Source organism: Pseudarthrobacter sp. rb (genome assembly GCF_056389225.1).
Genome location: NZ_JBWJAR010000004.1, coordinates 1 through 57,193 on the forward strand (window position 1 = coordinate 1; position 57,193 = coordinate 57,193).

Below are 57,193 nucleotides of genomic sequence, written 5' to 3' on the forward strand. Positions count from 1 at the left end.
CGACCACTTCACCCGTCTGGACCCGATCAAAGCCAAAAACAACGCGATCAAAAAGCTCAACAACCTCGGCTTCAATGTCACCATCACCCCGGTCACCGCAGCCTGACGAACCCTACTTTCGTATTAGACCAGGATTTCCAGCACCGGCTGGACGTAGCTGCGGAGCAGCTCAGGCTGGCCCATCAGCTCCTGGCTCATGATGATCTTGTCCGGTTCCAGGTACCAGGCCCGTTGCTCGTCCAGCGGCAACTCAATGATGGTCAGCGTGAAGTCCCGCGAGTCCCGCCCCACCTCCATCAGCCGGTCATCCACCATGTCCCCAAGTAGCTGGTCCGTTCCGCTGGCCACGCGCTGGGCTTCGAGTTCGGCGTATTCGCTCCGGCGTTCCCTGGCCCAGGTGAGGGCAGACCCGAAATGGGCCTGCAGCAGCCGTTGGAGCGCCGGCGAGTTGCCGAACGCTTCGAAATCGGGTGGAGACAGTTCCGGGGAGGTGTGGGGGTGCGCCTTGAGCAGCTGCTCCCACCAGGCCTCCCACTCGGTCTTCAGTGCGCTGAGGCCGCCAACATCCGCGGTCAGGTGCTTATGGTCCGCCGAACGGACTTTGGGTGATGCATGGGACAGCATGGGACGGCCCACGCCGTTCAGGCCGGCGGCGTCCCGGACGTAAAGAGCAATCATCATCGGCCCGGATGTGTCGGTGGTGATCTGCCACCCGGAACCGCTTGCGTGCTGCATCCAAAGTCCTTTCCTGGCCTACCGGTGCCGGGCGTCGTGATCGGTCCGGCCTACCGGCTATCAGTCTATTCCCGCAACCAGTCCGCGGAAGTGGAAGACAGCCTTTTGATCCCTTAGCGTGCGATCCCGTCCAGGTGCCGCTCAAGCACGTCGCGGCACATCTGCGCCGTCATCCAGCCGGGCTGGAGCAAGGCGTGCATGCACAGTCCGTCCAGCGTTGCCAGGAGCCGTTCGGCCTCCACCACCAGGTTTTCCTGCGGTTCATCGTCGGGCAGCAGGGTTGCGACGAGTGCGCCCATGATGGCCGCAATTTCACGGTGGCTGCGGTCCGCCTCCGCGGCGAGGAACGGCCGGATGCGGGCGGCGTTCTTGAACGCCAGCCACGCACATGCCTCCACGGCTGTTTCCTCGTCCAGGGGAAGCATGCCGCCCAGAAGGGTTAAAACAGCCTCCCGCTGTTCGGGACTGGCTGCGGCAGCATCAAGCACGGCGGGCAGCAGGGCTTCCAGCCGGCCGGCCACCCGGTCCACCACCGTGCCGAACGTAAACGCCAGGAGCTCCTCGCTGCCCTGGAAGTAGTGCCGGACCGAGCCGACCGCCAGTCCTGCTTCGTCCGCAACTTCCCGAAGCGAGGCACGCTCGAGACCGTCCACGGCAATGATGCGGAGAACCGCCTGGACCACATCCTGCCGCCGGGCATCGGCGTCTACAATTTTGGGCACCATTCTTATTAGCACACTTGTGCTTACTCTGCCTTTCACAGACCGCCCGCCATCCGGGACACGGCGGCGGGCAACGCTGCACGTGGGATAGCGTTGAGGCATGAAAATCTTGGTCACAGGGGGCACCGGCTACATCGGTTCCCACACTGTTCTTTCCCTGCAGGAAGCCGGCCACGACGTGGTCGTCATCGACAACCTGGTCAACTCCAGCGAGGAGTCGCTGCGCCGCGTAGCCGAACTCAGCGGCAAGACCGCGGAGTTCCACAACGTGGACCTGGTGGACGAGGCCGCCGTCGAGAAGGTGTTCGCCGGAAACGGCATCGAGGCCGTCATTCATTTCGCAGGCCTCAAAGCGGTGGGTGAATCAGTGCAGGAGCCGCTGAAGTACTACTACAACAACCTGGTGGGGACGCTTAACCTGGTCCGCGTCATGGACAGGCACGACGTCCGGTCAATCGTCTTCAGCTCCTCGGCCACCGTCTACGGTGAGCACAACCCCATCCCGTACGTGGAAAAAATGGAGATCGGCGCCAACAACCCGTACGGGCGCACCAAGGAACAGATCGAGGACATCCTCTCTGACCTCGGCGCCGCCGACTCACGATGGCACATAGCACTGCTGCGCTACTTCAACCCGGTGGGCGCACACCCCTCGGGACGCATCGGCGAAGACCCGCAGGGCATCCCGAACAACCTTGTCCCGTTCATTGCCCAGGTGGCGGTGGGGCGGCGTGAGAAGCTCATGGTCTTCGGCGGCGACTACGACACGCCGGACGGTACCTGCCTGCGCGACTACATCCACGTGGTGGACCTGGCCGAGGGACACGTGGCCGCACTGAACCACATCGCGGACCGCACCGGCGTCTTCCGCTGGAACCTCGGTTCCGGCAAGGGCTCCTCTGTCCTGGAGGTCCTGCGCTCCTTTGAGAAGGCAGTGGGCCAGCCCATCCCCTACGAGATCACCGGCCGCCGCGCGGGAGACCTCCCGGCGTTCTGGGCCGATGCCACCTCGGCACTGGCAGACCTGAGCTGGTCCACCACCAAGACCGTGGACCAGATGTGCGAGGACCACTGGCGCTGGCAGAAGAACAACCCCCAAGGCTACGCCTCCTGACCCTGCCCTCCCCGTCGATTGCCGAGTAGCTGGCCTTTTGAGCCCCCAAAAGGGCAGTGGGCCCACGCCGGCAGGGTTCCCTGGCCGAGCTTGCGAGGTTAGGGTGCCGGTGGGGAGCAATGGATGGTGATTAAAGCGAAATGGCCGCCCACCTGTGAAAGGTGGGCGGCCGTCGTCGTCATTGCTGTTGCTGTCCCTGACAGGCGGGGAATCAGCGGGCGGGGTAGTCGCGCTCCGGCTCGCCGATGTACAGCTGGCGCGGGCGGCCGATCTTGGTGTTCGGGTCGCTGATCATTTCGCGCCACTGGGCAATCCAGCCCGGCAGGCGGCCGATGGCAAACAGGACGGTGAACATCTTCTCGGGGAAGCCCATGGCCTTGTAGATCAGGCCGGTGTAGAAGTCCACGTTCGGGTAGAGCTTGCGCTGGATGAAGTAGTCATCGCTGAGCGCCTTCTCTTCCAGGCGCATGGCGATGTCGAGCAGTTCGTCGTTGCCGCCGAGCTTGCTGAGGATCTCGTGGGCCGTGGCCTTGACGATCTTGGCGCGCGGATCGTAGTTCTTGTAGACGCGGTGTCCGAAGCCCATGAGGCGGACGCCGTCTTCCTTGTTCTTGACCTTCTCCATGTAGTCCTCGGGCTTGAGGCCCTCGGCCTGGATCTGGCGGAGCATCTTCAGCACGGCCTCGTTGGCGCCGCCGTGGGCAGGGCCGAAGAGGGCATTGATGCCGGCCGAAACGGAGGCGAAGAGGTTGGCGTTGGAGGAGCCCACCAGGCGCACGGTGGAGGTGGAGCAGTTCTGCTCGTGGTCCGCGTGCAGGATGAGGAGCAGGTCCAGGGCCTTGACGATGACCGGGTCCAGCTCGTACTGCTCGGCGGGGAGGCCGAAGCTGAGGCGCAGGAAGTTCTCCACCAGGTTCATGGAGTTGTCCGGGTACAGCATGGGCTGGCCGATGGACTTCTTGTGCGCATAGGCGGCAATAACCGGCAGCTTTGCCATCAGGCGGATGGTGGAAACCTCCACCTGCTCGGCGTTGAACGGGTCCAGCGAGTCCTGGTAGAAGGTGGACAGCGCGGACACGGCCGAGGACAACACCGGCATGGGGTGTGCGTCGCGGGGGAAGCCGCCGAAGAAGCCCTTGAGCTCTTCGTGCAGCAGGGTGTGGCGCCGGATCTTCTGGTCGAACTCGTCCAGTTCGGTGGGCGTGGGCAGGTTCCCGTAGATCAGCAGGTAGGACACCTCGAGGAAGCTGGAGTGCTGCGCCAACTGCTCGATGGGGTATCCGCGGTAGCGCAGGATGCCCGCATCGCCATCGATGTAGGTGATGGCGGAGGTGGTTGCTGCGGTGTTCATGAAGCCGGGGTCAAAGGTCACGGCACCGGTCTGCTTGAGCAGCTTGGAGACGTCGTAACCTTCGTTCCCTTCAACAACCTGGATGCGCGGGAGCTTCAGCTCGCCACCTGCGTGGAGCAGGGTCGCAGCATTGTTGGTCTCAGTCATGGAGTCCCCTTCATGAGGCGTCTTCGGCCTCTGTCGAAAGCTTGATCCAACATCAGGTGAGCCGCGCACTTGAGCCTGAGAAGACAGGTTCCAACACCCGGGCTGCCTTCTTGTAGAAAGCCACCATTGATCGTCAACTTAAAAAGTACCGCTCCTTGGCGGGTGTCACTAATCCGCGAGCTTCCCATCCGGCCTAAAATGCACCGGATGTGGGGCGAGTCACACGATTATTACGTGTCCCCGGGGGCCGGATCAGGCCAGCCGTGCAACGGCTGCATCGATCCGCTCGTCGGATCCGGTCAAGGCCACGCGGACATAGCCGTTGCCCGCGTCTCCATAGAAGACACCCGGCCCCACCACAATGCCGCGTTCAGCCAGGCGGGCCACCGTGGCCCACGTGTCCTCGCCTGCAGTCGACCACAGGTACAGGCCGGCGTCGGACTCCTTGATCTCCAGGCCGAAGTCCAGCAGCGCGGGCACCAGGCGTTCACGCCGGCCCCGGTACAGGTCCTTCTGGGCCTCGACGTGGGTGTCATCCCCCAGCGCCACCCGCATGGCCTCCTGGACCGGGTAGGGAACGATCATGCCTGCATGCTTGCGGCTGTTGACCAGGTTGGGCATCAGGTCCGGGTCGCCGGCCACGAAGGCTGCGCGGTAGCCGGCCAGGTTGGACTGCTTGCTCAGGGAGTAGACGGCGAGCAGGCCATGGTGCGAGCCGCCGGCCACGTGGGGATCGAGGATGCTGGGGACGCGCTGGCCGCCGCGCTGGACGTCCCAGTCGCCCCAGCCAAGCTCTGCGTAGCATTCGTCCGATGCCACCACAGCGCCAATTTCACGGGCCTGGACCACCAGCGCCTTCAGTGACTCCGCGTCGCGGACACTGCCCGTGGGGTTGCCCGGGGAATTGACCCAAATGAGGCGCACGCGTGCCCGCGTTGCGTCGTCAAGCTCGTCCAGGTTGTCCGTGGCCACCGAGGTGACCCCGGCAAGGGTGGCGCCGATATCGTACGTGGGGTAAGCCACCTTGGGGCGTACGACGACGTCTCCGGGCTTGAGGCCCAGCAGCAGCGGCAGCCACGCAACGAGTTCCTTGGACCCCACTGTCGGCATGATGTTGCGGGGGTCGAGGCCCGCCACTCCGCGCCGGCGTTCGAACCAGCCCGAGATGGCTTCCCGAAGCGCGGGAGTGCCGTGAACGGTGGGATAGCCGGGGGCATTGGCGGCCACCTTCAGGGCGTCCTGGACCAGCTGCGGTGTGGGATCCACGGGCGTGCCGATGGAGAGGTTGACTGCCCCGCCCGGGTGTTCCGAGGCCTTGGCCATGTAGGGGGCCATGGCCTCCCACGGGTAGTCGGGCAGGTTCAGGCCAAACGAATTCACTGCTGCGGTCACGTTTCCCGTCCGCGTCAGTGGTCTTGGTTCTGCGGCGGCAGGGCGGCGATCATCGGGTGGTCCTTGCCCGTGTTGCCGATCTTGGCCGCGCCACCAGGAGACCCAAGGTCATCGAAGAATTCGACGTTGGCCTTGTAGTAGTCGGCCCATTCCTCCGGGGTGTCATCCTCGTAGTAGATGGCCTCCACCGGGCACACCGGCTCGCAGGCGCCGCAGTCGACGCACTCGTCCGGATGGATGTACAGCGAACGCTCGCCTTCGTAGATGCAGTCGACCGGGCATTCCTCAATGCATGCCTTGTCCTTAACATCCACACACGGCTGCGCGATTACGTACGTCACGTCCCTGGCCTCTCCACGTTGGGTTCCGGCTTCCCCGCCGGCTCTAGCATCCGGCAGCACGGCCGGACTATTGACATCTGAGCCTATTATCTCCCAGCCCGTTCCCGCGAACCTAGCCGGCGGCCTAGTATGAACTGGTGAGTCTGCCAGCGCCTGCCCCTGCCCGCTTCCTGGCCGCGGCTGAGCCCGGAACCCGGGTGGTGGTGCGCTACCGGATTGAAGGTGGCCTCACGGATGCCCTGGGCCACCTGCTGGCGTGCGACGCCGGTTCCTGCACCGTCCGCACCCGCCAGGCCGACGTCGTCATTCCCCTTGAGCTTGTGGTGGCCGCGAAGGAAGTGCCGCCCGCTCCCCCGCGCCGCGCCGCTGCGCACTGATACCGCCGCTCGTTGCCCACGGGCTCTCCCTGCCTAACGAACCCACGGTTTCCTGCCCAATCGGGAGCTTAAACGCAGAACGCCACCGGCAAATGCCGGTGGCGTTCTGCGGACCTGCGGAGTTACTAGGCCTTGGCGCGGGCGCGGTTGGCCTTGGCGCGCTCGTTGGTGTCCAGGATGACCTTGCGGATGCGGATGGCGTCCGGGGTCACTTCGACGCACTCGTCCTCGCGGGCGAACTCGAGTGACTCTTCGAGGGTGAGTTCCCGCGGCGGGGTCAGGTTCTCGAAGGTGTCGGAGGAAGCGGCACGCATGTTGGTGAGCTTCTTTTCCTTGGTGATATTGACGTCCATGTCGTCGGCGCGGGAGTTCTCGCCCACGATCATGCCTTCGTAGACCTCGGACGTGGGCTTCACGAAGAAGGAGCCGCGTTCCTGCAGGTTGATCATGGCGAACGGGGTAACAACACCGGCGCGGTCGGCAACCATGGAACCGTTGGTGCGGTACTCGATGGGGCCGGCCCACGGCTCGTAGCCTTCGGAGATGGAAGCCGCGATGCCTGCACCACGGGTGTCGGTGAGGAACCGGGTGCGGAAACCGATCAGGCCACGGGCCGGAACGATGAACTCCATGCGGCACCAGCCGGTGCCGTGGTTGGCCATGTTGGTCATGCGGCCCTTGCGGGCTGCCATGAGCTGGGTGACGGCGCCCAGGTATTCCTCGGGCACGTCGATGGTCATGTGTTCCATCGGCTCGTGGATCTTGCCATCAACGGTCTTGGTGACAACCTGCGGCTTGCCGACGGTCAGCTCGAAGCCTTCGCGGCGCATCTGCTCCACCAGGATGGCGAGGGCGAGCTCGCCACGGCCCTGGACTTCCCAGGCGTCGGGACGCTCGGTGGGCAGGACCTTGATGGAGACGTTACCGATCAGTTCCTTGTCAAGACGGTCCTTGACCTGGCGGGCAGTGACCTTGGCGCCCTTGACCTTGCCGGCCAGCGGGGAGGTGTTGATACCGATGGTCATGGAGATCGCGGGATCGTCCACGGTGATCAGCGGCAGCGGCTGGGGGTTCTCGGCGTCGGTCAGGGTTTCACCGATGGTGATCTCCTCGATGCCGGCGACGGCGACAATCTCGCCGGGGCCTGCGGACTCGGCCGGCACGCGCTCCAGCGCCTTGGTGGCGAGCAGCTCGGTGATCTTGACGTTCTTCAGCTCGCCGTTGGCGCGGGCCCAGGCCACGGTCTGGCCCTTGCGCAGGGTGCCGTTGTAAATACGCAGCAGGGCCAGGCGGCCAAGGAACGGGGAGGCGTCGAGGTTGGTGACGTGCGCCTGGAGCACACCCTCCGGGTTGTACGTCGGAGCCGGGATGTGCTCGATGATGGTCTTGAACAGCGGTTCGAGGTCCTCGTTCTCCGGAGCGGTGCCGTCAGCGGGCTGCTCCAGGGAGGCGCGGCCGACCTTCGCGGCGGCGTACACCACGGGGACCTCGAGGATTTTGTCCAGGTCCAGATCGGGGACCTCGTCGGCCAGGTCGGAGGCGAGGCCGAGGAGCAGGTCCATGGACTCGTGCACGACCTCTTCGATCCGCGCGTCGGGGCGGTCGGTCTTGTTGACCAGCAGGATCACGGGCAGGTGCGCAGCGAGGGCCTTGCGCAGCACGAAGCGGGTCTGGGGCAGCGGGCCCTCGGAGGCATCGACGAGCAGGACGACGCCGTCGACCATGGACAGGCCGCGCTCCACCTCGCCGCCGAAGTCGGCGTGGCCGGGGGTGTCGATCACGTTGATGGTGATGGTCTCGCCGTTCGAGGACGGACCGTTGTAGGCGACAGTGGTGTTCTTCGCCAGGATGGTGATGCCCTTTTCGCGCTCCAGGTCGCCGGAGTCCATGACGCGGTCTTCTACGTGGTTGTGCTCTGCAAAGGAATGGGTCTGCTTGAGCATGGCGTCGACCAGGGTGGTCTTGCCGTGGTCAACGTGGGCCACGATCGCGACGTTGCGGAGGTCACTGCGCGATGCAGTGGCTACCGCGGTGTTGGTGGTGGTTTCAGACATGCGTAAAGGCTCGATTCAGTGGAGTCAGCTGTTGTATCGCGACATTTCCAACTGGAACGCACGACGGACAAGGCCCTTGGCACAGGGCGCCTTCCTCTATTCTAGCCGCTGAGTTATTTGTTGGCCTAAATTCCAAGCGGACTGACCGCCGCCGCTTAAGCCAATATCAGCCATCATTCCGCAATGCATGTGACCAAGTTCACTTCCACATCCCGGTGCATGGCATGATGTCTGTGACACAGCCCATCCATTGAGCACGCCGGAGACAACGATGCCCCCTGCCAAGGCCAACACCCCGCGTGGTGTCGCCTGGGCTGCCGCCGCCGCGGTCTCCGCGCTCGTGGCGGTCTCGGGGATTATTGGCAACAGCGGGGACGGCGGACTCCCTAGTACAGCGATGTCGCGGGCAGCCACAGGCCAGGCGGCCAACAGCCAGGTGGCAGCCGTGAAGCCGGGCGCCCCGAAGGTGTCGGTGACAGCCACTGCCCACGTTCTGAATACGGGCAACGGCCGCCTGGAAGCAGTTGTTCCCGATGTGGGCAGAACGGTCCTGCTGATTGGGGATTCGCAGTCGGAACCCGTAGACGGCTGGCCCCGCCTGGGCCTGGCCGCTGCCGGGTACAACGTATACTTCTGCGGCCGCGGCGGCACCGGCTACGTCGCGGCGAACGGCGCTACCGGTAATTACGTGGACGCCCTGCAGCGCGGGGACTGGTTGCTTCCTTCCGGCACTCCCGCCCTCATTGTGGTCGAGGGTGGCGGCAACGACGCCGCCGGAGGGGCAAGCAACGCGCAGATCTCGCGGAACGCCGAGCGGCTGATCTCTGAGCTGCGGAGCCGCTATCCCGGCACACGGCTGGCAATGATCGGCACCCTGGCCCGGGGAGCGAACGACGGCGGCGGCCGGCGGAGCGAGGTGGACGCTTTGCTCGCTGCCGTGGCGGCAGCAAATGGAGTGCCCTTTATCTCCACCGGAGATTGGCTCACCAGGTATGGACTGGCAAAGGACCTCGCTGATGCGGTGCATATGAACCCCGAAGGCCGCACGGCCCTGGGCGGGATTCTTGAGCGCAGGCTGCGGGAACTCGGACTGGACCGGAAACCCGCAGCGGAGCAGGGCGCCCTCGCCGCCGTGCCTGCAAGCGGGAGCACCTTCCAGGACTGACAGCCGAACCGGGCTGTTACCGCCCGTCCAAACATCTCGCCGGTTAACCGAACCGGCCAATTAAACGGATGGAGCCGGGCCCCAAAGGTCCCGGCTCCATCCGTTCAAGGAAAACGTCCCGCTATGCCACCTCAGGCGGAAGCATCAGCTTCGCGCCGGGGATGGCATTGAGCAGGGCCTTGGTGTACTCCTGCTTGGGCGATTCGAAGACGTCGTCCGTGGACCCGGTCTCCACCAGGCGGCCCTTCTCCATCACGCAGACGTGGTCCGCAATCTGGCGCACCACGGCAAGGTCGTGCGTGATGAACAGATACGTCAGCCCGAGGTTGGCCTGCAGGTCGGCGAGCAGGTTCAGCACCTGCGCCTGCACCAGCACGTCAAGCGCGGAGACTGCCTCATCACAGATGATGACCTCGGGGTCCAGCGCAAGTGCCCGTGCGATGGCAACGCGCTGCCGCTGGCCGCCGGACAACTCGTTGGGATAACGCTGCATTGCGGACTGGGGCAGTGCCACCTGGTCCAGCAGCGTCCGGACTTTCTTCTCCCGGCTGGCCTGGTCCCCGATCTTGTGGACCCGCAATGGTTCTTCGATCGTGCGGTAGATGTTGTACATCGGATCGAGGGAGCCGTACGGGTCCTGGAAGATCGGCTGGACCCGCCTGCGGAACTTGAACAGCTCGGCAGGCTTCAGGGCCGAGGTATCGACGCCGTCGAACAGGATCCTGCCCTCGGTCGGCTTCTCCAGCTGGAGCACCATCTTGGCCACTGTGGACTTGCCGGAACCCGACTCCCCCACGATCGCCGTCGTGGTTCCCCGCCGGACGTCGAAGCTCACGCCGTCGACGGCTGCGAAGTCCGTCGCTTTGCCCAGCCCCTGGCGGAGCTTGTACACCTTCCGCAGGTCCTGGATCTGCAGGAAGGTGTCCGTCTTCACGGCCTCGGCCACGGGAGCCAGCAGGTCCGTGGTCTCCACGCCCTGCTCCTTGGCCACCTGGATGCGGCGGCTGGCAAGGGACGGCGCGGACTCCACGAGCCGCTTGGTGTAAGGGTGCTGCGGGTTGCGCAGCAGCTCCAGCGACGGCCCGGCCTCAACGACCCGGCCCTGGTACATGACCACCACTTTGTCCGCACGCTCGGCCGCGAGACCAAGGTCGTGGGTGATCAGCAGCACCGAGGTGCCCAGCTCGTTGGTCATGGTTTCCAGGTGGTCCAGGATCTGCCGCTGGACGGTGACGTCGAGGGCCGACGTCGGCTCATCCGCAATCAGCAGGCGTGGCTGGCAGGAGAGGCCAATCGCGATCAGCGCACGCTGGCGCATGCCGCCCGAAAACTCATGCGGGTACTGGTTGGCCCGGCGTTTGGCGTCCGGAAGTCCAGCCTGGGACAGCACCTTGGCGATGTCGTCCGGCCCGCTGGGACGGCCGTTCGCCTTCAGTGTTTCCCTGACCTGGTAGCCGATCTTCCACACGGGGTTCAGGTTGGACATCGGGTCCTGCGGGACCATGCCGATGGTGTTGCCGCGCAGTTCGATCATGCGGTGCTCGCTGGCGTGGGCGATATCCTCTCCGTCGAGCAGGATCTGTCCCCCGGAGACCCTGCCGTTGTTGGGCAGGAGGCCGATGGCTGCCAGGGCAGTGGTGGACTTTCCGGAGCCGGACTCCCCCACGATCGCGACGGTTTCGCCGGGCATGATGGTCAGGTGCGCGTCCCGGACAGCCTTGACTTCACCGCCGCCGGTCTTGAAGGTGATGGCCAGGTCACGTATTTCGAGCAGCGGCCTGACGCCGGTGGTGCCGGCCTCATCGATGCGGACTTCTGGAGTTGTCATCTCTTTTTCTCTCATCGCTGACGGCTCTTCGGGTCAAGGGCGTCGCGCACGGCGTCGCCCAGCATGATGAAGCTCAACACCGTAAGGGAGAGCGCGGCGGCCGGGTAGAGCATGATCTGCGGATGCGTTCGTATGGAAGTCTGTGCTGCGGAGATATCGTGCCCCCAGGACATGACCCCCTCGGGCAAGCCAATCCCCAGGAACGAAAGGGTGGCTTCCGCCACGATGAATACGCCGAGTTCGAGGGTGGCCAGAACAATCACGGGTGCGAGGGCGTTCGGAAGGACGTGCTTCACCAGCGTTCCGAATTTCGAGACACCCAGCGCACGGGCTGCTGTCACAAAGTCGGCGTTACGGACCTCGATGACAGCGCCACGGGTGATGCGGGCCATTTGCGGCCAGGCAAGCAGCGAGATGACAAAGACCACGGTCCAAACACTCTTGTTTTCCCTGAACATGGGCAACTGTGTGATGACAAGCGCCCCGAGGATCAAAGGCAAGGCGAAAAAGATGTCACCAAGACGCGCGAGGATGGTGTCCAGCCAACCGCCATAAAAGCCGGCGAGGGCACCGAAGGTCACCCCGATGACCAGGACGCAGAGGACGGAAAGGATACCTACCGATAGTGAAGCCTGCGTGCCGTGGATGACCCTGGAGTAAATGTCGCAGCCCTGGAAGGTGAAGCCGAATGGATGCCCTGGCGCAGGTCCGCCTTCTGAGTTTGCGAGCTCGCAGCCCTCGTTCGGCGGCACCGACGAGAACAAGCCAGGGAACAGCGCTACGACGATCAGCACCAGGATAAGAAAAGCCGAAATGATGAACAACGGACGACGGCGAAGCTTGCGCCAGGCGTCTGCCCAGAGGCTGAGCGGGGCCTGGTCAGCCTTGACGGCGTCCGTCGCCTGCAGCGGCGTCTCGTCGATGGGGGCCACAAAGTGGCTGTTGTTACTGGTCATAGCGGATCCTCGGGTCAAGCCAGGCGTACAGGAGATCGACAAGCAGGTTGGCCACCACGAACACCAGCACCAGCACGCTGACGATGGAGACGATGGTGGGTCCCTCAGTGCGAAGGACAGCCTGGTAGAGCTTGTTGCCTACGCCGGGAACATTGAAGATGCCCTCGGTAACAATGGCGCCGCCCATCAGGCCGCCAAGGTTGGCGCCCAGATAGGTCACCACCGGGATCAGCGAGTTGCGCAGGATGTGCGCCAGGACCACCCGGGGCCGGGAAAGGCCCTTGGCGGTGGCCGTCCGCACGAAGTCGGCGTTCATGCCCTCGCTGACCGACGCACGGGTCAGGCGGAGGACATAGGCGAACGAGACAAGTCCCAGGACTACTGCCGGTAACAGCAGATTTCCCCAGTCCGCATTGGCTCCGACTGTGGGTTTGGCCCAGCCGAGCTGGACGCCGAAGACGAGCTGGAAGACGAAGCCCAGGACGAAGGTGGGGACGGCGATAACCACCAGCGAGGCCACCAGGACGGTGGAGTCGAACCAGCCGCCGCGGCGGAGCCCGGCGAAGACGCCGAACGCCACTCCGAAGACGGCCTGAATAATCAGCGCCTCGACCGCGAGCATGGCGGTCACGGGGAAGACCCGGGCCAAAGTGGCCGCGATTGGCTGTCCCGTGAAGTCATTGCCCAGGTTGAAGGTGAAGAGGTTCTTGAGGAAAAGGCCGTACTGGACCCAGAACGGCTGGTCCAGGTTGTACTGGCTGCGCAGGGTGTCGATGACTGACTGCGGGGGCTGGCGGTCGCCGAAGAGCGCCGCGATGGGGTCGCCGGGCAGGGCGAACACCATGTAATAGACGAGCAGCGTGGTGCCGAGAAAGACAGGGATCACCTGTAGGAGTCGGCGAAGAATAAACCGGACCACAGGTTTACCTGCCTTCCGGCAAAGGGGAGAACGGGTTCATTGGTGCCTTCCTGCAGTTGCAAGCGAATGGGGGCCCGGCTGTAACCGGACCCCCAGTGCGCCTCACAGCAAGTTAGATCTGGGACTACTTAGCCGTGATGTTGTAGTAGAGAATTTCGCCGTTCCAGCCGGTCTCGGCCTTCGCAACGTTGTTGCTCCACACAATTGCCTTGGCATAGTCCCAAAGCGGCAAGCCCGGAAGGTCCTGGAACAGAACCTCCTGTGCCTGGTTGAACTTGGCGTTCGCGTCATCCGTGCTCTTGGCGGCGAGGCCCTCCTTGAGCAGCTTGTCGAACTCGGGGTTCGAGTACTTCTCATAGTTGGAGGAAGCACCCGTTGCCCAGACCGGTCCCAGGAAGTTGTACAGCGACGGGTAGTCGCCCTGCCAGCCGGCGCGGGTCAGGCCCGGCAGCTGCTGGGACTTGCGGAGGTTCAGGACTTCAGCGAACTTGGCGAAGGGCTGGATTTCAGCCTGGATGCCGAGGTTGTTCTTGAAGCCGTTGGCCACGGCGTCGATCCATTCCTTGTGGCCGCCGTCGGTGTTGGAGGCGATCTGGAGCGGCTTGGAGCTGTCGTAAGGCTGGATCTTCTCAGCCTGCGTCCAGAGGTCCTTGGCCTTGGCGGCGTCGAACTTCAGGACTTCGCTGCCCTTAAGGCCTTCCTTGAAGCCATCGATGACCGGCGGGGCAAAGGCCTTGGCCGGGGTACGGGTGCCGTTGAAGACAACCTTCGTGATTTCTTCACGGTTGATGGCGTAGGACAGCGCCTGGCGGCGGAGCTTTCCGGCTTCACCCTGGAAGTTCGGGTTGTAGCCGGGAATGTTCAGCGTGGCGTTGGTGGCAACAGGCTTGGTGGCGTTGCGGTCCGGGAAGTCGTTGACATAGGTCTTTGTGGCGTTGGACGGCAGAACATCGGTGATGTCGAGGTTATCGGCCTGCAGGTCCGTGTACGCGGGGCCCGGGTCGGTGTAGAACTTGAAGGTGATGCCACCGTTTTTGGCCTCACGCGGGCCCTTGTAGTCAGCGTTCTTTACCAGGGCAATCGACTGGTCGTGGACCCAGGCTCCCTGCTTTTCGAACTTGTAGGGACCATTGCCAATGGGGTTCTCCCCAAAGGTCTTCGGGTCCGCCAGCGCGGCCGAGGGCAGCGGGTAGAAGGCGGAGTACCCCAAGCGCAGGGACCAGTCGGCCTCAGGCTGGGTGAGCTTGACCGTGATCGTGGAATCATCTGTTGCTGCCAGGCCGGACATCTTGTCGGCCTTGGGAGCGGGCGTGGTGGTGGTCTTGCCGTCCGCGGATTTCTCCGTAGTTACGGCTGAGACGTCCTCATAGCCGGCGATGGACTCGAAGAAGAAGCTGTTGTTCTGCAGGTTCTTGGAGTTGGCCGCAAAGTTCCAGGAGTCGACGAAGGTCTTGGCGGTGATGGCTTCACCATTGGTGAACTTCTGGCCCTGCTTGACCTTGATGGTCCAGTTCTGGGCGTCGGAGGAGTCGATGGACTCGGCCAGCGAGTTCACTGCTTTGCCGTCGGCATCATACGTGCGGAGGCCTTCGAAAAGCAGGTTGATGACGCGGCCGCCATTCGTTTCATTGGTGTTCGCCGGCAGCAACGGGTTTTGCGGTTCGCTGTTGTAAGCGGTGATCACCTTGTTCGGGTCGCCGGCAGCGCTGCTGGACCCGTTGGTGCTGCCGCCGCCGCCGGCGCCGCACCCGGTCAGGGCAAGCGCGGCGATTGCCACGATGCCCAGTGCTTTGGAAGTGCGCGTAAAACGCATTCCGCCTCCTATGAGTTGTGGGAGAGATGTATAGGGGAATCTTGTGCTTCCCCGCAGGTCGGACGCAGCTCACCGCTGTGACGAAACCTACACAATACGAGTTAGCCTAACTGCACGAAGTCCAGATATTGGTACTCCGTTGCCAAACCGTGACCGGCGGCTTTTCAATGCCCCGGGCGGCGGCGATAGTTAGGCACGTCACATGCTACTCGCCGGTAGGCCTTACGGCGAATCGGCGCCGCAAGAGCCAAAGGACCCTAAAAAGGACGTGGCCGCGGCTAGGACAGCCGCCACTCCGCAACGTTCCACCACACGCCGAGGGGACCGGGGCTGGTCTTCACGCCGGCCACCCGGGAATTGAACGCAGTTGTTCCCGGGGTTTGATAAAGGGGGAGGCCATACGCGTCCTCCCAGATGTGCTTGTCGATCCCCGCCAGGAGCTCGTCCTGTTTGCCCAGGTCCGTGGTCACAGCCAGTTGTTCCATGATCTTGTCCGCGTCGGCGTCGGAATATCCCGTGAAGTTGCTGCCGGCCCCGGTGCGGAAGATCTGCGGCACCCTGCTGACACCCGCCTCAGTCCCGATCCAGCCTGACAGGGCGGCGTCGTAGCCGCCCCTGCTCAACGCGGCCGCCCACTCTGCACTCCCCTGGCCGCCGTCGACAACCCGGAATCCGGCCAGGGCGGCCGAGTCACGGATCAGGGCGAAAGCTTTGGCCCGGTTCGGGTTGTCCCGGTTATAGAGAATGCGGATGCTGGGGGTGGCGTCCTTAAGGAGCCTCTTTGCGCCATCGATGTCCACCTTGGCGTAATCGGAAGACCCGTTGTTTTTCACGGTCTCGTCGTACTTTGGCTGTCCGGGCAGGAACACTTGGGAGTCCAGCGGCTTGTTGTCCGCCACCTGGGTGCCCACCACGGCGTCCACGATCGCCTGCCGCGGCACCGTTTTGAGGAAGGCTTCCCGGACATCCTTGTCCGCAAACGTTCCGGAGAAGTTGAGGTCAAGGTGGTCGTAGCCGGACTGTTTGTACCGTTCAACGGTGATGCCCTGGCCTGACAGGCCGGTGAGGAGATTGTCCGTGGCAGCCGAGGGCTGTGGCGAAATGATGTCCGCCTGCCCGTTGCGCAGGGCATCAACCGCCGCCGGCACGGCCCCTGTGAACCGGACATTGATCTCGTCCAGCCACGGTTCCGCGCCCCACACGTAGTCCCGGTTCCGGACCAGCTTCATGGAAACTTCAGGCACGATGTCGCGGACGATGTAGGGGCCGCTGGACAGGTAGAGCGCAGGATCATCCGGAACGGACTTCGTGTCGAAGCCGGTGTTCCAGAAATCGCTGACCTTTTTAAGGGCCGGGTGCGACGTCGGCTTGTCCGGGTTGCCCCGGGGCGTGTCCTTGAGGAGCTTGACCAGGTCTTCCTCATCGTTGAGTCCGCTCTTGGCAGCGACGACATGGGCCGGGAGTCCGACGTCGAGCGCCACTTCCCAGTCAGCGTACGGTGCGGCGTACTCAATGGTGATGGAACGGCCGTCCGACCCGATTTCGGGAAACAGGGTACCCGCCAGGCCTGTGGTATCGGAGGCAACCGAGAAGTACTTGGTGCCCTTCCCCGCTGCGGGGTCGACGTCGTCGAAGTAACCTGACCCGGCGGCCCAGCTCAGCAGGAGGTCTGCAGCTCCGATGGGCGCACCGTCCGACCACTTCACGCCCTCATTGACCGTGTACTTTACTTTGAGCGGCTGGTCAGAGACCTTCTCGAAGTGCCCGAACTTGTCGTTGCGGACCACCTTGGAGCTGTCGTCCAGGTAGAAGAAGCCCGAGTGTGTGATGGCGCCGATCTTCGAGTTGATGTCGGTGTTGCCGCTGGCGCTGTAGGGGTTGAACGAGGAGAATGCGTTGACCTCGGCCACGGTGACGCTGCCGCCCCGCTTTGCCTCCCCCACCACCACGGACGGGGCGCTGCCGCCCGAACAGCCGGAAAGAACCAGGGCAGCCGCCAACGCGGCGATGAGCAACTGCATCAGACGCCGGACCGGCATGCCGCCTCCTTGTGGTTTTCCCTCTCCGGAGGGGACTGGGGCCGCTTCGATCACGCCCTACAAACTCAGGATACTTGGTGCTGCTGCCCGCCAGCCCAATCCGTGCCCCCGCCACTAGGAGGTAGTCCGGGCCGCCGGACGGGACCTACGGCCCGAGCCCGGGCCCGGCCGGTTCCGTAGCATGCTGGCAACGGAACCTCAGGAAGGAAAAGCTCGATGAGCATCCCCCAACCGTCCAATGTGCCCGGAAGTGCAGTCCCGCCCCTCGAACTGCCGTACTACGGTGCTCCGCCGGTGGACGCGGTCAAACGCGTCTTCCAGAAGTACGCGGTCTTCTCGGGGCGCGCCAGCCGAAGCGAATATTGGTGGTGGTTCCTCGCTTCCGGGCTGGCCTCAGCGGTGCTGAATTCCATCAGTCCCACTGTAGTCAACGGCCAGGTGACGGGGTCCAGCGCCCTGGGTGGTTTGTGGTTTCTCGCCACCGTTGTCCCGTCACTCGCGGTGGCGTCCCGGCGCCTCCACGACGTGAACCTCAGCGCCTGGATGCTGCTGCTCGCCCTCATCCCCGTGCTTGGATGGATTGTGCTCATCGTGCTGCTCGCACAGCGGGAGAACCCGTATGGCCAGCGTTTCGACAAGTACCCTGCACCGGAGCGTGGGCAGGCATCATCCGCTCCCCCGTCCTGGCCTCAGCAGCAGCCTCCCTACCCGCCAGGTCCCGCGGGTCCGACCGGGCCGTAGGCCAGGGCAGACCTCCGGCAGTTTTTCGGCCTGGACAGTAGCCAGCATGATTCCGGGGCGGCAGTGCGCCTGTTCCTGCGGAAATCAGACGTTGAAGCGGAACTCCACCACGTCGCCGTCGGCCATGACGTATTCCTTGCCTTCGATCCGGACTTTGCCGCGGGATTTCGCCTCAGCCATGGATCCGGCGTCCACAAGGTCGTCGAAGGAGACTACTTCGGCCTTGATGAAGCCCCGCTGGAAGTCTGAGTGGATGACGCCGGCTGCCTGCGGTGCCGTGTCACCCTGCCGGATGGTCCAGGCTCGCGCTTCCTTGGGGCCCGCCGTGAGGTAGGTCTGCAGCCCCAGGGTGTGGAAGCCCACGCGTGCCAGCTGGTCCAGGCCGGATTCGTCCTGGCCGTTCATCTCCAGCATCTCGCGCGCCTCTTCCTCGTCCAGCTCCACAAGGTCGGCCTCGAGTTTGGCGTCAAGGAAGATACAGTCTGCCGGGGCAACCATGGCGCGCAGTTCTTCCTGCTTTTCCGGGCTGCCCAGGATGCCTTCGTCGGCATTGAACACGTAGATGAAGGGCTTGGCAGTCAGCAGGCCCAGCTCCTTGAGGTGTTCCATCTCCAGTTTGTCGCTCTTGATGGAGGAGTAGATGGTGTCTCCCCGCTCCAGCACCGCCTGCGCTGCCTTGATGGCGGCGAGCTCGGCGGCTTCCCGCTTCTTGATCTTGACTTCTTTTTCGATCCGCGGGATGGCTTTTTCGATGGTCTGCAGGTCCGCGAGGATCAACTCGGTGTTGATCGTCTCCATGTCCGAGCGGGGATCCACCTTGCCGTCGACGTGGATTACGTCGGGGTCATCGAAGACCCGGACAACTTCGGCGATGGCTTCAGCTTCGCGGATATTGGCCAGGAACTGGTTGCCAAGCCCCTCCCCCTCCGATGCGCCCTTCACGATGCCGGCGATGTCGACGAAGGATACCGCGGCGGGCAGGACGCGCTGGGAGCCGAAGATCCCGGCGAGCTTCTGCAGCCTGGGGTCCGGGAGGTTCACGACGCCGACATTGGGTTCGATGGTGGCGAACGGATAGTTCGCGGCCAGGACCTGGTTGCGGGTGAGCGCGTTGAACAGGGTTGATTTGCCGACGTTGGGCAGTCCGACGATGCCAATAGTAAGAGCCACGAGGATTGATTCTACCCGCCGGACCCCGCCGCCCTGTACCCGGGAATGTCACTGCCCATGATTGTCAGAGCCCCGTGCAACAGTGAAGCCATGGATGCTTTTGCCTTGATTCTGGCCCTCTTCATGCTGCTGCTCGGTGCGCTTGCCGGCGCTGCAGCCACCTATTTCTCATTGCGCCGGAACTCGCACGCCCTGGAGTCGGACTTCGACCAGGTGTCGTCCCGCCTGTCCGATGTCACGGCGCAGCTGGCAGCGGCCGACGCCGAGCGGCGGCTTTTGGCCGCACAGAACCGTGAGCTGGGTGAGGCCCGGACACAGGACGGCAGCGTGCTGCGTGCCCTGGCGCCCGTGGCCGAGAAGCTGTCCGCGGTGCAGCAGCAGGTGGCACTGCTGGAGCGGGACCGGGTTGAGCAGTACGGCCAACTGGCCCAGCAGCTGCAGGAGGCCAGGCTGTCCGATGAACAGCTCATCCGTTCCACGCATGCCCTGGAATCGGCGCTGCGTTCCAACAGCGCCAGAGGCCAGTGGGGCGAGGTGCAGCTCCGGCGCGTAGTGGAGGCTGCCGGCATGCTCCGCCACGTCGACTTCGTCGAGCAGGTCCACAGCGCAGGCCACGACTCAGCTGTGCGGCCGGATCTGGTGGTGCAGCTGCCGGGTGAAAAGCAACTGGTGGTGGACGCAAAAGTCCCGTTGTCGTCCTACCTTGAGGCACAGGAACTGGACGCGGTGGACCCCCGCCTGGCACGGGCCGCCGGGCCACAGTCGGCAAACGACGGCCGGAACCGGCAGGCCCTGCTGGCGGCACACGCCAAGGCGCTGAGGGCGCACGTCGACGCGCTGGGTACCAAGAAATACTGGGACATCCCCGGGAACTCCCCGGAACTGGTGGTCTGCTTCATCCCGGCCGAATCCATCCTCGCAGCGGCATTGACAGCTGACGCCGGACTCCTGGATCACGCGCTGTCACGCAACGTTGTCCTTGCGTCACCGAGCACCCTCCTGGCCGTGCTGAAGTCCGTGGCGTTCACGTGGCGCCAGGACGTCCTGACGGACAGTGCACGCGAGCTCTTCGAACTTGCGCGGCAGCTGTACGACCGGATGGGCACGCTGGGCGAGAATGTCACCAAGCTGGGATCGTCACTGAAGACCTCAGTGGACCGTTACAACGCCATGGTTGGCACACTGGAAGCCAGGGTCCTGCCCACAGCGCGGAAGCTCAACAGCCTGGAGGAGTCCGGCCTGGTTGCACCTTCGCTGGTGGAAGTTACCCCGCGGGCGCTGGTGGCACCGGAACTGCAGGGCGACGACGAAGCGGCCTGAGACGGCCGCCGGCATGCGGAAGGGGGGGCGGGGCGGGGGGGGGGCGCCCCGCCCCCTTCCGTTGAGATGTGGTGACGGTTGAAATGTGGTCGCGGTTTTAGCTGCGGGACCGGCGTCCGCCCAGCGCGCGGCTGACATCGCCGGCCTGCTTCAGGGTGGCCCGGAGTTCCTTGGGCAGCGAGAAGAGGAGGTCTTCCTCGGCCGTAACGACTTCCTCCACGGCTCCGTAGCCGTAATCAGCCAGCAGCCGCAGCACGTCCTGCACCAGCACCTCGGGAACGGATGCCCCCGACGTCACACCCACGGTTGCGACGCCTTCAAACCACGCCTCGTCAACCTCGTTGGCGAAATCCACCCGGTACGAGGCCTTGGCACCGTATTCGAGCGCCACCTCCACCAGCCGGACAGAGTTGGACGAGTTGGCCGAACCCACCACGATCACCAGGTCCGCCTTGGGCGCAATTTTTTTGATGGCCACCTGGCGGTTGGTGGTGGCGTAGCAGATGTCGTCGCTGGGCGGATCCTGCAGGGTGGGGAACCGTTCCTTGAGCAGCCGGACGGTCTCCATGGTCTCGTCCACGCTCAGCGTGGTCTGCGAAAGCCAGATGACCTTTTCGGGGTCGCGGACAGTGACCTGGTCCACTTCGTGCGGGCCATTAATGATCTGGATGTGCTCCGGCGCCTCCCCTGAGGTGCCTTCCACTTCCTCATGGCCGTCGTGGCCGATCAGGAGGATATCGAAATCGTCCTTTGCGAAGCGGACGGCTTCCTTGTGCACTTTGGTGACCAGGGGGCACGTGGCGTCAATGGTGCGCAGGCCCCGGGTTTCGGCGGACTCGACCACTGCCGGGGACACTCCGTGGGCGGAGAAGATCACGAGGGCACCTTCGGGTACTTCGTCCGTTTCGTCCACGAAGATGGCGCCCTTTTCCTCCAGCGAGCTGACCACGTGGACGTTGTGGACAATCTGCTTGCGGACATACACGGGCGGCCCGTAGTGTTCCAGCGCCTTTTCGACCGCGATCACGGCCCGGTCAACGCCTGCGCAGTATCCGCGGGGAGCGGCCAGCAGCACCTTCTTGGTTCCGTTTACGGGGGCTGCGGCTGCTACCTCCTCAGGCGAGCGGCGCCTGCGCGGAATGGTTGGCATCGAAAGGGATACAGCCGAGGTGGTCATTCCTCCATGTTACCGGCTGGTCCCCACCCGTTTCCGGGATGCGAACAACGTCACAATGCCCACCGCCACCAGGACGCCACCGGCAACCCCGGCCGCGGCGATCCACGTTTGGAAGTCCGCGCCGGAAGCGGCAAGGAAATGGTCACGGAACATGTTGGCCACCGCATTGCCGGTGTCCGTGGCCTGGGCGCGGGCTGACCCCAGCTGCAGTCCCAGCCCCCACAGCCCCGCGAGCGCCATTCCCCCAAGGCCGGCGGCCAGCAGCACCGTCCCGCGGCGGCGTGCCGCCACGAGCGCCAGCAGGAACGCTACGGCTGACCCGATGGCCAGGATGTAGCCCATGGGCGCGTAGGTGGCCAGCCGTTCAGTCCACTCCTTTTGCGCAGGCTGGCCTACATTGATCAGCGTCTGTTCCGGCGGGTCGAGGGGAAGCCTGGTGGTGCGGGAGATCTCCTCCGAGCCCAGGGCAACCAGCGGGGCAACGTCGAGGGTCAGGGACGACGCCGACGCTCCTCCCTGGGATGCCGCGGCAGGATCGGCAAAGCTGAGGCGGTGGCTTCTGCGGAGGGTCTCCTCCCAGGCCGCCGGATAGCCGGGCAACCCAGTCAGTGACTCCGCCGCCTTTTCAAGCATTGGCTCCACCAGACCTGAGAGGAACCCGGGAACCGCCCCGGTATCAATCGTTCCCACTGCGGCGGCGGCCAGCTTCTTTTGAAATTCCGTGTCCTTGCCAAGTGGAGCTGCAAGACGGACGAAGCCGTCTTCCTGGACGATGTTGCGGTCCACCCAGATGGCGGGAACGGCAACGGCGGCGAGGAGTATGCCCAGCACGGTGGCGATGGCAGAGTTAAAAGTGCGCACAACAGGTCCTTAGGGGTTGGGGGCCTTATCCCATCCTAGGCAGGGTCCAGGGGCTGCCCCTGTCAGTCCCCGGTGCTAGACCTTATGGATAAGGTTGATTGACCGCCCACGACAGTTGAAGGACCGCATGCCCGCAGCACCAGCCTCCCACCGGCGTCCGCATGTCTGACCAGGCCTCGTTACCGGGTACTGCCCCCACTACGTTGCCGGCCACCGCGGCGGAAACCAGCCCGGACAACCCGTGGCCGCTGCAGCTGCTGTCGCAGAAGCTCAAGGCCCACATCGACCGCACCCCGTCGGCGTGGGTTGAAGGCCAGGTCATTGAACTGAACCGGCGCGGGACGAACGCCTACATCACGCTTCGGGACGTGGACGCGGAGGTGTCGCTGCCGGCTTCCGTCTGGACCAAGGTCCTGGAGCGGCAGAACCTTCCACTGGAGCGCGGATCACGGGTGGTGGCCCTGCTGAAACCGGAGTTCTGGCTGAAGACGGGCCGGCTGAACATGCTGGTGCGGGACATCCGGCCGGTCGGACTGGGTGACCTGCTGGCCCGGATTGAGCGGCTGCGCCAGGCCCTCGCGGCTGAGGGTCTTTTCGCCGATTCCCGGAAGAAGCGGCTGCCCCTGCTGCCGCACCGCATCGGCCTGATCACGGGTCGGGATTCGGACGCCAAGAAGGACATCCTTCGCAACGCGGCCCTCCGGTGGCCGGCGGTGGAGTTCGAGATCCGCGAGGTGGCCGTCCAGGGAAACACGGCCGTGTCCCAAATAGTCCGTGCCCTGCGTGAGCTGGACGTCCGGCCTGAGGTGGATGTCATCGTCATCGCCCGGGGCGGCGGGGCACTGGAGGATCTCTTGCCCTTTAACAGCGAGGAACTGATCCGTGCCGTGGCCGCGGCCAACACGCCCGTCGTGAGCGCCATTGGCCATGAGGCGGACCGCCCGCTGCTGGACTACGTCGCCGATCTCCGGGCCTCCACCCCCACCGACGCCGCGAAGCGGATCGTGCCGGAGGTATCCGAGGAACTTGCCGGGGTGCGCCAGGCGCGGGAACAGCTGCGGCGCTGCGTGGAACGGCTGGTGGACCGGGAGTCGGACCGGCTGGCGGCACTGCATTCGCGGCCCGTCATGGCGGCGCCCGAGGGCATGGTCTCCGTCCGGGGCGAGGAAATCGAACGGCTGCTGCGGCGCTCCTCCGCCGCGGTGAGCTCCACGGTGGTGCGGGCAGCGGACCAGCTGGAGCATCTGAAAGCCCAGGTCCGCGCGCTCTCACCGCAGAAGACCCTGGACCGGGGGTACGCCGTCGTCGAACTGGCAGGAGACCAGGCCGCACGGATCGCCGAGGCCGGCCACGCCGTCGTCCGCAGGCCCGCCGAAGCACCTGCGGGTGCCCCCTTGTCCATCCGTGTGGCGGAGGGACGCTTCGGGGCCACCTCCACCGGCCTTGCGGAGTCCACCAGGGCACCGCACCCAGGAAACCCAGACCAGCACCAGGAAGTGGAAGAGAAGGCATGACCGAACAGAAACCAGAATCCGACGTTGCCGCGCTGAGCTATGAGGAGGCCCGGGAGCAGCTCATCGCCGTGGTGGGCAGGCTGGAGGCCGGAGGGGCAAGCCTGGAAGAATCCCTGGCCTTGTGGGAGCGCGGCGAGGCACTGGCCGCGCGGTGCGAGGAGTGGCTCGAGGGAGCACGGAAGCGGTTGGCCGCTGCCCGCGACCAGCCGCTGTAAACAACCGCCGGACCGGGCCAGCCCTTGGAACCGCGGCTTTGTACCGGGCCACACTGCTCCGGCCCCAGGGCCCGGGCTCAGGAACGGGCTACGAGCTCCCGTTCGATGTCGACGTCGAATTCAGCCTTGGGCCACTCCAGGCGGAAATCGGACAGCGCCGACATCACCAGTTGCTGCACGGCGATGCGGGCGAACCATTTCTTGTTGGCGGGAACCACGTACCACGGGGCAATCGCTGAGCTGGTCTCTTCGAAGGCGGCCTGGTAGGCGGCCATGTAGTCATCCCAAAAGGCCCGTTCCTTCAGGTCGCCACTGCTGTATTTCCAGTGCTTGGCAGGGTTGTCCAAGCGGGCCAGCAGCCGGGATTTCTGCTCATCCTTGCTGATGTTGAGCATCACTTTGATGATCTTGGTGCCGGCGTCGGTTTGGCGGGCTTCGAATTCGTTAATGGCCCGGTAGCGCCGGCTGATTTCTTCCGGGGTGGCCCAGTTGTGGACGCGGTGGATGAGGACGTCCTCGTAGTGGGAGCGGTCAAAGATCCCTACCATCCCGGCTGCGGGGACCTCCTTCTCGATACGCCAGAGGAAATCGTAGGACTTCTCCTGCTCGGTGGGGGCCTTGAACGCCTTGAACTGGACGCCCTGGGGGTCCATGGTGGCCATGACGTGGTTGACGATTCCGCCCTTGCCGGCTGTATCCATGGCCTGGAGGACCAAGAGGATCCGTTTCTTGCCGCCGACCCGTGATTCGGCGAACAGCTGTTCCTGCAGCTCCGACAGCGTCCCGTCCATCTCAGCCAGCAACGCCTCGCCGTCGGCCTTGTTGCCGCTGTAACCCGGAGTGGCGTCCGGGTCCACCGCGGCCAAGGAAAATCCCTTTCCAACGCGCAGGGTCTCAGACGGATGCTGGTCGAAGCCAACGACGCGGGCCATGGGGTTCCTCTCCGCAGGGGGTACACGGGCCCGGTGGCCCGTGAGCACAGGCTAGTTCCCCTGGTACCTGCTTAGGAAGTCCCCCATGCGCCCGATAGCCTCTTCGATGTCCTTCACGTTGGGCAGCGTCACCATGCGGAAGTGGTCCGGGCGCACCCAGTTGAAGGCACGGCCATGCGATACCAGGATCTTCTGTTCCCTCAGGAGGTCAAGGACAAATTTCTCGTCATCCCGGATGTGGTAGACCTCGGGGTCAAGCCGCGGGAACAGGTACAGGGCGCCTTTGGCCTGCTGAGTGCTGACTCCGGGAATGGCGTTCAGCATGTCGTAGGCCTTGTTGCGCTGCTCCAGCAGCCGGCCGCCCGGGAGGATGAGGTCGTTGATGCTCTGGTAGCCACCCAATGCCGTCTGGATGGCGTGCTGGGCCGGCACATTGGCGCACAGGCGCATGTTGGCCAGGAGGTTGATGCCTTCCAGGTAGTCGGCGGCATCCTTCTTGGGTCCTGAAATGGCCATCCAGCCTGCCCGGTAACCGCAGACGCGGTAGGCCTTGGACAACCCGCTGAAGGTCAGGCACAGGACGTGGTCGCCGGTGAGGCCGGCCAGGTTCACGTGGACGGCGTCCTCGTACAGGATCTTTTCGTAGATCTCGTCGGCAAATATCACCAGGCCGTGCTTTTCGGCCAGGGCCACGATGCGCTTCAGGGTCTGTTCCGGGTACACAGCGCCGGTGGGGTTGTTCGGGTTGATGACCACGATGCCCTTGGTGCGGGGAGTGATCTTGGCTTCCAAGTCCTCCAGGTCAGGCTGCCAGCCGGACTCTTCATCGCAGAGGTAGTGCACCGGCTTGCCGCCGGCGAGCGCCACGGACGCTGTCCAGAGCGGGTAGTCCGGCGTGGGGATGAGCACCTCGTCGCCTGAGTCCAGCAGCGCCATCAGGGACATGGTGATGAGCTCGCTGACACCGTTGCCCAGGTAGATGTCGTCAACGTGGATGTTCTGGATTCCGCGGGTCTGGTAGTACTGCGAGACGGCGGTGCGCGCCGAAAAGATGCCACGCGAATCGCTGTAGCCCTGGGCGTGGGGCAGGTGGCGGATCATGTCCACGAGGATGGCGTCCGGTGCCTCGAAGCCAAACGGCGCCGGGTTCCCGATGTTCAGCTTGAGGATCCTGTGGCCCTCCGCCTCCATCTGCTGGGCGGCTTCAAGGATCGGTCCACGGATGTCATAAAGGACGTTGTTGAGCTTCGTGGACTGCCTGAATTCTGCCATCCCTCAAATATGCCACAGGAAGGATGCATGGCCGTTGAGACATCCGCCACCTGGCCGACGGCGGCTGCCGGACCTTCGAAAGTCCGGCAGCCGCCGTCGTCGTCACCTGCGTGTACCTGCCCAAGGGCAGGGATCGCGGACCTACTTGACGATGCCCTTCTCCTTGAGCCAGTTGGTTGCTGCCGTCTTGGCGTCCTGCTTCTGGCTGCCGCTGACGGCACGGTTGAGGTTGATCAGGTCATCCGTGGTGAGGGTGCTGGACACCGAATCCAGTGCCTCCTTGGCCTTGTCCGTCATCTTGGCCTTGTTATACAGCGGCAGGACCTGCTGGGCGATGAAGTTGTTCTTGGGATCGTCCAGCACCACGAGGTCGTTGTCCGCGATGGACGGCGTGGTGGTGTAGATATCGGCCACCTGCACCTGGTCCTCCAGCAGCGCCTTGAGCGTCACCGGGCCACCGCCGTCGCTGAAGGGTTCCAGCTTCTTGGGCTCGCAGTTGTAGTTCTTCTTCAGCCCGGGCAGGCCGTAAGCGCGCTCGGCGAAGGTGGCCGGGGCTCCCACGACAATCTGGCTGCAGACCTTGGCCAGGTCCTCAATGGACTTCAGCTGGTACTTCTCCGCGGTCGCCTTGGTGACCACCATGGCGTCCTTGTCCTCGGCTTTGGAGACGTCCAGGACCCCGAGCCCGTCCGGCAGCTTGCCCGGCAGCGCCTTGGCGATGTCCCCTGCGGAGACTTCCTTGGCTTCCTTGTCCACGTACAGCAGCAGGTTGCCGCTGTAGTCCGGCACCACGTCCACCGAACCGTCCTGGACGGCCTTGAAGTAGACCTCGCGGGAGCCGATATTCGGTTTGGTGGTGGCGGTGATTCCGTTGGCGTTCAAGGCGCCGGCGTACAGTTCGGCGATGATCTGGCTTTCCGGGAAGTCCGCGGAACCCACCACCAGGGATGTGGCTCCGCCGGAAGCGCCGGCACTGGATGCGGGCGCGTTCTTCAGCGGATCGGACGAACCGCCGCAGGCTGACAGCGCCACTGCCAGGCCAAGCCCGGCGGCAAGGCCGCTGAACGCCCGCCTGCCGAGGCGCTGGGGACGGCTATCTTTCATGACTTACCTCCTTGTACAACAGTCTCCGCAACTACGGGGTCTGTGAGTTCAACCGCGGCCTCCTGGCTGCGGTGGGACAGTCTTGAGGCGCCCTGGGTGAGGAACAGCCTCTGGAACAGGGACAGGACGAGGTCGACGGCGATGGCCAGCACAGCGATGAGGAGGGAACCTCCCAGCATCTGGGGGAAGTCGCTGAGGACCAGTCCGTCAAAGAGATACCGGCCCAGTCCGCCGAGGTTGATGTACGCCACCACCGAGACAGTGGCGATCACCTGCAGCACGCCGGTCCGGAACCCGCCGAACATGACGGTGAGGGCGTTGGGCAGTTCGGCCCGGAACAGGACCTGCAGCTCCGTCATGCCCATGGCGCGGGCAGCATCAACCACGTTCCGGTCCACACTGGAGATCCCGGCGTAGGTTCCGGCCAGGAGCGGCGGGACTGTGAGGATCACCAGGGCCCAGATGGGGGGCATCAGTCCGATGCCGGCCAGCAGTACGAACAGGATCAGCAGGCCGAGGGTGGGCAGGGCGCGCAGGGCACCGGCCAGGGCAACGACAGCAACGCGTCCCCTTCCCGTATGCCCCACGAAGAGACCAACGGGAACCGCGATGGCGGTGGCGATCAGCATGACAAGCCCCGTGTACTGCAGGTGCTCCCCCAGCCGGACGGGGATGCCCATGCTTCCGGACCAGTGCAGGGGATCCGAAAGCCAGGCGAAGGTATCGGCGAAGACGTTACTCACGCGTTTCCACCGCCGGTCTCCGGCCGTGCAAAGCGCTCCGCTGCGGCAGGTGCTTCCGATGGGAGACGCCCTGCACTGCGGTCCCTCCGGCTTCCGGCCCGCTCCCAGGGAGTGAGCACGCGTTCCAGCAGGACCAGGATGGCGTCCATGAGCAACGCGAGGATCAGGATGGCCACGATGCCCACCACCACCTCGGTGACAAAATCGCGCTGCAGGCCGTCGGTGAAGAGCATGCCCAGGTTGCCGACGCCCAGGAGGGCTGCAACGCTGACCAGCGAGATGTTGCTGACGGACACCACCCGGAGGCCGGCGAACATGACCGGCAAGGAGAGCGGCAGGTCCACCTGGAGGAACCGGGCCACCGGTTTGAACCCCATGGCCTGCGCGGCCTGGCTGACATCCGCGTCTACGGAATCAAAGGCATCCAGGGCAGCGCGGACCAGCAGGGCCACCGCATAGATGGTCAGCGCCACCACCACGTTGAGGGGATCGAGGATCCGGGTGCCCAGGATGGTGGGCAGGATGATGAACAGCGCGAGGGACGGGATGGTGTACAGGAGGGATGACGCTGTCAGCACCACGGAACGCAAGGCGCTGTTTCGCCGCGCCAACTGTGCCAGCGGGATGGAAATGAGCAGGCCCAGGACCATAGGGACCAGCGCCAGGACCAGGTGCTGGCCGCCGCGCTCGAGGATCATGCCGGTATTGGCCAGGAACCATTCCATCAGAGGGCAGCCTGCCGCACCTGGCGCGCTTCTTCGATCAACGCCAGGACCTCACCGCCGCGGACCACCCCCAGGACCACGCCGTCGGCGTCCACGGCAACGCCAAGGCCGGACGGCGAGGACAGGGCCGCATCCAGGGCGCGGCGGAGGCTCTCTCCGGGACGGAACAGCGAACCCCCGGGGATCAGTTCAGTCTCCGTGCCGGGTGCCGACCATCCCAGCGGACGCTTGTCCGCATCCACCACCAGCTGCCAGCCGCCGGCAGCGCTGGAATCCGACTCGTACCCTCCCGAGGCCCGGATGATCGTGGGCACCGGGTGGATCGCCACGCCGTCGGACGGGGAAAAACCCAAGTGGCGGAAGCCGCGGTCGCGCCCCACGAAGGATGCCACGAAGTTGTTGGCCGGCGCCCGCAGGATCTCCTCGGGCGAGGCGTACTGGGCCAGCCTGCCGCCGGTGGCAAAGACAGCCACCTTGTCGCCCAGGATGGTGGCCTCATCGATATCGTGGGTCACGAAAACGATGGTCTTGGCCAGATCCTTTTGCAGTCGCAGCAGCTCGTGCTGGAGTTCATCGCGGACAACGGGGTCCACCGCGCTGAACGGCTCATCCATGAGGAGCACGGGCGGGTCCGCAGCGAGGGCGCGCGCCACGCCCACACGCTGCTGCTGGCCGCCGGAAAGCTGCGACGGGTAGCGCCCGCCAAGCGACGGCGCCAGGCCCACCACGTCCAGGAGTTCGCGGGCACGCTTCCGGGCGTCCGCTTTGGAGACCCCGTTCAGGCGCGGAACGGTGGCGATGTTGTCCAGGACGGAGCGGTGGGGCAGGAGCCCGGCGGACTGCATTACATAGCCCATGGACCGCCGCAGTTCCGCCGCCGGCACCGAGGTGACATCCCGGCCGTCCACGGTGATGGTGCCTGATGTGGGTTCCACCATCCGGTTGATCATCCTGAGGGACGTTGTTTTGCCGCAGCCGGAAGGACCCACAAAGACGGTGACGGAACCTTTGGCGATGGACATGGACAACCCGTCCACAGCCGGCTGGCCGCCCGGATACTGCTTGGTAACGCTCTGGAACTCGATCATCGCCTGGTCCATGGTGCGGACTTACCTGTTCTCTTGGACGGGCTGTTCCCAGCACCGCGACATTGCCATAAGCACGCTGATAGTTACGGTAGCCCAAACGGTGGCAGGCTTCAGCAGCTGAGGCCCTAATCCGCGCAAAGGAATCCCTACTGTAACCATTCGGAACCCCAACCGGGATGGATGGGTTCCGCAGGATCCGCACACACAGTGGCTCCTGTCGGGGCGCCGCAGCCCGGCCTAAAGTGGAGGCGTGACCAACTTGGAAGTTTCGCCGCAGCAGGAAGTTTGCCCGCCCGCCCCCGCAGGAGGGACGTCCGGCCCCTGCCTGCAGCTGTGGCCTGAACGCGAAGTGCCCCTGGGCGGGGTCCGCGCCATGAACGTCAAACGTACGTTGCCCCAGCGCGGCCTCCCCACCATCGGGGCCTGGTGCTTCCTGGACAGTTTCGGCCCGGACCGGACTGCGATGTCCGTCCTTCCCCATCCGCACATCGGGCTGCAGACGGTGACCTGGCCGCTGGCGGGGCACATCCACCACCGGGACAGCGTGGGCAGCGACGTGGTGGTCCGTCCCGGGGAGCTGAACATCATGACAGCAGGCCACGGCGTATCCCACTCCGAGTTCGCTGTGCTGCCTGCCGGCGGCGGGGAGTTGCCGCTGCAGCGGGGCCTGCAGCTGTGGGTTGCCCTTCCTGACGGGGACCGGCACCGGGAGCCTGCATTCGAGCAGCACCGCGAACTGCCGCGCGCCGCCGGCCCGGGCTTCACGGCGACCGTCATGGTGGGAGAGCTTGCAGGGGTGGCCTCCCCCGCAAGAGTGTTTTCGCCGATCGTCGGCGCGGACGTTTCCTGCGAAGGGGACGCGGCGCTGCCGTTGAACCCCGGCTTTGAGCACGGCATCCTGGTGCTCGACGGCGGCCTGGCGGTGGACGGCCAGGACCTGCCCGCGGGACCGCTGGGCTACCTGGGCACCGGCCGCAGCGAACTCAGGGTGGAGGCACTTCCCGGTACGAGGTTCCTGCTCATCGGCGGGGAGCCGTTTGGTGAGGAACTGCTGATGTGGTGGAACTTTGTGGGCCGCACCCATGACGAAGTGGAAAAGGCCAGGGACGACTGGGAAGCGCAGGCCGGCTTGCCGGACGCTGAAGCGGCTGCAGCCCGCTACGGCCTGGTGCCGGGCCACGGCCCGGATGCCGGGGCGGAGGCCGGCCGGATTCCCGCTCCCCCACTCCCCGGTGTCCGGCTGACGCCACGGAAGCGTTCCGTGGGCTAAGCGGGTTCGGCCACCAACTGCAGCACGCCGAACACCGGTTCCTGGTCCAGCACCCTGACCTCCGTCACACCGGTTTCGGCAAGGTTCCGGCGGAAGGACTCCTGCAGGGGCGCCACGTTCATGCCGAGACCGCCACCCAGGATCACCGGACCTTCGATTTTCAGCTGGCCCAGCACCTGGCCGGCCAGGGCAGCGAGGTCCTGCCCGGCCTGCTCCAGCAATATTGCGCTGTCCCGGTGCCCGGTGGCCGCGGCTTCCACGACGTGCCTAGCCTGCTGCGCCCAGAAGCGCCTCCCGGTGTCCGGTGAGTGGAACAAGGCGATGAGCTTGTTGGGATGGTCCAGACCGCAGGACGCCAGGAGGGTCGCCGTGAGCTGGTCGACGGGCAGGCCCTGGTTCATCCTGCGGAGGCTGTGCCGGACCGCTTCCCTGCCCAGCCAGTAGCCGCTGCCTTCATCCCCCAGCAGGTAGCCCCAACCGCCGGCCCTGGCCTCGCCGCCGTCGGCATTGCGTCCCCACGCTGCCGATCCAGTGCCCGCAATGACCGCTACTCCGGTGGCTGCGCGGCCCGCGGCCAGCAGGAGGCGGGAGTCATGGACCACGGTGACGCGTGCTTCGGGAGCCAGTGGCTGGATCAGCGCAGCCAGGGCCGCCGCGTCTTCATCGGTATCGATTCCGCCGGATCCCGCGTACACCCGGTCCACGTGACCTCCGCCGATCCTGGCGAACAGGTCCGCAAGGTTGCGTGCCGCCTGCTCACGGCTGACATTCTGGACGTTGGAGCTTCCGGCCGACTCGTCGGCCACGGGGAGGCCGTCCTCGAAACGGATGCCATGGGTCTTGGTGCCGCCGATGTCCAGCCCGATCGTGATGCCGTGCAATGGACTGGCCGGGGAGCCTGCAGCTTGGTCAAAAGGAGTGGCAGAGGGGTTCTGGGTGTTTGTCACGTCACAAGGGTACTTGCCCCATGATGTTTGGCGCCCCGCCGCCCCGGCACCGGAAGCCAGCAGCCGCCGTCGGACATTTTCCGGCTCAACGGCCTGCCTTGGTAACCAGCCCGGCCAGCAACGCCGGCCCCTGCCCCACCACCAGTTCGCGGAAAAGCCGGGCCGGAACCGGCTCGCTTTCCGGTTTCCGGCGCCGCCAGCTGACGCCAACTTCCCGGAAGGCGAGTGCCGAGTCAAGCGGAACCTCCACCCACCCCAGGTCCCCGGTTTCGGGACGCGGAGTCCGGCCAGGAGCGTCGCCGCCCGGCGGCAGGATGCTGACGCCAAGGCCGGCAGAAACCAGGCCGCGGACGGTGTGGGAATCCTGGCTTTCGAAGGCAATCCGCGGACGGTACCCGGCCTCGCGGAAAAGAGCGTCGGTCAGGGATCGCAGCCCATAGCCGGGCCCGAGCACCACCACCGGCTCCGTCCGGATGTCGGCCAGCCGGGCCATCCGCTGCCGGGCGAGCGGATGGGCGTGATGCACCACCAGGCGCAGCGGCTCGCGGTACAGCGGCGCCGAGTCGAGGTTCTTGCCGGGCGGCGCCACCGGTGCTGTGAGGGCCAGGTCCGCCTCCCCCGCTGCCAACTCGTCCAGGCAGGTGTCCCGGGCGCCCTGGCTGAGCCGGAAGCCGGTCCCGGGATGCCGGGCACGGAAGGCGCTGATCAGCAGCGGCAGGGTTGCCTCGCCGAAGGTGTGCTGGAAAGACACGGCAACGGTGCCCCTGACCACCTCGGACTCACTGCGCACCAGGTCCAGTCCGGCCTGGAACTCCGCGAGTGCCTGCTCGATGTAGGGCAGCAGTGTCCGGGCGGCAGGAGTCAGCCGCACTCCCCGGCCGTCCCGGACCAGGAGTTCCGTACCAACGGCGGCGCTTGCCCTCGCCAGTGCCCGGCTCACCGTCGACTGGGGTACTCCGAGGAGCTCCGCCGTCTCCGTCACATGCTCCGTCCGGCCCAGCTCAGCGAGTACCGGCAGCAGGGGCAGCAGCTGCGCCAGCTGTTTCCGGTCGGGTTCCATGACGGCCTCTCCCTTTGCGGCAAGCAATCCAATCCTGCTATCAGTTTTGCATGAGGTATGCATTGGAAGCATCCATCGACGGCGGACTACGCTGGGCGGATGCCACCGAACGCAAGCGCCGGCACTGACGCTTCCCCCCTTTGGAACGGCCATACCAAAGGATCCAGGGCCTACGGGCGGATCCTGGCCGGCCTGTCCTGCGCGGGTGTGGCGACCTTCGCCCAGCTCTACTCCACCCAGGCGGTCCTCCCCCTCCTGGCGGCCGACCTGCACATCACGGCCGCCGGGGCCGCCCTCACCATTTCCCTCGCAACCGTCGGCCTGGCTGCCACCGTGATCCCGTGGTCCTTCCTGGCGGACCGGATCGGCCGGGTGAAGGCCATGATGTGGGGCATCACCGCGGCCACCATCCTGGGGCTGCTGGTGCCGATGTCCACCAGCTTCACCATGCTGCTGGTCCTGCGGCTGCTGGAGGGAATGGCCCTGGGCGGCATACCCGCCATTGCCATTGCCTACCTGAACGAGGAGGTCAGCAAAGCCCACGCCGCCCTGGCCGCGGGAAGCTACGTGGCCGGCACCACCCTGGGAGGACTGTCCGGCCGGCTGGTGGCTGGGCCGGTCGGCGAGCTCTGGGGATGGCGGTCCGCGGCGCTGGCCGTGTCCCTGCTGGCGACGGTTGCCGCCGTCGCATTCCTTGTCCTGGTGCCCCGCGCCCGGGGTTTCGTCCCGGCCCCGGCTTCCGGGCTCCGCAGTGCCATCAGGACCCTCGGCGGCCACCTGCGGAATATCAGGCTGCTGGCCCTGTACGCCCAGGCATTCCTGATGATGGGCGGGTTCGTGGCGGTCTACAACTACCTGGGCTTCCGGTTGTCCGGTGCGCCGTTCGGGCTTCCGGCCACGGTGATCAGCCTGATCTTCCTGGCCTACCTTTCCGGCACGTTCTCCTCCCGCTGGGCGGCGGGGATGACCACGCGGTACGGCCGCCGGAACGTGCTGCTGGCAGGACTTGCGCTGGCCCTGGCAGGACTGGCCCTGACACTTACCCAGTCCCTGGTCCTGATCCTGGCCGGGCTGGTGGTGTTTACGGGCGGCTTCTTTGCAGCCCACAGCATCGGCTCCGGCTGGACGGGCGCCATCGCCAGGACCGGACGGGCGCAGGCGGCGTCACTGTACAACCTCGCCTACTACCTGGGTTCCAGCCTGCTGGGCTGGGCCGGCGGCCTGGTCTTCCAGGCCTGGGGCTGGAACGCCCTTGCGGGAGCCGTCATGGTCCTGGCGTGCCTGACTGCGGCAACTGTCGCCGTCGTACATCCGCCGGCGGAGCAACGCGGCTCCTGAGCAGGGGCGCCGCGGGCGAATTAACCAACTTCACAAGGCCTTGTGAGGGTTTGGATGTTCGGCTTGACGCGCGCCTGCTGCGCAGCTCGCGGCGATTCTGCGGTTTAGGATGAACCAGGACCGCTTGGAAGGAACCGCAGTGAGCACGAATTCAAGGAACACCAGGCCCGGGGCGCACCTGGAGCCGCTGGACGCCATCGACGAGCGTCTCCTCGCCGCACTGGTGGCGGATGCCAGGATTTCCAACAAACAACTCGCCGAGATGGTGGGGATTGCGCCCTCGACGGCACTTATGCGTACCCGTGCCCTTTCGGAGCGGGGCATTGTCCAGGGCTACGAGGCGAAGCTGAGCCTGTCAGCCATCGGCAGGTCCGTGCAGGCACTGGTGGCCGTCCGGCTCCGCGCCCACGACAGGGACCAGATCGACCGTTTCACCGCCCGCGTGCCGCACCTGCCCGCCGTGCTGTCCACCTTCCACACCTCAGGTTCGGTCGACTACCTGCTGCACATCGCCGTCGGGAGCACCGAAGACCTGCGGGACTGGGTGCTGGACAACCTGGCCACCGACCCCGTGGTGGGGCACACCGAAACCACCCTCGTCTTCGAACACATCCAGGGCAACCACGGCCCGCTTCCGGACTAGAAGCGGAAACGGCGCCAGCGGCCATGGCTCAGGCGGCGGCGTGCCGGCTTGCCGACTGGACCAGCGTCACCCCCGCAAGGCCAAGGGCCGCTGCGCCGCACAGCAGGACGAAGCCCTGTACGGCCACTGCCATGCCGAACGCGGCGCTGGCCCAGCCCAGCCCCAGGACCGGCACCGCGCTTCCCAGGTAGGTGATGACGTAGACGGTGCTGATGATCTGCGCGTGGCGGGCCGGTTCCACCCTCGCCGCCACATCGTTGAAGACGGTCCGGAATGCAAGCCCCTGACCCACTCCGGCGGCAACGGCGGCGCCCACCAGCATCACGGGGCTATGCCAGGTCCCGGCGGCCCCCAGCAGCATGACGGAGACGCCCAGGACGGCCAGGCCGGCGGGCACGGTCAGGCGACCCCGCACGGTGACCAGCTGGCTCAAGGCCGAGGCACCCAGCGGCAGGCCCGCGAGAACGCCGATCAGCGGCCGGGAGTCCGTGCCCAGGACCTGGGCGAAGTAACCCGGGGCCAGGGACAGGGAGAAGCCAAACACGGCAAAGCTGAGGAAGCCGACGCCGGATGCCAGCCAGAAAGCGCCCCTCGCCTGGCGGGACACGGAGGGCCGGCGGGGCGCAAGGACATGCAGCGGCCGGGACACCGCGGGAACCATGATGGCGGGGCGGGCACGGATCAGGTAGAGCGGCACCAGGAGCCCGGCGAGCAGCAGCGAATGGACGGCATAGGGAGCGGTGGTGGCGCCGGGAAGCAGGGACAGCAGGCCGCCGATGACAGGGCCGGCTGCAACTCCCCCTGAAGAGGCCAGCAAGGTAAAGCGCGAGGCCCATTCCGGCCGCGAGGGAAGCAGCTCACGCAGGGCAGCCGCGCTGGCTCCCGTGGCAAGCGCCACTGCGATACCCTGCAGGGCCCGGCCGGCGCACAGGGCCGCCAGCGACTGGGCTTCGGCAAATATTCCGCCGCCCGCCAGTCCGGTCAGCACGGCGACCAGGAGGGCGGCCCGCCGGCCGATATGGTCCGACCAGTGCCCGGCCAGGAGCAGGGTTCCCACCAGTGCCAAGACATAGCTGGCGAAAGCTGCGGTCACCTCCAGGCTGGACAGTCCCAGGTTGGCCTGCAGCAGCGGGTACAGCGGCGTGGCAAGGTTGGCGCCCACCAGGAGCATGAAGATGGCCGCCCCGGAAATCACCAGCCGCGCCGTGGTGGAGGCATTCCACCCGGTGGGCGTGGCCGGTACCGGACGCATGCGCAGTTCGCTGAAGACCGTCATTGTGCCGCCTTAGGGATCGCCGCGGCGGGTGGTCCTTGTGGGAGCCCGGCGCGGATACAACAGTGTTGGTTCAAGAGTGCGGCACCGCTGCGCTATCCATCCGAAATGAGGTGGATAATTGAGCAAAATCATCAACTTACGGATCACCGCATGATGGAGAGTGACGATCTTGAACAAGTTGGACCCCACAGACCTGAAGATCCTCCTGGCCCTCATCAGGGATCCCCGGATCCAGATCGGAGAGCTCAGCGACTCCCTGGGCATCGCCCGTAACACCGCCCAGTCGCGCGTGCGCCGCCTGCTCCGCACCGGCGTACTGCGCCCTGGCGGCCGCGAAGTTGATCTCGAAGCGGTGGGCTATGACGTGGTGGCTTTCGTCACCATCGAAGTCTCCCACCGTGAGCTCGACGGCGTCGTGGCGGCGCTGCGCCTCATCCCGCAGGTCCTGGAAGTCCATGAGATCTCCGGCCGCGGGGACGTCTGGTGCCGGGTGGTTGCCACCGACACCCACAACCTCCAGTCCTCCTTGCGCCAGGTCCTGAGAATCAAGGGAGTCATCCGGACAGAGACCGTCCTGGCCCTGCACACCCATATTCCGTACCGGACCGAGCCGCTCATCAGTGGCCTTAGCAGTGCCGCCGCCCCGGCTAGGATTTCCTGAATGACCATCATCGATAACGCCGTCTACGTCAACGGCGTCCGCCACACCGAGCCCGAAAGCCTGGAGCAGACCTTTGAGACCCTGGCCCGGCACGGCGGCATGGCATGGATCGGGCTCTACCGTCCCACTGCGGAAGAAATGACCGCCGTCGCCAACGAGTTCGGGCTGCACGCCCTCGCGGTGGAGGATGCCGTCTCGGCACACCAGCGGCCCAAGCTGGAACGGTACGACGACAACCTCTTCACCGTCCTGCGTCCGGCCCGGTACCTGGATGTGGACGAGACCGTGGAGTTCGGCGAACTCCACGTCTTCACCGGGAAGAACTTCGTCGTGACCGTCCGGCACGCGGAAACGGCAGGCGTAGCCCGGGTCCGGCAACGGCTGGAGGCACGGCCGGACCTCCTCCAGCACGGGCCTGAAGCTGTTCTTTACGCCCTGCTGGACCGGGTGGTGGATGACTACGCGCCGGTGGTGGCGGGCCTGGAGAACGATATTGACGAAATCGAGGACCAGCTCTTCAGCGGCGATTCCTCAGTGTCACGCCGGATCTATGAACTGGCCCGCGAAGTCATCCAGTTCCAGCGCGCCATCCACCCCCTGCCGGAAATGCTGGACCAGCTGAAGCGGGGCTTCGAGAAGTACGAGGTGGAAACCGAACTGCGGCACAACCTGCGCGACGTGGAGGACCACGTGGAGCGGGTGATTTCCCGGGCCGACTCGTTCCGGGACTTGCTGCAGAACGCCCTGACCCTGGACGGAACCCTGACCGCCAACCGGCAGAACGAGGCCAGCGCCGAGCAGAACGAACAAGTCAAGAAGATCTCTTCCTGGGCAGCAATCCTGTTCGCGCCGTCATTCGTGGCCGGTATCTACGGAATGAACTTCGACAACATGCCCGAGCTCCACTGGGCCGCCGGCTATCCCTACGCCTTGGTCCTCATGGTTGCCGCCGGGGCCCTCATGTACGGAATCTTCAAAAAGAAGGGCTGGATTTAGGGGTTTCGGCCCCGCCGTCCCTTTCCCGCCGCCAGCGCCGCCCGCGCGTTGCCCGCCGCGTGGACGAGGACCGAGACAACCAGGAACGCAACCAGGACCTGGGCCGTGGAAACGAACACCCGGGCCCACCCGCCGTCGAGCGTGGGATCAAGGAAGTCGTAGACGTACCACCCGTCAAGGCCCCCGCGGATCCAGGAGAACGCAAGGAAGGCCACCGGATAGCCCAGCCAAGCGAGCGGCCGCCACCACGTCCCGCGGACCGTCCGTGTCACCAGGAGCCAGTCGAGCGCCGTCACCAGCGGGGCCAGGCGGTGGTGGACCATCTGGGGCCAGTACAGATCCCAGCTCCACCACGGTTCTCCCGGCGGAGCCACCAGCACCACATAGATGATGCCCGTCATCACCAGATACAGGACCAGGGCTCCGAAAAGGTGGTCCCACCAGCGCGGAAGCCGGGCCCGCCGCCGGACGCCCGAAACAATCAAAACGAGCCCCAATACAAGGTTTCCCTGGACGGTAAACTCCGAGTACAGCTGGGGAACATCCACGTCATTGCCGGGGAGGGTGGCGTCGAACGTCTTCTGGACCAGTGCAGCGAGCACAAAGAGTCCGACAGATATGCGGACGGACCGGATCCAGGGACGGTCAGGGTGCAGGGCGCGGTTGGCAGGGGTATCCCGGCGGACCGGTGGGACCAACGCCAAAGGACCGGCGGCGGGCTCTATGAGGCTCATGGAGAAAGCGTGGAGCCGCGGATGCGGAAGGGCTAGGGCCTTTTGGCAGTAAGGACTTCACCGCCGGCCGGACCGGCAGCCATTGGCCAGGCCGGCGGATATGCCGTCAGGCGTTGGTTCTGCGCTTTAGCCAGCCCCAGACGCCGGTGGCGACGAAGAGGACCAGGCCGATGATGGCGAGCCAGAGCAGGCCCTTCACGACGAAGCCGACGATGGACAGGATGAGCCAGATGACCAGCAGGCCGATGATGATTCCCATGGGCCCCACTCTAGGCCCCCATGATTCAATCGGGCCGTCCATCGGGCCCGCGTTTTGCCAAGTGGATTTTGCCCAGTGGACTGCCCGCATCGTCCGCGCCCGACCGACAGTGTGGCCTTGGGTCAGGCCGCGGTGACCCGCCCCGTGCTTCCGTCCACCATCACGGCCTGCCCGTCGGACAGGGCGCTGGTACCGTTGCCCGTGCCCATGACAGCCGGGATGCCGTACTCCCGGGCGACGATCGCGGCATGGGAGCCGGCACCGCCCAAATCCACCACCACCGCAGCAGCACGCTGGAACAGTGGTGTCCAGGATGGGTTGGTGTAGGGGCAGACCAGGATTTCACCGCTCCTGAGCAACCCGAATTCCTCCGGGCTGCGGATCACCCGCACTGTCCCCGTTGCCTGGCCGCGGCTGGCCGGCATGCCGCTGGCCAGCACCCCGTGTGGCCGCCGGGAGCCGGCGAACAGGGAAACGGGGTCCAATAGCGGGATACCCTCGAGCTCCCTGCGCTTGGCAGCCCTTGCCAGCACCAGGCGGCGGTACCGTTCCCGCTCGTCCGCCGGCAACGCGCCGCCGTCGGGCATTGCAGCCAACTCCTCGAAGCGCAGGTGGTTGACCTCCCGGGGGTCCGCCAAAACTCCGGCGACGGCCAGGCGGCGCCCCAGCTCCAGCAGCGCCCGGCGCAGGGGCGGCAGCACTTTAGTGGCATGGAAGTGGCTGTCCTCCCGGAACGCCACCCCGGCTTTGGCTGCCTGGACAGCGGACAGGACGTGGCGGCGGAGGACGGGCACGCGGAGGGCAGGATGCCGCATCAGGTCCGCGAGCGCCTCGCCGGTCTGGTCCCGGACCGGCGGGCGGTCACCCATCATCGACGTGATGAGCCCGAGCACCACTTCAGGGGCGTCCGACCAGGTGGGTGCGCTGCTAAGCACAACACTCACCGTTTCGCGGTGTCCGTACTCGGCCAGGAAACCTTCGAACGCGGACCGGAAGCCAGCGAACTCCTGGCGGTGCTCAAGGGCGGCCAGCAGTTCGCCCGGTGGGAGGCTGCTGAAGGCCTGTTTCAGGGCCGGACTGGACCTGACCTGGCCAGCCAGATTCTCCAGCGCCGTGTTGGCCTGGCTGGTGCGGGTTTCCGCACCCGCGATGAGTGCGGGTGCAAGCTTCAGCTTGCCCAATGGCAGCAGCATCAGGCGCAATTCCAGTTGCGGAAGGAGTATCCTTGGAAGGTACGAGATCCTCAGTTCGGTGATCCCCCGCATGGTGGTGAAGGCCTCAGTGGCGAGCGAAACGACTCCCGGCCAGGAGAGCGGGCGCGGGTCTTGGGCCGCCAGCCCGCTGACGTTGTCCAGAAAGGCCGTGAACCTGCTGTCGAGGGTCCACCGGGAAGGGTCGTAGCGCCTGGCCCGGCGGATGAGGGACAGCGGGGCTGCCAGCGTCCGCAGGGTGGGCCGGGGTACCGGCGGAACCAGCCGCACCACCACGCCGTCCTCTTCGGGCAACAGCTTCTCCAGGGGCGGGAATGACACACCCACGCTGCCGGCTATGCCGTGGAGCATGGCCAGGATGCCGCGCTGCATCCATCCGGAAACGTCCAGGGGGTAGGGGCGGACCTGGAACATCTCCAGCAAAAAGGGAGCCAGCAGGCGCTGGATCGGGTTGAGCCGCAATGGCTGCGGGGGCAGGGCGGTTATGGGCCGGGCCTGCACCAGGAATACACGGCCGCCCGCAATCGCCCATTCGATGTCCTGGGGTCGGCCGAAATGGCCCTGCACGCCCACCGCCAACCGTGCCAGCTCAGCCGCCTGGCCGCTCCCGAGTCCGGGTACGGATTCCCCCGCCCCAACGGACCTCTCGGTACCGCCTTCGGTCCTTGCCCGGATAACCACCTCATGCCGGCCCGGCCTGAAAGCGCGTATCCCGCCCGCCCGGTCCAGGACATACCGTTCAGGGATGACCTCGCCCGCAACCACTGCCTCGCCCAGTCCGGGGCTTGCATCGATGAGGATTTCGTTGCGCTCACCCGTTATGGGGTTGGCGGTGAACATAACGCCCGCTACGTCGGCGCGCACCATTTCCTGGACGACGACGGCCATGGCTGCACCGCCGGGGTCCACGCCCTGCCTGCCGCGGTAGGCAATGGCCCGGTCCGTCCACAGCGACGCCCAGCAATCCACCACTGCCTGGACCACCGCCGCCCCGCCATGGATATTCAGGTAGGTGTCCTGCTGCCCGGCGAATGTGGCGCCTGGCAGGTCTTCGGCGGTGGCGCTGGAACGGATCGCCACCGGACTCCCGCCCAGGGCTGCATAGGCCCCGGCAATGTCCTTGCGGACACGGTCCGGCATCTTTGCCTCCGTGAAAAGACTACGGATCTCCGCCGGCGCCGCGCCGGCCTTGAGCAACCGGCCAAGCTCGCCGCCCACCCCGGATTCCTCCAGCATGGCAACGTATGCCCTGGTGGTCACTATAAACCCGGGCGGAACCGGAAAGCCGGCGCGCACCAGTTCGCCAAGGTTGGCGCCTTTTCCACCGGCCAGGGCCACGTCACGGGCACCGAAATCCCTCAGGGCGCCGACTGTTGTCCCATTCATCCCGGGGCTCCTGACACTGTTCCGCCCGCTGCTCACTCCAAGCTAAGCCCCCGGGGCCGGGCACACAACAACCCAGCCGCCGGCGTTAAAGAATGTATGGACGGGAAGCCCGTGCGGGTGTATACCGATGGAAGCCGTGACCGCGGACAGGCGAGGGTCGGATTCCCTGGAAGACGAAATGGCCAAGCGCATAGTAGTTTGCTGCGATGGAACGTGGGCAACCCCCGACCAGGCGGACGACGGGCAGCCGTGCCCTACCAATGTCACAAAACTCGCCCTGGGGATCGCCCCGGCCGGCAGGGACAAGAACGGCACCGACATTGAACAGAAGGTCTTCTACCATCGCGGCGTGGGCGCCGGACGACACGACCGTCTCGGTGGAGGCGCTTTCGGCGCAGGGCTCTCCTACGACATCCTTGCCGCCTACCGTTTCATCATGGGCAACTTCCAGCCCGGGGACGAGCTGTTTCTGCTGGGCTTCAGCCGCGGCGCCTACACAGCCCGCAGTACCGCTGGACTAATCAGGAACGCGGGCATCCTGCGCCGGCGTTTCCGGGGACGGCTGGGCGACGCCTACAGCCTCTACAGGGACCGGACTGCCACCACCAACCCGCGTTCGGTGGAAGCCACCCTCTTCCGCCGGTCCTTCTCCCATGAGACCCGGATCCATTGCATCGCGGTATGGGACACCGTGGGGTCGCTCGGCATCCCGCTCACCGGGGTACCTGTCATTGACAGGTACAACCGCAGGTTTGCCTTCCACGACACCGCGCTGTCCGCTACCGTCGACAACGCGTTCCAGGCCTTGGCAATCGATGAGAAAAGAAAGCCTTTCGCCCCGACACTCTGGCAGCCGCAGGGCGACCCGGGCAGCCAGAGACTGGAACAGGTATGGTTCACCGGAACGCACGGCGACGTAGGCGGCGGAAACCGGAGCACCCTGCTGTCCGACATTGCCCTGGCATGGATCGTTGAACGCACCCGGAGCGCAGGGCTTGCCTTCCGCCCCGATGCCTCCGGGGTCGTGCCAGGTGCGCCGGCTGAGCCATCCGACCAGTATCCGCCGATCCAGGAATCCCGCGTTGGTTTTTGGAAAATGCTTCCTGCCTACGTCAGGCCCATAGGGTCAACCGATCCTGCGCACGAACGGGTGGCAGAGTCGGCTCTGAAGCGGCATGATGCCGATCCCACCTACCGGCCGCCCAACCTCGTGCGCTATCTGGGGGAAAGGTCCGGGAATCCCTCGTTGTCCTGAGGGGGGACCAGGCAGCCGTCGGAACCGGCCGGGTGCCTGCAAATGGTGGAGCTAAGGAGATTCGAACTCCTGACCTCTTCGATGCGAACGAAGCGCTCTACCAACTGAGCTATAGCCCCGGACGTATCCACGCCTTGACGGGCATCTGCCCGCCGGTGCGGAACCGGTGTCCCTAGGCTACAAATTTTCCCCGCTCAACGCCAATTGACGCGCGCAATGCGCGGGAGAGGAACGCAAGGCGCGGCCGGGCCCTATGCGCGGCGGCGCTGCAGGACGTCGTCGAGGTTGCTGAGGGCGCTCTGAGCCTTGGACAACTGCTGTGCTTCCGCCGCAGCAACTGTCTCTGCCGCCGGCGCCGCGGAAGCACCCTGCTTCAGCGAAGGCTTGCCAACTGCTTTGGGCGCTTCGGGAAGCTCAAGCGGCTTCGGCTCGGGGCGCTCAGCCTTTGGGGCTTCCACGTAGATGGGCTTGGGGACCTCCACCGGCTCCCAGGGGGTGCTGGCGGGAGCGGCCGGAACAGCTGCCGCTGCGCTGGTGTCGCCGGCAGCCACGGCGACGGCGAGGGCGGCTTCGCGAAGCTCCATGGCGGTCAGCGGCTTGGCCTTTGGCTCCCCCGCCTCGGCGTCGAAAAGCTGGCTTTCCGGCAGTACGGGGGCGGCCTCGGGCTTCACCGGCAGGGCTACGGTGTCTTCCGGCCGGCGCGCGGGTGCACTCATGGCAGAGCGGAAGGCAGCGTTCACCCTCGCCTTGCGGTCGCGGACAGCGAGCCACCGCAGCAGTGCGACGGATGCGACGGTCACCAGGGTGCAGGTAATCGGCAGAGCCGGCGAACCGATGCCGAAGGGAAGCAGCACACCTGAGATGAATGCGGTCACCAGGGAGAGGAGTCCCACAAGGGCGAGGCCAGTGCGGCCGTAGCGTATGCGGAACGGCGCCGCAGGTGGGGTGCTTGCAGTGCCGGCAACGGATGCGGCACTCTTCCTGGGTTCCATGGCTTTCTCCTGCTGGGCGGCGACGTTCAGGACCAGGCCGGCATGCGGATCCGGCCTTTCATCGGCGGGGGCGTCTGCCAGGAACTCGCCGGCGGGCTGGAACTGGTGCCTGCGGTTCCGGAGGACGTAAGGGGCAACCCATACAATCCAGAGCGCGACGGCAACCACAAGGATCACTGAGCTGCTAAGGGGGAAGTCCACACTCAAAACCGTATGAGCATCATGCCTGCTCAGGCCGCATTAGCTGCGGTGTGTCGTGCCCCCACTGGCAAACCGTTGGATTTATGACCGGCGCGACGCCAGCCACGGACCCAACAGGCCTTCCGGGACCTCTTCGGAGGTGAGGGCGAACGAACGGTGGTCCGCCCATTTGCCGTTGATGTGCAGGAAACGGGGACGGTACCCCTCGTCCCGGAACCCCAGCTTTTCCACCACCCGCAGGCTGGGTCCGTTCTCGGGCCGGATGTTGATTTCCATCCGGTGCAGGCCAAGCGTACGGAAACAGTGGTCCGTTACCAGCGCCACGGATGTGGGGGCTATCCCCCGTCCCGCCCGGGATTGGTCCACCCAGTACCCCAACGTTGCCATCATGGCCGAACCCCAGACGATGGAAGACACCGTCAGTTGGCCCACGATGGCCGGATTCCTCAGGCCCGGCCTCCACTCCGTGATGACGAAGGGCAGGGCGGTAGCCTGTGCAGCCTGCAGGTTGAGCGAGCGGACCATGTGCCGGTAGTCCGGGAGGCCGCCGGACGGGTCCGGGTTGGAGGCCTCCCACGGGGCCAGCCACTCACTGTTCCGCGACCGTACTTCAGTCCACTCTTTCTTGTCCCGGTACCGGATGGGCCGCAGGACCAAGTCGCCGCACTCGAGGGTGGCCGGCCAGATGGGACCTGTGCGCACGGCGCTACCGGGAGAGGCCGGCGGTGAAGCCCGGCAGCCATTCCCGCAGGCCGGGTCCCAGGTCATCGCTGTCGATGGCCAGCTGGACGCAGGCCTTGAGGTAGCTGAGCTTGTCGCCGGTATCGTAACGGCGGCCCCGGAACACCACGCCATACACGCCATGTCCCTCGCCGTCACCGGAGGCAAGTTCCTGCAGGGCATCCGTCAGCTGGATTTCGCCTCCGCGGCCCGGCTCCGTGTGCTCGAGGACTTCGAACACGGCGGGGTGCAGGACATATCGGCCGATCAGCGCCAGGTTGGACGGGGCTTCCTCCGGCGAGGGCTTTTCGACGAGCCGGTTGACGCGAACATAATCCTCGCCCTCGATGGCCTGGACGTCGGCGCAGCCGTAGGCGCTGATTTGGGAGGGTTCCACCTCAATGAGTGCGACGACGGACCCTCCGGTTTTCGCCTGTACGTCGATCATGATGCTGAGGAGTTCGTCGCGGGCATCGATGAGGTCGTCGCCCAGCAGCACCGCGAAGGCTTCATCGCCCACGTGCTGCTTCGCCCGGAGGACGGCATGCCCCAGGCCGTGGGGATCGCCCTGCCGAACGTAGTGGATGTCACCCAGCTGGCTCGCGGCCTGGATGGACGCAAGCTTTTCCGTATCGCCCTTGTCCTCCAGCGTCGATTCGAGGGATGGCACCCTGTCGAAGTGGTCTTCGAGGGCGCGTTTGTTGCGGCCGGTAATCATCAGCAGGTCGTTGAGGCCCACGTGGACGGCTTCCTCCACCACATACTGGATGGCAGGCTTGTCCACGACGGGAAGCATTTCCTTGGGCATGGCCTTGGTGGCAGGCAGGAACCTGGTGCCCAGGCCCGCTGCGGGAATGACGGCTTTGCGGACTCTGGGATTACTGGTGTTCACCGGACTAATCTAACGTCAGCGTCAAGTATTTCAGTAACCCCCGGCACCGAAGGCCGGCACGGGGCTTCAACGCCGCGGAACACCGGGCTTCAGGGAGGACAACATGCTGCAGGAGACTAACGCTGTCAAGGACAGGATCCGGGCCGCCCACCGGCACCGGCGGGCAGGCCTGATGCCGGCACAACTGGAAGCTGCCGGCCAGGCCCTGGCCACCCATGGGGAAGCCTGGGCTGGATCGGTGACGCAAGGCCGTCCCGGGATAGCCTGCGTATACCTTGGCGTGGGGCAGGAACCACCCACCCTGCCGCTGATCAACGCCCTGCACCGCAGCGGCCACCAGGTCCTGCTTCCGGTGTGCGAACCGGCCAGGGAGTTGAGCTGGGTGTTCTGGACTCCGGACACCGGCTTCGAGCGCAGCAGGTACGCGCCCATCCTGGAACCTGCGGGGCACCGGCATGGGCCCGAAACCGCCGGCGACGCCGCTGTGCTTTTCATTCCCGCCACAGCCGTGGACCTGGCCGGCAACAGGATTGGCCAGGGCGGCGGCTACTACGACAAGTTCCTGGGGCACCTCGCTACGGCCGGGAAGGAAATTCCGCTGGCCGCTGTTATCTACGACGATGAATTGCTGCCCGCCGGACGGATCCCGGCCGAGGAGTTCGACCGTCCGGTCCCGGCCGTCCTGGTTCCTTCCGGGTACCGGCCCCTGGCGGGTGGCGCCTGAGCACGGGCGTTCCGTGCACAGTGATAGAATTAGCACTCAGGCCCTGCGACTGCTAATGGTTTACCAGGTGGCAGCACGGGACCTCTCGTTTGCCCAAGAGGAGGAGCACCAGTGCCAACATATGCTTACGCCTGCAAGGATTGCGGCCACGCCTTCGACATCGTCCAGTCGTTCTCGGACAGCAGCCTGACGTCCTGCCCTGAATGCGAGGGGACGCTGCGTAAGAAGTTCAACAGCGTCGGTGTCGTCTTCAAGGGCTCCGGTTTCTACCGCACGGACTCCCGCGATTCCAAGGGCAGCTCGGTTTCCCCCGCGCCCGCCGCGGCTCCGGCCGCGCCTGCTGCTGCCCCCGCCGCGCCGGCGCCCGCAGCCGCCGCGAGCTAGTCCGGCACAGACTTCACGACGGCGGCCGGCGCTTTCCAGCGTCCGGCCGCTTTTGTCCACATAGGCCTCATCCCGGCCCCCTTGCGCGTGCGCCCGGAGTTAGCGTGGGCGCATGCCCTTACTTCCCCGCCGCCGCGCCGCCCTCCGGTATTCTTCGGGCCCTGCAGGCGCTGGCCGCAGCCCCAGGAACCGCCCACTGGCCGCGCGTATTGCCGCTTGGTTGAGCCGAAACCGCCGGCTCGCCGCTGCACTGTTGTTGTGCGCAGCTGCCGCCATCGCCGTCCAGCAGCTCACTCCTGCCCCGCTCTCCACCGCCACGGCCCTGGCCGCTGCCCGGGATCTTCCTGCCGGTACCGCCGTATCGGACGCGGACGTGGTCCGAGTCCAGGTGCCCCCTGGCATGGTGGCCGACGGCTTCCTCCGGGATGATGCCGCCGCCACCGGCAAACAGCTCGCCGCACCCATGCGCAAGGGCCAGCTCCTCACCGATGCCCAGCTGGTGGGTCCCGGGCTCCTGGCAGGTACGCCGCCCGGTTCAGCCGCAGTTCCACTGCGGATGGCGGATGCCTCGTCGATTCAGCTGGTCTCCCCCGGACAGCTGGTCAACGTTGTGCTCACATCAGCCAACGGGTTCGACCAGCAGGGCCCGTCGGAGGTGCTGGCGTCGGCGGTCCCCGTACTGTGGACCTCCAACAAGGGCGGCCAGAGCGGCCAGTGGCTGGGCACCACGGAGACGGACGGACTGATCGTGGTGGCAGCCACCGCCGAACAAGCATCACGCCTGGCCGGAGCGTCAACCCAAGGCCGGCTGTTCTTCGTCCTGGTCGGGCCGCCGTAACCTTGTGGCGGTCAGCCCCAGTGCGGCGGCTTCTGTTCCTTCAACCACGTGTCGTGGTCATCCTCACGGTCACCCCAGCTGCGGGCGTCGTCCTCTGCGGCCTTGCTCGGGAGGATCTCTTCAGCGCCGCCTGTAACCGCCCGGGTCGCCGGACCCGTTTCGGCCGGGCCTGCAGGAACGTCCCCGCCGGTAACTGTTTCTGCCTGCCCGTCCTGGATCTTGTCCTGGCGCATGTCTTCCTCGCGGCCGTCTTCCTCAAGCCTGCCGTGTGCAGGTTTCTTTTCCTCGGTCATGGATCCCGCTTCCTGGTTTCCGCTGTCACCGTTCCGGCCTGTGCCGGGATCCCCGGGCAGGTAGGAAACTCCGGCGGACGGCGCGGCGTCAATTCCATTGAGCGCCTGGTCAACGTCGTCGTCAAGGAAGCCCACAGACTGGTGGGTCCTTCCCGGCAGCACCATGTTCTCCAGGCCCAGATAGCCTGCAATGCGGTCTGCGCAGGACGACGGGTCCGTGAACACTTCGATGGTCCACAGCGGCATGTACCGCCAGCCAAGGCGTTCCAGCAGTTGCGGACGCAGCCTGCTGCGTTCACGCACGCTCATGGTGCGGTACTGCGCAGTGCCGTCGGACTCGATGGCCACAGGCCGTGGAATCTCGGAGTCCTCCTGGCCCATGGTATTCAGGGGGTCGGCGGCTGCCACTACATCGATTGCCCCGTCGTATTGGTGCCAGACCCTTGCGCCCCGGGCACGCAGCCGGTCGCCCAGGTCCGCCACCAACGGGTCCGCGCCAAGCGCCTGTTCGCTGGCGGCGGCGCGGGACGCGGGGGTGCCAAGATCCGTGTTGCCGGAAAGTTCCCGGTCCAGCAGCGCGTACAGGTCCACCGCCCCATGGGTGAGCCGGGTGTGGTCCAGGTCCTCGGGCCGGAAGCACGTGAGCACGTGCAGGGAACGGCGGGCCCGGGTCATGGCCAGGGCAAACTTCTCCCGGCCGCCTTCAGCAGACAGCGGCCCGAAGTTGTGGAGGGCCCGCCCGTGCGGGGTCCGCCCGAATCCCGGCGAGAAGATGACATGGTCGCGGACCAGGCCCTGGGCGCGTTCCAGGTCCACCACCCGGAAGGACTCCGGGCCGGCGCCGAAGAATCCGGCCAGGCCCGGCTGGTTGGACAGCTGGAGCCGGATGGACTCGCCAATCCTGGCCGCGTGCCGCAGGCTGGCGGTCACGACCGCGAGGGACGTCCGCGGACGCAGGCGGGCGTGCTCGAAGACCAGCTCCACTACCCGGTTGACCTCGGCCACCACGGACTCCACGCCCTCATGGTCGGCACTGGGAAGGCCGGTGCCGTCCGGCAGGTATTCCACCAGCAGGGACCGGTCCAGCCCCGTGGCCGACTGGCCTTCGGGCAGCCGGCGCAGGCCGCCGTCGTAAAAGTTCTTGCTGAGCTGCAGGACCAGGTCCTCGTCCACTGCGCGGTACACCACGTTGAGCCGCCACACCGGCAGCACTGCGGAGAGCGCGGTGAAAGCGCTCTCGACGCGGTGGTGGGCGGACTCGCCGGGTGCAAGCCGCTCCACCCCAACCGTGAACGTCCGCGGCGTGGCGATGCGCGGATCGCCAAAGGCGATCACCTGCCGTGCCCGGGCAATCGACGGCAGGACGGCCTGCAGGGAGGTGGCCTCCGCGTCGAGGATCACGACGGCGTCGAAGTGCTGTTCTGCCGGAAGCAGGCCCGTCATCAGGTACGGGCTGACGGACCAGACCGGGACGAGCGTGCCGATCAGCTCAGGCGCCTGCGCGGTGAGGGAAGGCAGGGACACCCGGCCGTCCTTGAGCAGGCTGCGGAGCAGGTCTGCCTGGCGCGGCTGGGCAGCGATGGCTGTCCGCCACCGTTCCGCGAGGTCCCACCGCAGGCGGGCGGCGCCGCTGGCAATGTGGGCGTTGTCGGCCAGTCGGTATTCCGCTTCCAGCTGGCGCAAGGCGTCGCCGTCGGACATCGCCAGGTAGTCGTCTCCGCTGATCATTGCCTCAAGCGCGGACTGCCACCATGCCAGCTCCAGCTCCGCGGCGACGGATCCTTCCGGAACTTCCCGTTCGGCGAGGTCGGCCAGGAGTTCGCCCAGGCCGTGTTCGCGCATGTTCTCAATGAGGAGTGTGCGTTCGGGCAGCGTCTTGAGCGTATCGGTGTCCGCCACCAGGCGTTCCAGCCGGTCCATCAGCTGCGCATAGGGAACGGTGGACAAAGCCCCGCCGTCTTCGGTGTGCTGCAGGGCCTCGCCCAGCTGTGCCAGCTCCTGGTCCAGGGACCGGTACATGGCGTTCATCTCGGCCAGGCCGGAGGGAACGGCGGGATGGCGCTGCGTGGTGGCGTAGCCCGCCCAGAGGGCACGCTGTTCCTGGACCAGCACCAGGGACGAGTGCAGGTCCGCGATGTGGACGCCCGGACGCACGTATTCCTTGGCTACCCGGCGCAGCCTGGAACGCTGCATGGCGGTCAGCTCGATGCCCCGCTCCCGCCGCCACGCGGACGGCGCCGTGGCGGAGATCAGGTCTGTCACGGGCCGGTCGAAGATGTCCGGGGTGAACTTGTCCAGGCTGCCCCGGACGGCAACCAGCAGTTCCAGCTGCTCGCCCCACTCCGCGAAGGATTCGCCCAGGCGGATTTCGGCGTGCTCGGCAACGGCGTCCATGCGGTCGCGCAGGACGGGGAGGCTCTTGGCCACCGAGCGGACCAGGTCCTGGGCTTCCTCGGTTTCCTTCCGGGTCAGCAGCCTGGCTCCGTGCCAAGGGCTGGTGGTGGCCGCCTTGCTGAAGCTGCCCAGTTCCGCGGCGCGCCGCAGCCGGCCCGCCAGCTCCTCGCGGTCCCGGATGCTGTCCAGGACGCTGCGCTTGAGCCGGACGGTGGTGGCCGGGGCAGGGTGGATCGAGGTGAGCTCAGCGAGCGACTGCATGGCCTGGTACGGGGAGCAGCCCCACCTCTCGCGGACGTTGTGGAGCGATGCCACGTGGTCCATCAGGGCGTGCCGGTGTTCGGTCAGGGTGGTGTGCAGGTTACCCAGCTGAGGTTCCAGGGACTTTTCATTGCGGACGATTGCCCGGACCAGTTGGCCTTTCAGCTGTTGGGCGGTGACGTTCCCGGTCAGCTGGAAGAGGATGGACTCCAGGCCCAACGACTCCAGGTGTCCGGAAACCTCGTTCAGGCTGGCGCGGCGATCTCCCACCACCAGCACTGTCTTGCCGGCATCCACCAGGGCGCCGATGGTGTTGATGGCGGTCTGGGTCTGGCCGGTGCCGGGCGGGCTGCTGACCACCAGGGAGTCCCCTGCGCGGGCCGCATCGACCACGTACTGCTGGTCCGTGTCGGCATCCAGCAGCAGCAGCTCGTCCTTGGGGTGCCTGTTGTCCAGGTGCGGGAAGCGGGACGGATCCGGCTCCTCGACGTCCACCACTTCGCCGCCGGCGGCGGTGGCCAGCGCAGAGACGATGGGGTGGGAATCGTTGATCCAGGGGTCGTCGAGGTTGCCGGAGAGGTCCGCAAAGGTGGAGACCAGCAGGTTGTGCTGGGTTTCAGCGCCGTGGATGGGCCGGATCAGGGTGGCCAGCCGGTCCAGGACGGGCTGGGGGTCAAACCGTGCAGTGCTGTAGGCCAGCCGGGTCACGGCGTTGACGTCGAACACGATCCCGTGGATGTTTTTCAGGTGCCGCACCAGGGCGGGGTTGATCTGCGCCTGTTCGGTGAGCTGCAGTTCGAAGTCGTCCTCCCCGGGGCGAACCGTCAGGGAGATGGCGGTCAGCATGACCGGGGCTGACACGCGCTGGGGTTTGCCCCCGACGGCGGATGTCCACACCACAGTGCCTGCCGACAGGTATCCGGCGTCGATGCCGCGGTCGTTGGCGAGCTCGAAGATCTTTGACCGGATGTTGCGCGACGCCCTCGCGGCCACCACGTACTGCTGCCGGTCACGGATCAGGGTGGACAGGCGTGTGCGGCGCCCGGCCATGAGCTGGGCAAGGCCCGAGGGGTGGGCCGAGGTGAGGTCGATGGAACCTTCCGGCGTCTTGGTGAAGCGGAGCATCGTGTCCGCGCCGGTGACGGGTTTGAGCCCGGACAGCCATTTACGAAGCTCCTCCGAGCCTTCCGGGTGGCCTTGACCAACTGACACTTCTGCCTTCTTTTCTGCGTTTGCACGTGACGTCCTGGACCATACCGGCATAGATTCGAGAGTAGCCGCTCCGGCGCCGGACTTGAGCGACCGCAACACTGGGGCACCGGAAATTGCGGAGGAATTCGCTGGGAAAAAGCAGTGGCCGGCCCCCGCTGTCGGAGGCCGGCCACTAGGATGCTATTCCCACTCGATGGTTCCCGGCGGCTTGCTGGTGACGTCCAGCACCACCCGGTTGACGCCGTCCACCTCGTTGGTGATCCGGCTGGAGATCCGTGCCAGCAGCTCGTACGGCAGGCGCGACCAGTCGGCAGTCATGGCGTCTTCGGAGGACACCGGACGGAGCACGATGGGGTGGCCGTAAGTGCGGCCGTCGCCCATGACGCCGACGCTGCGGACATCTGCGAGCAGGACCACGGGCATCTGCCATACCTCGTTGTCCAGCCCGGCCGCGGTCAGCTCGGCACGCGCGATGGCGTCCGCCTTGCGCAGCAGGTCCAGCCGTTCCTTGGTGACCTCGCCGACGATCCGGATGCCCAGGCCAGGGCCCGGGAAGGGCTGGCGGCCGACGATTTCCTGCGGCAGGCCGAGCTGGGCGCCCACGGCACGGACCTCGTCCTTGAACAGGGCGCGCAGCGGCTCAACGAGCTCGAACTGCAGGTCCTCGGGGAGGCCGCCCACGTTGTGGTGGCTCTTGATGTTGGCTGCACCTTCGCCGCCGCCGGATTCGACGACGTCCGGGTACAGGGTGCCCTGGACCAGGAACTTGATCTTCTCGCCGTGGGCTGCGGCCTCGGCGATGATGGCCAGTTCGGCTTCTTCGAAGGCGCGGATGAATTCCCGGCCGATGATCTTGCGCTTGGTTTCGGGATCGCTGACACCGGCCAGGGCCGAGAGGAAGCGTTCCTGTTCGTTGGCCACGTAGAGCTTCACGCCGGTGGCGGCCACGAAGTCGCGTTCAACCTGCTCCGCTTCGCCTTCACGCAGCAGTCCGTGGTCCACGAACACACAGGTGAGCTGGTCGCCCACAGCCCGCTGCACCAGGGCTGCCGCCACTGCCGAATCCACGCCGCCGGAGAGACCGCAGATGACGCGGGCATCCCCTACCTGCTGGCGGATGCGCTCCACCTGTTCTTCGAGGATGTTGCCGGTGGTCCAGTTGGGCTCCAGCTTGGCGCCCTTGAACAGGAAGTTTTCGAGCACTTGCTGGCCGTAGGCGGAGTGCTTGACTTCGGGGTGCCACTGCACGCCGAAGAGGCCCTTTTCCTCGTTGGCGAAGGCTGCGACTTCGGCGCCCGCCGTCGTGGCGAGGACATCGAATCCTGCAGGTGCTTCATGCACGGAGTCGCCGTGGCTCATCCAGGTCTTCTGGTGCTGGGGCATGCCCTCTAGCACCGAGCGGCCGTCGCCGAGGATGGTGGTCTCCGTGGATCCGTACTCCCGCAGGCCGGTCTTGTCCACCTTGCCGCCCAGGGCGTTGGCCATGGCCTGGAACCCGTAGCAGATCCCGAAGACGGGGACGCCGGCTTCGAAGAGGTCGGCACCCACGCTGGGGGCGCCGTCGGCATAGACGCTGGAGGGGCCACCGGACAGGATGATGGCGGCAGGGTTCTTGGCCAGGAGCTGCTCGGTGGAGTAGGTATGCGGAACCACTTCCGAATACACATTCGCTTCCCTGACGCGGCGTGCAATCAGCTGCGCGTACTGGGCACCGTAATCAACAACCAGCACCGGCTTCTGGGAAGTCTGGGATGCAGTGGGAGTAGTCACCGTAATAGCCTACTTTGCGCCCTTGCACCGGCGCACCTTGAGAAGCCGCGCTGTGACGCAGTAGACGTCCGACGGCGGGTGGCCGGGGCGCGCCCGGCCCGTTTCAGTAGCGCTGGGGAGCCTGCGGATTGGCGGCCAGTTCGGCTTCCACCTCTGCGTGGAACTTCTTCTCCACGATGAAGGACAGGAACGGCACGACGCCGCCCAGTGCCAGCAGCACCAGTTTCAGGAAAGGCCAGCGCATCAGGGACCAGAGCCGGAAGTTGGAGATCAGGTACACAACGTACATCCAGCCGTGCACGATCAGCACGGTGACGGAGACGTTCATGCCGTTGAGCACCCCGGGCGGTTCCGCGTCGGCGAATCCGAAGCCGAACGGCTGGCCGGTCACCGCGTTGGTGCCGCCCGCGAACAGGTACTGCCCGAAGCCGTACCGTGCCACCAGTTCCGCACACAGCAGCAGGAGCATGGTGCCGGTGAGGTAGGCCATGACCTTGTAGAACTTCAGGGCGGACCGGATCTGGGCCTCGGTACCGCCGAAACGGCGTTTCTTCCCGGATGTCTTGCCGGCGGCCTGCGATGAGGGGGTGGCCGGTTTCGGATCAATCATGGCTGTACCTTCTGCTGGTGCTGTTCAGGCTGCTGGTGCTGTTCGGCCTGCTGTGGAAGCTGGTGCTTTTCGTCGTGCCCGTCATCATCGTCCCCGGCGTCGTCAAGGGCCTCCTCAAGGTCCCGGTGGTAGTCGTCCTTGACCAGCCGCCACCAGATGAAGAGGGCGAACCCGGCGAAGACAACCCACTCGATGGAGTAGAAGAGGTTGAGCCAGTTGATGTGCTGCGCCGGCGGCTGCGGACCGATGTCCAGTGGAAGGAGGTTCCCCGGAACCGCTGCAGCGCTGACGTCCTGGCCGCCCACCTCTTCCGCGGTGGCAGACACAAAACCGGGGTAGCTGCTCACCTCCCAGTAGTTGATGAGCTCCGCCACGGAGACGGCCGAGGCCTCCCCCGGTTTCGGAGCTTTCCCCGCCACCGGCGCTTCGGACGGCAGCAGCCGCCCGGTCAGTTCGACAAGGCCCGACGGCGGTGCTGCCGCGTCCCCGGGCTGGGCGACCCACCCGCGTGCCACCGGGATCCACGTCTGTGGTGAGGCGCCTGCTCCGGTCAGGGCGGGGGCGCCGTTGACGGCGAAGGCTGAAACAACCCAGTAGCCGGTTTTGCCGTCGTGGAGCCTCCCGGGAACCAGGACCTGTTTGTCGGGACTGTACGTCCCCTGGGCAGTGACCATCTGGTCGGCAACGCTGCCGTGGAAGAACTCACCCGGCTGCAGGGTGCCGGTGAGGGGCTGCACCTGTTCGGTGGCGGGGTTGACCGGAACCTCGGGTTGGGTGGAGCGGCCGAATTGCCACTGGCTCAGCAGCACGAAGACCCCGGAGAGAGCGATCGCGAAGATAAAGCCTGCGATCCATCGGGGCTTAAGGGCTGTTTTCCACACGTCTTAACCGTACTTCGTACTTCTGTAGAACAACTAAACGCCAAGGGCGTCCGGGCCCGGAAGCGGGACCGGGGATGCGCCTAGTGGTCGAAGAACACCAGGCTGGAGTTGATGAGCTCGGCGATTACTTCGGCGTCATAGGCACGCCGCAGCGATTCGCGGAATGATTCCTTGGAGAGTGACCTGGCCAGGGTGGCCAGGACTTCCAGGTGGTCGGAGAACGAGCTGGCCGGGGTGGCGATCAGCAGGATGACCGTGGCGGGGCCATCGGCTGCCCCGAAGTCGAGCGCGTGGCCGTACTTGGTGATGCCGACGGCGATGGAGGTTTGGGACACGAAGTCGCTGCGGGCATGCGGCAGTCCGATGCCGCCCGGGAGCCCCGTGGCCAGCTGGTGCTCCCGGGCATTGACGTTCTTCAGGAACCCGTCAAGATCCGAGATCCGCCCGGCGGCGTGAAGCCGCTCTGCCAGTTGGTTGGTGGCCTCGGTCTTGTCCTTCGCCTCCATTTCCAGGATCACCATGTCGGCGGTGGTCAGGTGGGCGTCATACGGGTCCAGTGGTTCCGCCAAGGCGTTTCCCTTCGGTCAGCAGTGGGGCGAACGGCCCCTCAACGCAAGGGCACGATATCTTCTGCGCCCAGGCGGGCGGCGTCTGCGGATTCGTCGTCCGGCTGTTGCTGGCTGAGGCGTTCGGCCTCCACGCGGGCAAGGTAGTGGCGGACTTCGTTTTCACGCTGCGTGTCGCTCCAGCCAAGGACGTCACCCATCAGTTTAGCGACAACGGGGGCGGCGGACACGCCGCGGTCCCATGCTTCGATGGAGATCCTTGTGCGCCGGGTCAGGACGTCCTGCACATGGCGGGCACCTTCATGGCTTGCGGCGTAGACGGCCTCTGCCTGCAGGTAGTCGTCGGCACCCGGTAGTGGTTCCGCCAGTTCCGGGTTCTGCTCAATGATGGCCAGGACCTCGGGTGTCATGGCCCCGTACCGGTTGAGCAGGTGCTCGATCCGGGCCACGTGGACCCCCGATTCCTCCGCGGTGCGGTTGCGGCGGTTCCAGGCGGCCCGGAAACCGCTGGCGCCCAGGAGCGGAATGGTTTCGGTGCAGCTGGGCGGGACCCGTTCGTCCATGGTGCGGGTGGCCTCGTCGACGGCATCCTTGGCCATGACACGGTAGGTGGTCCACTTTCCGCCTGCCACCACCACCAGTCCGGGAACAGGGTGCGCCACCACGTGCTCGCGGGACAGCTTGGCGGTCGAGTCGTTTTCGCCGGCCAGAAGCGGCCGCAGGCCGGCATAGACCCCTTCGACGTCTTCGCGGGTCAAGGGCCGTTTGAGCACCTGGTTGACATGCTCCAGGACGTAGTCGATGTCCTTGCTGGAAGCCGCGGGGTGGGCCTTGTCCAGGTGCCAGTCAGTGTCAGTCGTGCCGATGATCCAGTGCCGTCCCCACGGGATGACGAACAGCACGGACTTCTCGGTACGCAGGATCAGACCCACCGTGGATTGGAAGCGGTCGCGGGGAACCACCAGGTGGATGCCTTTGGAAGCGCGGACCTTCAGCTGGCCGCGGTCTGTCACCATGGCCTGGGTTTCATCGGTCCACACGCCGGTGGCGTTGATGACCTGCTTGGCGCGGATGCTGAACTGCGTCCCGTCCTCGCGGTTTTCCACCTTGGCGCCCACCACCCGTTCGCCTTCGCGGAGGAAGTCCACCACCTTCATCTGGTTCACGGCGTGGGCGCCGTAGTAGGCGGCCGTGCGGACCAGGTTGGCGCAGTATTTGGCATCGTCCACCTGGCCGTCGTAGTACCGGATGGACCCGACGAAGGCGTCGTTCTTGAGGCTGGGGGCGGCCCGCAGGGTGCCGCGCCTGCTCAGGTGCTTGTGGAACGGCACTCCCCTGCTGTGGCCGGCCGAAACGGACATCGCGTCATAGAGTGCGATGCCGGCCCCCACGTAGGGGCGCTCGATAAAGGGTTTGGTCAGCGGATAGAGGAACGGCACCGGCCGGGCGAGGTGGGGTGCGATTTCGGAGAGGAGCAGCCCGCGTTCCTGCAGGGCCTCCTTAACCAGTGCGAAGTCCAGCATTTCCAGGTAGCGCAAACCACCGTGGATCAGTTTGGACGAGCGCGAGGACGTACCGGCCGCCCAGTCGCTTGCTTCGACGAT

52 protein-coding genes and 1 tRNA gene (1 of these 53 cut by a window edge) are annotated in these 57,193 nt (G+C 65.8%); 16 read left to right on the forward strand and 37 right to left on the reverse strand.

Going from position 1 to position 57,193, the window contains the following annotated elements; translation table 11 throughout:
• The 3 genes from ACWRN3_RS06765 to ACWRN3_RS06775 form a co-directional block, all read right to left on the reverse strand.
• On the reverse strand, window positions 1–96 hold a 96-nt coding region (locus ACWRN3_RS06765), incomplete at its 3' end, for a hypothetical protein (protein WP_476740339.1).
• A gap of 27 nt (window positions 97–123) precedes the next feature.
• On the reverse strand, window positions 124–735 hold the full coding sequence (locus tag ACWRN3_RS06770) for a hypothetical protein (RefSeq protein WP_255172736.1): 612 nt from the start codon (window positions 733–735) through the stop codon (window positions 124–126).
• Window positions 736–848: 113 nt separating this feature from the next.
• Window positions 849–1,457: a TetR/AcrR family transcriptional regulator gene (locus ACWRN3_RS06775; RefSeq protein ID WP_476740340.1), complete on the reverse strand. Its 609-nt coding sequence runs from the start codon at window positions 1,455–1,457 to the stop codon at window positions 849–851.
• A 100-nt stretch (window positions 1,458–1,557) separates the two neighbouring features.
• Here ACWRN3_RS06775 and galE point away from each other — a divergent pair, with 100 nt between their 5' ends.
• Window positions 1,558–2,571 carry a UDP-glucose 4-epimerase GalE gene (gene galE, locus ACWRN3_RS06780; RefSeq protein WP_324642537.1) on the forward strand — a complete coding sequence of 338 codons (1,014 nt, stop codon included), beginning with the start codon at window positions 1,558–1,560 and terminating at the stop codon, window positions 2,569–2,571.
• A gap of 211 nt (window positions 2,572–2,782) precedes the next feature.
• Here the strand turns inward: galE and ACWRN3_RS06785 are convergent, their stop codons facing one another.
• From ACWRN3_RS06785 to fdxA, 3 genes are all read right to left on the reverse strand, one after another.
• On the reverse strand, window positions 2,783–4,069 hold the full coding sequence (locus tag ACWRN3_RS06785) for a citrate synthase (RefSeq protein ID WP_056334606.1): 1,287 nt from the start codon (window positions 4,067–4,069) through the stop codon (window positions 2,783–2,785).
• Between the two features lie 252 nt (window positions 4,070–4,321).
• Window positions 4,322–5,461: a succinyldiaminopimelate transaminase gene (dapC, locus tag ACWRN3_RS06790; protein WP_476740192.1), complete on the reverse strand. Its 1,140-nt coding sequence runs from the start codon at window positions 5,459–5,461 to the stop codon at window positions 4,322–4,324.
• 14 nt (window positions 5,462–5,475) lie between these two features.
• Window positions 5,476–5,802, reverse strand: a complete 327-nt coding sequence (gene fdxA / locus ACWRN3_RS06795; RefSeq protein ID WP_013601705.1) for a ferredoxin — start codon at window positions 5,800–5,802, stop codon at window positions 5,476–5,478.
• A 137-nt stretch (window positions 5,803–5,939) separates the two neighbouring features.
• On the opposite strand from fdxA, the gene ACWRN3_RS06800 reads away from it, so the two are divergent.
• Window positions 5,940–6,179, forward strand: coding sequence for a putative acetyltransferase (locus ACWRN3_RS06800; protein ID WP_476740193.1), 240 nt, complete (start codon window positions 5,940–5,942; stop codon window positions 6,177–6,179).
• Between the two features lie 125 nt (window positions 6,180–6,304).
• Here the strand turns inward: ACWRN3_RS06800 and typA are convergent, their stop codons facing one another.
• Entirely contained in the window at window positions 6,305–8,233 is a 1,929-nt protein-coding gene (gene typA / locus ACWRN3_RS06805) for a translational GTPase TypA (protein ID WP_255172740.1), read from the reverse strand.
• Window positions 8,234–8,504: 271 nt separating this feature from the next.
• Between typA and ACWRN3_RS06810 the strand changes: the two genes are divergently transcribed.
• Window positions 8,505–9,398 (forward strand): SGNH/GDSL hydrolase family protein, encoded by an 894-nt coding sequence (locus ACWRN3_RS06810; protein ID WP_476740194.1) that lies wholly within the window; start codon window positions 8,505–8,507, stop codon window positions 9,396–9,398.
• Between the two features lie 121 nt (window positions 9,399–9,519).
• On the opposite strand, the gene ACWRN3_RS06815 is transcribed toward ACWRN3_RS06810, so the two are convergent.
• The 5 genes from ACWRN3_RS06815 to ACWRN3_RS06835 all read right to left on the reverse strand — a co-directional run bounded on the left by ACWRN3_RS06815 (window position 9,520) and on the right by ACWRN3_RS06835 (window position 16,953).
• Entirely contained in the window at window positions 9,520–11,226 is a 1,707-nt protein-coding gene (locus ACWRN3_RS06815; protein ID WP_476740195.1) for a dipeptide ABC transporter ATP-binding protein, read from the reverse strand.
• A gap of 11 nt (window positions 11,227–11,237) precedes the next feature.
• On the reverse strand, window positions 11,238–12,182 hold the full coding sequence (locus tag ACWRN3_RS06820) for an ABC transporter permease (RefSeq protein WP_476740196.1): 945 nt from the start codon (window positions 12,180–12,182) through the stop codon (window positions 11,238–11,240).
• A complete protein-coding gene (locus ACWRN3_RS06825) occupies window positions 12,172–13,101 on the reverse strand; it encodes an ABC transporter permease (protein WP_142117098.1) in 930 nt (309 codons plus the stop codon). The genes ACWRN3_RS06820 and ACWRN3_RS06825 overlap by 11 nt, the downstream gene beginning before the upstream one ends.
• Before the next feature lie 124 nt (window positions 13,102–13,225).
• Window positions 13,226–14,914, reverse strand: coding sequence for a peptide ABC transporter substrate-binding protein (locus tag ACWRN3_RS06830; RefSeq protein ID WP_476740197.1), 1,689 nt, complete (start codon window positions 14,912–14,914; stop codon window positions 13,226–13,228).
• Between the two features lie 278 nt (window positions 14,915–15,192).
• Complete coding sequence (locus ACWRN3_RS06835) at window positions 15,193–16,953, reverse strand: ABC transporter family substrate-binding protein (RefSeq protein WP_476740198.1); 1,761 nt, start codon at window positions 16,951–16,953, stop codon at window positions 15,193–15,195.
• Window positions 16,954–17,169: 216 nt separating this feature from the next.
• On the opposite strand from ACWRN3_RS06835, the gene ACWRN3_RS06840 reads away from it, so the two are divergent.
• Window positions 17,170–17,694, forward strand: a complete 525-nt coding sequence (locus ACWRN3_RS06840) for a DUF805 domain-containing protein (RefSeq protein WP_255172746.1) — start codon at window positions 17,170–17,172, stop codon at window positions 17,692–17,694.
• Between the two features lie 84 nt (window positions 17,695–17,778).
• On the opposite strand, the gene ychF is transcribed toward ACWRN3_RS06840, so the two are convergent.
• On the reverse strand, window positions 17,779–18,864 hold the full coding sequence (ychF, locus tag ACWRN3_RS06845; RefSeq protein WP_159631466.1) for a redox-regulated ATPase YchF: 1,086 nt from the start codon (window positions 18,862–18,864) through the stop codon (window positions 17,779–17,781).
• A gap of 90 nt (window positions 18,865–18,954) precedes the next feature.
• Between ychF and ACWRN3_RS06850 the strand changes: the two genes are divergently transcribed.
• On the forward strand, window positions 18,955–20,184 hold the full coding sequence (locus ACWRN3_RS06850) for a DNA recombination protein RmuC (protein WP_255172747.1): 1,230 nt from the start codon (window positions 18,955–18,957) through the stop codon (window positions 20,182–20,184).
• A 97-nt stretch (window positions 20,185–20,281) separates the two neighbouring features.
• On the opposite strand, the gene ACWRN3_RS06855 is transcribed toward ACWRN3_RS06850, so the two are convergent.
• The gene (locus ACWRN3_RS06855; protein ID WP_255172748.1) at window positions 20,282–21,361 is read right to left on the reverse strand and encodes a 4-hydroxy-3-methylbut-2-enyl diphosphate reductase; all 1,080 of its coding nucleotides are present in this window, start codon (window positions 21,359–21,361) and stop codon (window positions 20,282–20,284) included.
• Window positions 21,362–21,370: 9 nt separating this feature from the next.
• A complete protein-coding gene (locus ACWRN3_RS06860) occupies window positions 21,371–22,222 on the reverse strand; it encodes a hypothetical protein (RefSeq protein ID WP_476740199.1) in 852 nt (283 codons plus the stop codon).
• Window positions 22,223–22,383: 161 nt separating this feature from the next.
• On the opposite strand from ACWRN3_RS06860, the gene xseA reads away from it, so the two are divergent.
• Both xseA and ACWRN3_RS06870 read left to right on the forward strand, forming a co-directional pair.
• The gene (xseA, locus tag ACWRN3_RS06865) at window positions 22,384–23,736 is read left to right on the forward strand and encodes an exodeoxyribonuclease VII large subunit (protein WP_476740200.1); all 1,353 of its coding nucleotides are present in this window, start codon (window positions 22,384–22,386) and stop codon (window positions 23,734–23,736) included.
• Complete coding sequence (locus tag ACWRN3_RS06870) at window positions 23,733–23,951, forward strand: exodeoxyribonuclease VII small subunit (protein ID WP_056334565.1); 219 nt, start codon at window positions 23,733–23,735, stop codon at window positions 23,949–23,951. Before xseA ends, ACWRN3_RS06870 begins: the two co-directional genes overlap by 4 nt.
• Window positions 23,952–24,028: 77 nt before the next feature.
• On the opposite strand, the gene ACWRN3_RS06875 is transcribed toward ACWRN3_RS06870, so the two are convergent.
• The 6 genes from ACWRN3_RS06875 to ACWRN3_RS06900 all read right to left on the reverse strand — a co-directional run bounded on the left by ACWRN3_RS06875 (window position 24,029) and on the right by ACWRN3_RS06900 (window position 29,827).
• The gene (locus ACWRN3_RS06875) at window positions 24,029–24,883 is read right to left on the reverse strand and encodes a polyphosphate kinase 2 family protein (protein ID WP_324642544.1); all 855 of its coding nucleotides are present in this window, start codon (window positions 24,881–24,883) and stop codon (window positions 24,029–24,031) included.
• Window positions 24,884–24,934: 51 nt separating this feature from the next.
• A complete protein-coding gene (locus ACWRN3_RS06880) occupies window positions 24,935–26,155 on the reverse strand; it encodes a pyridoxal phosphate-dependent aminotransferase (protein WP_324642545.1) in 1,221 nt (406 codons plus the stop codon).
• A 141-nt stretch (window positions 26,156–26,296) separates the two neighbouring features.
• The gene (locus tag ACWRN3_RS06885) at window positions 26,297–27,259 is read right to left on the reverse strand and encodes an ABC transporter substrate-binding protein (RefSeq protein ID WP_476740201.1); all 963 of its coding nucleotides are present in this window, start codon (window positions 27,257–27,259) and stop codon (window positions 26,297–26,299) included.
• Complete coding sequence (locus ACWRN3_RS06890; RefSeq protein WP_476740202.1) at window positions 27,256–28,002, reverse strand: ABC transporter permease; 747 nt, start codon at window positions 28,000–28,002, stop codon at window positions 27,256–27,258. Before ACWRN3_RS06890 ends, ACWRN3_RS06885 begins: the two co-directional genes overlap by 4 nt.
• Window positions 27,999–28,727, reverse strand: coding sequence for an ABC transporter permease (locus ACWRN3_RS06895; protein WP_476740203.1), 729 nt, complete (start codon window positions 28,725–28,727; stop codon window positions 27,999–28,001). Before ACWRN3_RS06895 ends, ACWRN3_RS06890 begins: the two co-directional genes overlap by 4 nt.
• Window positions 28,727–29,827, reverse strand: a complete 1,101-nt coding sequence (locus ACWRN3_RS06900; protein ID WP_324642547.1) for an ABC transporter ATP-binding protein — start codon at window positions 29,825–29,827, stop codon at window positions 28,727–28,729. The genes ACWRN3_RS06895 and ACWRN3_RS06900 overlap by 1 nt, the downstream gene beginning before the upstream one ends.
• 238 nt (window positions 29,828–30,065) lie before the next feature.
• On the opposite strand from ACWRN3_RS06900, the gene ACWRN3_RS06905 reads away from it, so the two are divergent.
• On the forward strand, window positions 30,066–31,085 hold the full coding sequence (locus ACWRN3_RS06905; protein WP_476740204.1) for a pirin family protein: 1,020 nt from the start codon (window positions 30,066–30,068) through the stop codon (window positions 31,083–31,085).
• Here ACWRN3_RS06905 and ACWRN3_RS06910 read toward each other — a convergent pair.
• Both ACWRN3_RS06910 and ACWRN3_RS06915 read right to left on the reverse strand, forming a co-directional pair.
• A complete protein-coding gene (locus ACWRN3_RS06910) occupies window positions 31,082–32,032 on the reverse strand; it encodes an N-acetylglucosamine kinase (protein ID WP_476740205.1) in 951 nt (316 codons plus the stop codon). The genes ACWRN3_RS06905 and ACWRN3_RS06910 overlap by 4 nt on opposite strands.
• 85 nt (window positions 32,033–32,117) lie before the next feature.
• Window positions 32,118–33,092, reverse strand: coding sequence for a LysR family transcriptional regulator (locus ACWRN3_RS06915; RefSeq protein ID WP_476740206.1), 975 nt, complete (start codon window positions 33,090–33,092; stop codon window positions 32,118–32,120).
• A gap of 99 nt (window positions 33,093–33,191) precedes the next feature.
• On the opposite strand from ACWRN3_RS06915, the gene ACWRN3_RS06920 reads away from it, so the two are divergent.
• On the forward strand, window positions 33,192–34,430 hold the full coding sequence (locus tag ACWRN3_RS06920) for an MFS transporter (RefSeq protein ID WP_476740207.1): 1,239 nt from the start codon (window positions 33,192–33,194) through the stop codon (window positions 34,428–34,430).
• 139 nt (window positions 34,431–34,569) lie between these two features.
• Entirely contained in the window at window positions 34,570–35,073 is a 504-nt protein-coding gene (locus tag ACWRN3_RS06925; protein ID WP_476740208.1) for an Lrp/AsnC family transcriptional regulator, read from the forward strand.
• 28 nt (window positions 35,074–35,101) lie between these two features.
• On the opposite strand, the gene ACWRN3_RS06930 is transcribed toward ACWRN3_RS06925, so the two are convergent.
• A complete protein-coding gene (locus tag ACWRN3_RS06930) occupies window positions 35,102–36,349 on the reverse strand; it encodes an MFS transporter (protein ID WP_476740209.1) in 1,248 nt (415 codons plus the stop codon).
• Window positions 36,350–36,518: 169 nt separating this feature from the next.
• Here ACWRN3_RS06930 and ACWRN3_RS06935 point away from each other — a divergent pair, with 169 nt between their 5' ends.
• Entirely contained in the window at window positions 36,519–37,010 is a 492-nt protein-coding gene (locus ACWRN3_RS06935) for an Lrp/AsnC family transcriptional regulator (RefSeq protein WP_255172761.1), read from the forward strand.
• Entirely contained in the window at window positions 37,011–38,006 is a 996-nt protein-coding gene (gene corA, locus ACWRN3_RS06940; RefSeq protein ID WP_255172762.1) for a magnesium/cobalt transporter CorA, read from the forward strand.
• Here the strand turns inward: corA and ACWRN3_RS06945 are convergent.
• The 3 genes from ACWRN3_RS06945 to ACWRN3_RS06955 form a co-directional block, all read right to left on the reverse strand.
• A complete protein-coding gene (locus ACWRN3_RS06945) occupies window positions 38,003–38,740 on the reverse strand; it encodes a Pr6Pr family membrane protein (protein WP_255172763.1) in 738 nt (245 codons plus the stop codon). The genes corA and ACWRN3_RS06945 overlap by 4 nt on opposite strands.
• A 106-nt stretch (window positions 38,741–38,846) precedes the next feature.
• Window positions 38,847–38,999: a hypothetical protein gene (locus ACWRN3_RS06950; RefSeq protein ID WP_018760353.1), complete on the reverse strand. Its 153-nt coding sequence runs from the start codon at window positions 38,997–38,999 to the stop codon at window positions 38,847–38,849.
• 122 nt (window positions 39,000–39,121) lie between these two features.
• Window positions 39,122–41,596, reverse strand: coding sequence for a PEP/pyruvate-binding domain-containing protein (locus ACWRN3_RS06955; protein WP_476740210.1), 2,475 nt, complete (start codon window positions 41,594–41,596; stop codon window positions 39,122–39,124).
• Between the two features lie 178 nt (window positions 41,597–41,774).
• On the opposite strand from ACWRN3_RS06955, the gene ACWRN3_RS06960 reads away from it, so the two are divergent.
• On the forward strand, window positions 41,775–42,851 hold the full coding sequence (locus tag ACWRN3_RS06960) for a DUF2235 domain-containing protein (RefSeq protein ID WP_476740211.1): 1,077 nt from the start codon (window positions 41,775–41,777) through the stop codon (window positions 42,849–42,851).
• 43 nt (window positions 42,852–42,894) lie between these two features.
• Here ACWRN3_RS06960 and ACWRN3_RS06965 read toward each other — a convergent pair.
• From ACWRN3_RS06965 to galU, 4 genes are all read right to left on the reverse strand, one after another.
• Window positions 42,895–42,970 (reverse strand) — tRNA-Ala (locus ACWRN3_RS06965).
• Window positions 42,971–43,102: 132 nt separating this feature from the next.
• Window positions 43,103–44,044 carry a hypothetical protein gene (locus tag ACWRN3_RS06970; RefSeq protein WP_476740212.1) on the reverse strand — a complete coding sequence of 314 codons (942 nt, stop codon included), beginning with the start codon at window positions 44,042–44,044 and terminating at the stop codon, window positions 43,103–43,105.
• A gap of 81 nt (window positions 44,045–44,125) precedes the next feature.
• Window positions 44,126–44,746, reverse strand: coding sequence for a GNAT family N-acetyltransferase (locus ACWRN3_RS06975; RefSeq protein WP_159631445.1), 621 nt, complete (start codon window positions 44,744–44,746; stop codon window positions 44,126–44,128).
• 4 nt (window positions 44,747–44,750) lie between these two features.
• The gene (gene galU, locus ACWRN3_RS06980; RefSeq protein WP_324642557.1) at window positions 44,751–45,656 is read right to left on the reverse strand and encodes a UTP--glucose-1-phosphate uridylyltransferase GalU; all 906 of its coding nucleotides are present in this window, start codon (window positions 45,654–45,656) and stop codon (window positions 44,751–44,753) included.
• Window positions 45,657–45,759: 103 nt separating this feature from the next.
• On the opposite strand from galU, the gene ACWRN3_RS06985 reads away from it, so the two are divergent.
• The 3 genes from ACWRN3_RS06985 to ACWRN3_RS06995 all read left to right on the forward strand — a co-directional run bounded on the left by ACWRN3_RS06985 (window position 45,760) and on the right by ACWRN3_RS06995 (window position 47,602).
• On the forward strand, window positions 45,760–46,380 hold the full coding sequence (locus ACWRN3_RS06985) for a 5-formyltetrahydrofolate cyclo-ligase (protein WP_324642558.1): 621 nt from the start codon (window positions 45,760–45,762) through the stop codon (window positions 46,378–46,380).
• A gap of 111 nt (window positions 46,381–46,491) precedes the next feature.
• Window positions 46,492–46,764 carry an FmdB family zinc ribbon protein gene (locus tag ACWRN3_RS06990; protein WP_255172769.1) on the forward strand — a complete coding sequence of 91 codons (273 nt, stop codon included), beginning with the start codon at window positions 46,492–46,494 and terminating at the stop codon, window positions 46,762–46,764.
• A gap of 220 nt (window positions 46,765–46,984) precedes the next feature.
• Complete coding sequence (locus ACWRN3_RS06995) at window positions 46,985–47,602, forward strand: RcpC/CpaB family pilus assembly protein (protein WP_476740213.1); 618 nt, start codon at window positions 46,985–46,987, stop codon at window positions 47,600–47,602.
• An 11-nt stretch (window positions 47,603–47,613) separates the two neighbouring features.
• Here the strand turns inward: ACWRN3_RS06995 and ACWRN3_RS07000 are convergent, their stop codons facing one another.
• The 6 genes from ACWRN3_RS07000 to ACWRN3_RS07025 all read right to left on the reverse strand — a co-directional run.
• Window positions 47,614–51,813 carry an AAA family ATPase gene (locus ACWRN3_RS07000; RefSeq protein WP_476740214.1) on the reverse strand — a complete coding sequence of 1,400 codons (4,200 nt, stop codon included), beginning with the start codon at window positions 51,811–51,813 and terminating at the stop codon, window positions 47,614–47,616.
• A 129-nt stretch (window positions 51,814–51,942) separates the two neighbouring features.
• Window positions 51,943–53,532 (reverse strand): glutamine-hydrolyzing GMP synthase, encoded by a 1,590-nt coding sequence (gene guaA, locus ACWRN3_RS07005; protein WP_324642563.1) that lies wholly within the window; start codon window positions 53,530–53,532, stop codon window positions 51,943–51,945.
• A 103-nt stretch (window positions 53,533–53,635) separates the two neighbouring features.
• Window positions 53,636–54,142: a DUF3817 domain-containing protein gene (locus ACWRN3_RS07010; protein ID WP_255172772.1), complete on the reverse strand. Its 507-nt coding sequence runs from the start codon at window positions 54,140–54,142 to the stop codon at window positions 53,636–53,638.
• Window positions 54,139–55,023, reverse strand: coding sequence for an SURF1 family protein (locus tag ACWRN3_RS07015; protein WP_324642564.1), 885 nt, complete (start codon window positions 55,021–55,023; stop codon window positions 54,139–54,141). Before ACWRN3_RS07015 ends, ACWRN3_RS07010 begins: the two co-directional genes overlap by 4 nt.
• An 80-nt stretch (window positions 55,024–55,103) precedes the next feature.
• A complete protein-coding gene (locus ACWRN3_RS07020) occupies window positions 55,104–55,592 on the reverse strand; it encodes a PTS sugar transporter subunit IIA (RefSeq protein WP_324642565.1) in 489 nt (162 codons plus the stop codon).
• A gap of 38 nt (window positions 55,593–55,630) precedes the next feature.
• A protein-coding gene (locus tag ACWRN3_RS07025) for a glycerol-3-phosphate dehydrogenase/oxidase (protein WP_324642567.1) crosses the window boundary here: on the reverse strand, window positions 55,631–57,193 show its 3' portion. The gene runs 177 nt beyond the window's last position; only the last 1,563 of its 1,740 coding nucleotides appear in the window; its start codon lies beyond the right edge, outside the window; its stop codon occupies window positions 55,631–55,633.

Coding starts and splice junctions, on each gene's coding strand:
- ACWRN3_RS06770 (WP_255172736.1), bottom strand. CDS start 735: ATGCAGCACGCAAGCGGTTCCGGGTGGCAGATCACCACCGACACATCC.
- galE (WP_324642537.1), top strand. CDS start 1,558: ATGAAAATCTTGGTCACAGGGGGCACCGGCTACATCGGTTCCCACACT.
- ACWRN3_RS06785 (WP_056334606.1), bottom strand. CDS start 4,069: ATGACTGAGACCAACAATGCTGCGACCCTGCTCCACGCAGGTGGCGAG.
- typA (WP_255172740.1), bottom strand. CDS start 8,233: ATGTCTGAAACCACCACCAACACCGCGGTAGCCACTGCATCGCGCAGT.
- ACWRN3_RS06810 (WP_476740194.1), top strand. CDS start 8,505: ATGCCCCCTGCCAAGGCCAACACCCCGCGTGGTGTCGCCTGGGCTGCC.
- ACWRN3_RS06815 (WP_476740195.1), bottom strand. CDS start 11,226: ATGACAACTCCAGAAGTCCGCATCGATGAGGCCGGCACCACCGGCGTC.
- ACWRN3_RS06820 (WP_476740196.1), bottom strand. CDS start 12,182: ATGACCAGTAACAACAGCCACTTTGTGGCCCCCATCGACGAGACGCCG.
- ACWRN3_RS06830 (WP_476740197.1), bottom strand. CDS start 14,914: ATGCGTTTTACGCGCACTTCCAAAGCACTGGGCATCGTGGCAATCGCC.
- ACWRN3_RS06835 (WP_476740198.1), bottom strand. CDS start 16,953: ATGCCGGTCCGGCGTCTGATGCAGTTGCTCATCGCCGCGTTGGCGGCT.
- ACWRN3_RS06840 (WP_255172746.1), top strand. CDS start 17,170: ATGAGCATCCCCCAACCGTCCAATGTGCCCGGAAGTGCAGTCCCGCCC.
- ACWRN3_RS06850 (WP_255172747.1), top strand. CDS start 18,955: ATGGATGCTTTTGCCTTGATTCTGGCCCTCTTCATGCTGCTGCTCGGT.
- ACWRN3_RS06855 (WP_255172748.1), bottom strand. CDS start 21,361: ATGACCACCTCGGCTGTATCCCTTTCGATGCCAACCATTCCGCGCAGG.
- xseA (WP_476740200.1), top strand. CDS start 22,384: ATGTCTGACCAGGCCTCGTTACCGGGTACTGCCCCCACTACGTTGCCG.
- ACWRN3_RS06870 (WP_056334565.1), top strand. CDS start 23,733: ATGACCGAACAGAAACCAGAATCCGACGTTGCCGCGCTGAGCTATGAG.
- ACWRN3_RS06875 (WP_324642544.1), bottom strand. CDS start 24,883: ATGGCCCGCGTCGTTGGCTTCGACCAGCATCCGTCTGAGACCCTGCGC.
- ACWRN3_RS06880 (WP_324642545.1), bottom strand. CDS start 26,155: ATGGCAGAATTCAGGCAGTCCACGAAGCTCAACAACGTCCTTTATGAC.
- ACWRN3_RS06885 (WP_476740201.1), bottom strand. CDS start 27,259: ATGAAAGATAGCCGTCCCCAGCGCCTCGGCAGGCGGGCGTTCAGCGGC.
- ACWRN3_RS06895 (WP_476740203.1), bottom strand. CDS start 28,727: ATGGAATGGTTCCTGGCCAATACCGGCATGATCCTCGAGCGCGGCGGC.
- ACWRN3_RS06900 (WP_324642547.1), bottom strand. CDS start 29,827: ATGGACCAGGCGATGATCGAGTTCCAGAGCGTTACCAAGCAGTATCCG.
- ACWRN3_RS06915 (WP_476740206.1), bottom strand. CDS start 33,092: ATGGAACCCGACCGGAAACAGCTGGCGCAGCTGCTGCCCCTGCTGCCG.
- ACWRN3_RS06920 (WP_476740207.1), top strand. CDS start 33,192: ATGCCACCGAACGCAAGCGCCGGCACTGACGCTTCCCCCCTTTGGAAC.
- ACWRN3_RS06930 (WP_476740209.1), bottom strand. CDS start 36,349: ATGACGGTCTTCAGCGAACTGCGCATGCGTCCGGTACCGGCCACGCCC.
- corA (WP_255172762.1), top strand. CDS start 37,011: ATGACCATCATCGATAACGCCGTCTACGTCAACGGCGTCCGCCACACC.
- ACWRN3_RS06945 (WP_255172763.1), bottom strand. CDS start 38,740: ATGAGCCTCATAGAGCCCGCCGCCGGTCCTTTGGCGTTGGTCCCACCG.
- ACWRN3_RS06950 (WP_018760353.1), bottom strand. CDS start 38,999: ATGGGAATCATCATCGGCCTGCTGGTCATCTGGCTCATCCTGTCCATC.
- ACWRN3_RS06955 (WP_476740210.1), bottom strand. CDS start 41,596: ATGAATGGGACAACAGTCGGCGCCCTGAGGGATTTCGGTGCCCGTGAC.
- ACWRN3_RS06960 (WP_476740211.1), top strand. CDS start 41,775: ATGGCCAAGCGCATAGTAGTTTGCTGCGATGGAACGTGGGCAACCCCC.
- ACWRN3_RS06985 (WP_324642558.1), top strand. CDS start 45,760: ATGCTGCAGGAGACTAACGCTGTCAAGGACAGGATCCGGGCCGCCCAC.
- ACWRN3_RS07000 (WP_476740214.1), bottom strand. CDS start 51,813: ATGCCGGTATGGTCCAGGACGTCACGTGCAAACGCAGAAAAGAAGGCA.
- ACWRN3_RS07010 (WP_255172772.1), bottom strand. CDS start 54,142: ATGATTGATCCGAAACCGGCCACCCCCTCATCGCAGGCCGCCGGCAAG.